This is a genomic window from Clostridium sp. AF02-29 (genome assembly GCF_934835585.1).
Lineage (GTDB): Bacteria > Bacillota > Clostridia > Lachnospirales > Lachnospiraceae > Otoolea > Otoolea fessa.
Genome location: NZ_CAKVZK010000027.1, coordinates 1 through 42,681, shown reverse-complemented (window position 1 = coordinate 42,681; position 42,681 = coordinate 1). Strand labels below are relative to the sequence as shown.

Genomic DNA, 42,681 nt, shown 5'->3' with positions numbered 1-42,681 from the left:
TCTTCCTCAAATCAAACAGGCTTTGGAAGAACCGTTACTTTATGAATAGAGGAGAGGTGGTTTTATGAGCAACAAAAAGAAAATGGAAGTTTTGTATTTTGTTGAGCAATACATAAAAAGGTATGGATATCCGCCTACTGTGCGGGATATCGGAAAAGGTTTAGGGTATCGTTCCCCATCAACTGTGCATGGTTATCTTCGGCAATTGAAGGAAGAACATCTGATTGAAAGTGACGGAAGCAAACCGAGAACGCTTCATATCAATTAAATAGTCCGACTAAAGTCCGACAATAGTCCTACTGAAAGTCCGACTTCTCTCATGTTATAGTCAGTACACTGGATGGTCAGTGTGCTGAGCGAGAAGATCTCATACAGAAATGTATGGGGTCTTTTTTTATAGTGTTTTGTGCGCTGTATCCAATTTCAAATTTGTTAAAAGCCAGCGGGATCCTCCCGTTGGCTTCTTTTTTTCTAAGGAGCAGCGTATGGAGAAGAGCTCTTGCTTGAGGATTGCCAGAAACCTATGTCGTAGTCCGCCACTTGTCCTTCGTTTTCACCACCCAACGAAAACTAAGGAGGACAGGAACATGGCAAAACCGTATAAGATACCGGATTTTAGAAAAATGTATCCGGAAGCCAGCGAGGAAGTAATCGCTGTATTGAGAACAAGTGAAAGAAAAATGCAGTATCAGGAATATGACTTAAAAAGAGCAAGAAATATCGTAGATCCTAAAACAGGAGAGAAAATGACCATTCCTAGCAGAGAGGATTCCTATGAACGCCTGCAGGAAATGGCTGTGCAATTTCCAGAAGAAAACAGAAGTGTTGAGGATCAGATTCTGAAAAAAATAGAGTGTGAACAGTTACATAAATTCCTTTTAGAACTCTCGAAAGAAGAACAGTGGTTGATTCAGGAACTCTATTTTGAGGAACGGACGGAACGGGAGGTAGCTTCGGTACTTGGATTGTCACAGAAGGCGATAAACAAACGGAGACAGAAGATTTTAGAGAAACTGAGAAAATTATTTTAATTATTTTTCTGTTTTTGGTTCTCAAACTTCTCTGCCAGCGTGGAAAGAAGTGAAGGGGACTGATTTCTCTTTCTGTTCTTTGGCAAAAACTGTGTGAAACAGTCATATCCGGCAATACAGATACCTTAGTTGTTCAGCCCAAAAGGAAAAGCACAAAGGAAAATCCGCCACGACCACCTGCAGATAGTCAGAGTGTCTGTCAATAAGATGACATCAAAGGTGCAGAGCGAAAAAAATTTGTCCTTAAAGCAGTTTTGGCAGACTGCCTGCAATGACCTGAACAGCCTATAATGATACTTCCGTCCAGTCACAGCCCCGCAAAACGGGAACACGCAATGAGGGCGGCTCGGAGAGACCCTCGGAGGGGAACAATCCCATGACAGCCTTAAGCCATGGCTGGTCAGTGTTGCCGCCCAAAGATATCGGTTGTAACAGGAATATCAGTATTTCCGATATCTGGTTCCGGGAAGTTGTGTCGAATAGGGACTTTTGAAAATGAAGAACAAGTGATTTTTAACAGAAACTATGGCGGTAGCTTTATATTTATCCAGCGGAAAAGGAAAGATAGATCAGCTGGATAAGGCTGCCGCTATCCTTGTGTTCTAAATCACAAAATGATAAGGAGGAAGATGTATATGCGTGTCAAAGAATTTATGGAATTATATTCTGACAGCAATTTTCATTTTATGACGTCGAAAGGATATTTATTTCTGAATTCTGACCAGGTAAAATCCATACTTTTGGAAGGGCAGAAAGAAGCAGCCAAGAAGGAGCTGGGAAAGGGAATCCGAACTGATGAACTTTTGGCAGGCGAGGTCATCAGCGTAAGCTGGAGAAAGGGCATTTGCCATATGACGGCAGAATTACATAGAGATAGAGACTTTTCATAAAGAGTAGGAACATTCGTAGTCCAGAGTAGATGGAAGGAGGGGAAGTGTTACGATAAAAAAAGGAGATATATATTATGCAGACCTGATGCCGGTAATAGGCTCTGAACAGGGGGGAATCCGGCCGGTTTTGATTATTCAGAATGATGTTGGTAATTGTTACAGTCCAACCGTCATTGTGGCAGCAATTACAAGTCGGCCTAATAAGCACTGGATACCTACACATATCGAATTGGGAAATCATGTAAGAGGCCTCCATAATGATTCTGTTATTTTATTGGAGCAGGTAAGGACGATTGACCGGATAAGATTAAGAGGGTATGTAGGAAGTCTGAGTGGAGCCATGATGCGTAAAGTAGATGAGGCAATTCTCGTGAGTTTTGGTGTAACAGTACAGAGAAGAACATAAAGGGTGTTTGGAAAAGGAGCAGGAGGCAGGAATGGGTCAGGGAAAACGTGCGTGGATCTATTGTGCGATTGATGCACCGGAAGATAGAAATGGTGCATTAAAAAGTCAGTTTAAACAGCTGATTGATTATGGAGAGCAGATGGGATTTGAACTGGTTGGAAGTTCCAGTGATGTGGGGATAACTCCGCTTTGGAATCGAAATGGATTTCGTCATTTTATAGAAGCGGTTCAGAAAGAACAGGTAGATGTTCTTTTGATTGTAAACCGTGGCAGGCTGTCCAGATCATCCATGCAGCTCGCAAGATTTCAGATCCTTCAGGAAAGCTATGATGTCGATGCATATTCGCCATTGGAAGGGAAAATTGAGTTTGGCAGTTGAAAAAATAGGAGAAAGATTTTATGAGAGCAGAAGAAAAGAATATGGTAGAACGGATCATGGACACAGAAACGATGGGATATGCCTATGAGTATCCATATGGTGGGGGAGCCAGAAAAGAATATATGTTGGCACTGACCCCGGAGAACTTGGCAAATTTTATCGGTGCGAGAGGATATGATGCTAAAAAAATAGTGATTACCGATGTGTTGGATCGCCTGATTGTGAATACCTGTATGGGGATGCTGGATGTTTGTCCGGACCAGAAATTATGTGGGAGAATTATTGAGTATTTGGCGCCGATCCAGCTGGGAGAGAAGGAGGCTGGAGAGATTTTGGCGGTGGAACGCAATGTGGCAGATGAATATTTTGCTATGGAAGATGAAGAGGTTACGATGGCAGAATGTCAGATGTTATAGAGATTGTTGAGGAGGTAGAACGATCATGATTGGGATATTGATTGTTGCGGCAGTTGGAATTATTGGATTTTTGTTAACTGCAGGTATTGCATTTGGAATAGCAGGGAGTTATCAAATCGATTGACGTTGTTTATTGATAATGCTTCGTTTGAAAAGGAAAGATTGTTACATTGTGTGATAGCTATGAGAAGAGTAACACGGTATACTGTGTATAGCGTTAGAGGAAAGGAGTAAAGTAATATGGCAAGGTATATTGTGGATTCCCAGATAGATAATCACGAAAAATATTATTTCATTCGTGAACAGGAGAGCCAAGACATAGTGTTACTGCCCTCCAAGTATCTAATGCATAAAAAAAGATCAAAATTGTCACCTAACACTATCAGAAGAAGTGCAGGAGCCATTTCATACTATCTGAATTATATAGATGAGACTGGCATTCAGTTAGATGATGTATGGGAGATGCCATATGATAAGCAGCAGGAACACTTTACAGACTATTTGATATGGTTACAGGCAGGATTGCATAGTGGAGATAGTTATAAAAAGAAACCATATAATGAGACCTGTAATGCATATTTAAAAGAGGTGTTCCGATTTTATAGATTTTCTGGACAGCGGGATGAATCTACAAAGCAATTGAAAGTCCTCTCTGATATGAGAATTATTGTACATAATTCAGTGGGAGTAAAAAGAACATTATATCGGAATACATTTCATGGATATCTACAGGAAAAAGGACATATAGGGAAGACCATAGAGCAGGATAAGATCGTGATTTTATTAAAGGCATGTGCCAATTGTCGCGATCAAATCCTGCTTTTATTATTAGCAGAAACGGGATTTCGCATCGGGGAACTTTTGGGAGTCCGGTATGCGACAGACATTGATTATGGGAGACACTTGCTGTATGTCAATTTTAGAGAAGATAATGAAAATGGAGCCAGGGCTAAGAATGCAGAATACAGAAAGGCAAAAATCAGCGATGCCACCTTTGAAATTCTGCAGTTTTATATAGAGGAATATAAAGACCTTATTTTCCAGCAGGAATACTTGATTATTAACATTTCGGGAGATTATGCAGGAAAACCGATGCAGGACTCAGGCGTCTATGCATTGATGGAACGGCTGCAGAAGAAGACTGGGATTAAAGTAACACCACATATGCTGCGGCATTATTTTGCAAATGCTCGCCGGAAGGCTGGATGGAAGCTGGAACTTATCAGTCAAGCGCTTGGGCATCGAAATATAGAAACAACAATGAGATATTTAAATATATCGGATCAGGAGTTGATGGATGTCAGTGATGAATTTTATAGAAAACATCAGTCCATTTATGAAATTGACAAATTACTTTAGGGAAGGAGGAGAAGTATGTGACTGCATTAAGATTATTGAATACGGAATCACAGGATAAAGCGGATTATCTTCACAACCAGTTGATAACAGATATAAATGTACCGAGTACATACTGGGAGTGTGCAGAGTCCTACCTAAAAGGTGTAGGGATATATGATGTTTTCCTTATAGAAGAACAGGATTTCCGTAATTATAAAATCTTTTTGCGTGAAACAGGGAACTTTACAAAGAAACAGGTATTTGAGCGAACTGGGTTCCTGCGAAATTTGAAGAAGACTCTCATCCAAGAAGAGTATAAAGAGTTGTTGAATGAAATTGAGCAGTGCAATACAGTGCAAGAACGCTTGAAAGGAAATGTCAGGAATTTCTTGATAAGACAGAGAATTCATCATGTAAAGGAAATTGATTATAGAATCAGAGAACTGTATGAAAGTGAGCTGCGCAGGACAAAAACTTCCTCGAAAGGCCTTGAATATTTGAAGACATTGGATCGGATCAAGCAGTTTGATATCCGAAAAGAAATGGAAACCCTTTCTGGAAGAAATAAAGAGCGGCTCAAGTATGAAGGGCAAGTGATTTTTCTTCCCTATATACCGGATCAGGACATAGCATCAGATTTTGATTATATCCAAGATAAAAGCGAACTGGTATGGGATTTTAGTCAAAAGGCGCCGGAAACTTTAAAAAAACAAATTTTTCAGATTTTGTGCTATGCCTTAAGAAATATAAAAGACAGCAAGGATCGAAGAGTGCGCTATCTTCTTCCTTTAAGGTGGATGTATGAGTTTTGCGTAGAGGAAGGAATTGAAGATATCGAGCGGCTTGAGCTGGAGCAAATAAAGAAATTGGAAACAATTGTAGCCAGGAAAGTTGCAAATGTGAAGAATAGTATGCAGATTGTGGATAACAGCCGCAAAATACTATTTATGAGTGGAAAAGAAATTCACTGGTATGCAAATGTCTGGTATATGGAAAGATTCAATTTTGCACCAGAGCGTGTAAATCCAAGCAATCCTGTGCAGCGACTCAGTTTTTACGAAGTGACGAATGAGAGAAACAGAGAATTGCTGCAAGAGTATATGAAATATCAAGTAGGTATCGGTGATTTAGCACTTGGAAATATACGAAATCAATTGTGTTATATTAAAAAATTTCTAGTTTACTTTAACACATTGGAATCCATATGTGAAATTACGGAAGAACAGATAGCAGAGTATTTCAAACTTCTGCAGGAAGAGGAAATTAAAGCAGAAACAGTAAACAGACAGATATTTGATATTCACAGATTTTTTGTGTACTTAAATGCTAAAGGACATATCAAGAGAATAATTTTTGATCCGAATTATTACATCCAGAAAGTTTTTCCATATCACCATGATCGAAGTGTTCAGGAAGATGAGTATATGGAAATATTAAAAAGGCTGAAGTTTTTTCCAGAGGTACAAAGACTTATTTTTCTAAATTTATGGGCAACAGGATTACGGATCAGTGAAGTGTGTACATTAAAAGGAGGTGCATATTATTGGGCTGGGGAAGATGCATGGATTAAGGTTTATCAAATCAAAATGAAAGCGGAAAAAATGATACCAATTTCATTGGTGCTTTATCAAATTATGAAAATTTATATAAAAAAGCATCATATTAAACCTACCGATTTCCTGTTTAAATCAAAGGATGGCGGGGCATATAGGACTGGTACATTTGTTAAGGGCTTCAAAGCAAATTGTAAGAAGTATGGAATACATATTTCGGGCGAAACATTCAAGACGCATGATTACAGGCATACATTGGCAAGTAGTTTCTATGATGAAGGAGTGTCCATTCAGACGATTCGGGATTATTTAGGGCATAACAATGAAAATATGACAAAGCAGTATATAGACTACATGCCTAAACGGATCGAACAGGCGAATAAGGAATATTTCAATCAGGCAGAAAATCTTCTTGCAACTGGAATTATTCCAAAGAAACGGGGTGAAAAAACTGGAAAATAAGATACATATCTATGAATTAGACTGCTATAAGAATGCGACTGAAGAACAAAAAAAGAGAATGAGGGTTCGGAAAGACCGTTACTTCGACCTGGAGGGACTTCCGTCAGAAGAAGTAAGAAAGCTCCTAGAAGATTTTGTCTGGGAAAGGGGAAAGAAACTTGCTCCAAGTAGTTTGGCATCTGAAATATTATATTTTAATAATATCCGGAATTTTCTTATAGAAAAGAATATTAAAATCCTGAGATATGAAGACGAGAATAAGATTATTTTGCAGCTAAAGAGTTGGATGATGGAAAAGGGATATGCCCTTACAAGTAAGAAGTATCGAAGCGTTTATGAAATTGTAGCAACAGAAACACCTGGCATAATAAAGCATATGAAGAAAATTCTGAGGTATTCTCAGAAAGATGGGGGGTGCTTAGAACAGGAGAGAGATGTGTGGGAATTGGACAAGTTTGAATTTCCTCTCCGCAGCAACCCGATAAAGAATGTAAAGACTATAAATTTTAAAGGAATTAGTCAAATAACAATCCGAAAAGAAGTTAAAACAGTAATTTTTATGCATTTGAAATATATGGCAATAGGAAGTATTATGGCTGAGGTGGTAGCGACTAAAAGATTTTGTAGATATCTGGAATTAAGGTATCCTAAGATTATATCATTACTAGATTTGACACGGGATATTATGGAAAGCTATTTGATCTATCTTCAGACAGAGGCAAAGGAAAGGAAAAATTATCGCTCTGATTTATATGGTCTACGAAGGGTAGTTGAAGATGTGGGAAATCATTATGATAGGCAGGATATCAAAAACCTATTTATAAGTACAGATTTTCCTAGCACGCCAAGATATCTATTTAAGTTTTATTCGGACGAAACCATAAAGAAGCTGAATGAAAACATTTTTCAGATGGATGAACAAATAGCGAGGGCGTTAATCCTTCATCAGCTGCTGGGAACACGAATTTCGGATACGCTTACACTAAAAACAGACTGTTTGAGTATAAGAGAAAATCGATATTTTATACGAATCGAGCAGGTAAAATCAATTACATTTGAAAAAGCAATTAGTGATGAAATAGCACAGCTTATTATAAAGTCAATTGATTATACCGAGGAACATTATGGAAAGACAAAATATATTTTTGTAAAAAAAGAGGATCCATTGAGACCATTTCAGTATAGCATGCTTCAACATCGAGTCATGCAGATGATTAGGAAAAATGATATTCGGGATGAGAATGGAGAGTTGCTGAATTTTGGAACACATACATTCCGACATTGTTATGGGAAAAAGCTGACAGAAATGCATATCGACGACTGGATGATCGCAAGGCTTTTGGGGCATAAAACATTACAAAGTGTACATCATTACCGAAAGATTGGGAACAAGATAATGGCGGATGAAACGAGGGCAGTCAGAGAGAAAATCGATATGATTTTAATGGATGTGGTAAAGGAGTGGGATGGATATGAAATATGATAAGATGATAGCCGTTAACAAAGCTGAGAGTGAGCAGAAAATAAAAAAGGCGATTCGGGCAATCGATGATATGAGTGCCAGAGGGATGCCGATATCTGTAACAGAATTGGTTCGTTGGACAGGTTTATCAAGAGGATTTTTTTATAAGAATATGCAAGTCCGTCAGAGACTTGAGGAAGCTGTCAAACTGCCACGGCGGATAGATGTACAGCAGCCATCTGAAGAAACAAATGTTGTGGGTTATAATTTTCAGGAATTGAAGAAGGATTTTAACAGCTGTCAGTCAGAGAATCAAAGGTTAAAGGTTGAAAATGAGCAGCTTCTCCAAAAGTGCAGTATACTTCAAAAAGAGGTGGACACATTGAAGAAACGGTTGGATCGAAAGGAAATTGCATTGTTAAAAAAACTATAAAGGTTGTGATTAAGGATGAAGGCAAATAAAATCATCGAAATGAGCCAGGAGAAAAGTAGGCAAAAAGTAAAACTAGCAATGGAAGAAATTCAAAGAATGCGTAATGAGGGTGAAAGGATTACAGTTTCCGGATTATGCAAAAGAACAGGATTATCTAACTCGTTTTTCTACAGAAATGAAAAAATCAAAGAAGAAGTACATAAAGCTGTTGATATTCAAAATCAAAGCTATAAAATGAACATAGACGAAGCGGAACTCCTTGAAGAGTATAAGGAAAAGTTGTTAGCTATGAGAATTGAAATTATAAAATTGAAAGCGGAAAATCAAAAGCTGGAATCAGAGTTAGATACTTTGCGAAGGCAACAGAAAGGTGTGAGTGATGTTAAATGAAGTATGATAAAATCGTAGGTCTCAAGAAACAACAAGAAAAAGAGAATTTAGAAATTATTCAGAGAGAGATTGATGCGATGCTCCGAAGAAAGGAGAGGATCTCGATTACTACATTGGCAAAATATGCAGGAGTTGATAGAAGTTATTTTTATAGAAATTTACAGGCCAAACAAATGGTAGAAGATGCACAGTTGAAGCAGGGGGAATGTTATAATCCTAAAAAGGCAATTTTTGATAGAGCAACTGAGGAAGTTAATAAACAGCTGAAAAGACAAATGATTTTATACAAGAGACGAATTAAAGAGCTAGAGCTGCAGATAGAATTACTAGAAGAGGAAAATCAGAGGTTGAAAGAAAATAGATAATTTTACATAAAGTAAGAGAGCAGACTTTTGGACAAGAGGATATCCAAGAGTCTGCTTTTTTACTAAATTAAAAAGAAAAATAATTTACACATCGGAGTGATGTGAAAGATAAAACAAGTATTTTCAAGCATTCCGGGGCAGGTACTGGATTTTATGGTGGTGCTGATCGGCCTGGTCATTGTCTTTAAAAAGCAGATTAATACGCTTCTTACAAATATCTTTAAACAGATCAACAGCAAGTCGAAGGAGGTATATTGATCCGGGCAGAACGGCACATTGAAACAGAAAAGGAAGTTTGCGGGGAAATCACAGTTTTCCTGAGTTTGATTCTGACCTGTATCTGTGCGCTGATGGGCGGGCTGTTTGAGTCCGCCCGGGCAGCCGGAAGCGGCTGGTATATGCAGATGGCGCTCAATTCCTCACTGGATTCGCTGATGAGCTGTTATCACCGGGAGATTTGGGATAAATACCGGATTTTTGTGCTGGAATGTGCGGATAAAGAGCGCCTGGCGGCGGAGATGGAGCCGCAGATGGAAACATATCTGGCGGCAGCGCCCTTTTATCCGGTCAGCGGTGGCAAGGTACAGATCGAAGCGATGGATGCGATCACCGGGCATAATGGGGATTTCTTTGCGAAGGAAGTTACCGATTATATGAAAGTGGGTGTCTGGACGCTGGAAAGTGAGGAGTCTGAACTGCCTGAGATGGAAAAACGGATGACGGAAGCAAGGGCGGTTCATGGAATTGCGGAAGGATATCAGGAAAATGGCAGAAAAGTGCTGCGTCTGGAAGAGTCGATCGAGGCGATCGGAGCCTGCCTGCAAAAACAGGAGAAACATCTGGAGGAGATGGAGGCAGCGGTCCGCCAGGCGGATGGAAGCTCGTTCTTTCAATCGGCGGAAAGCTTAGAGAAAGAATTAAAGCAGATTCCGGGGCTGGTTGCGGCGTATGAAAAACAGGCGGACCGGCTTGCGAAAGAATTGCAGGGATCGGAGCAGGGGGCGCAGGAAGCCCAGCCGGATCTGGAAGAAGGCTCCTGGGGCATGGTACAGGAGGAGATGCGGGGGTATCGTTCGTATTTGGATGCGGATGGAGCGCGCCGCCAGGAGGTAAAAAAGACAGAAGAGACGGCTCACGGAAATGAAGAGGTGGTTGCAGAAGCAGTCCGGAAAGGGAAGGAGATACAGGATTATATCGATGATTGGGAGCCTGACGATGAGGACGATGAGCTGGACGAGGAAGCGCTGTGGGCGCCGGTTCTGACGATCACAGCGGGTTTTCAGAAGGATGGACGTTTCCGGGTTCCGGCAGTCCGAGACAAGAAAAAAATGAATGTGCTGGAAGCAGTCAGCCGCCTGTCGGGGACGGATCTGCTGAGTCTTTGTGTGCCGGCGGGAACTGTGATTTCAGAAAACTGGATTTCGACCGCGGCATTTCCGTCGGCATTGTATGCAGGCGGAGAGAGCGGAAAGCGGGGGACATCTGGGGATGTCTGGACGGCGGGGCTTGAACGGGCTCTTTTAGATGCGTATGCGGCGCATTTTTTTACCCGGTTCGGGCAGGAAAAGACGGGAAGTGTCCATTATGAGCAGGAATATCTCTTACAGGGAAATGCGTCGGAGCGGGAAAATTTAAAACGCACCGTCAATGAACTTCTGGCTGTGCGCGAGGCGGTGAATCTGGCAGCTTTATATGCGGATTCTGAAAAACGGTCGGAGGCGGAAGCATTGGCGCTGGCAATCACGGGGCTGGCGGGAATCACACCGATCACGGCGGCGGCATCCTTCTTTATCATGACAGTCTGGGCGTTTGCAGAGTCGGTGGCAGATGTGAAGGTTCTGCTGGCGGGCGGAAAAATTCCTTTTTTCAAACAGCCGGGGGAGTGGCAGATTTCGCTTTCTGCTCTGACGGAAAAGGGCGCGTCCATCTTTCTGGAAACGGGGACGGATCCTTCATTGAAAAATGGGACAGATGACAGAGGGCTGGACTATCAGGACTGGCTGAAACTCTTTTTCCTGATACAGGGAAAGAGCCGTTTCTGTTACCGGATGATGGATATGATTCAGAACCGCATTTCAGAAAAAGAGCCGGGATTTCGGATGGATCAGTGCCAGTATGGGGTAAGTGTGTCCTATGCGGCACAGGGAACGTTGATACCGCTTCGTAGAACGTCCCAGAAGGAATATTAAACACAATTACAGGGGAGTGGAGGACAGTGTCCTTTTTCAGGAGATGATGCAAGTGAATGTGCCTCTCCAAGTACATAAAGAAAGCCAGTAAAAAGATGATGACAACTAACCTAACAAAACGAATAAATGAAAGTATCTGTGCGGTCGGGATACCCGTCCTTCGGCGGCATAGAGCCCAAGTAACAAAACGACCCTGGAAAAGGGCATTGTCCTCTGCTTCCCTGTGTGCGAGCCTGACGATTGAGGCGGCGCTTAGTCTGACATTGTTTATGTTTACGGTGATTCTCTTGTCAGTTCCGATGGAAATACTGGATACTCAGAGAAAGGTGCAGACGGTGCTGGAAGTGACGGGGCGGGAACTGGGATGGCAGGTGTATCGGACATCCCATACGGTGCATCCGGCAGAAATGGAGGCGGGAAAAGAGGCAGAGGCAGGAGAAAAGGGAACGGGGGGCTGGTCAGAACTTCCGTCCGGGCTTATCCTGCAGGGATATTTAAAGGAGAAGATTCAGACAGCGGGCGGGAACAAAGTGTCCAATATCCAGTGTGGCGCCAGCCGCGTATCGGAAGATGGAGAATGGATTGACCTGCGCGCCTCCTATCAGGTGCGGCTGCCGTTCTCGGTATTTGCGCTTGACCATGTGACGCTTACTTCCCGGAGCCGGAAGCGGGGATGGATTGGGGCGGAAGGCGGGTATTTCTCAGAGAAAAACGGTTCAGAACCGGAGGGAAAATGGGTCTATGTGGGGCGGGACAGTATGCGCTACCATCTCTCGCCTTCGTGCCATTATATATCGAATCAGATCACCGCGGCTGCGTATGCAGATGTAATTTCGGGGGTGCTTAGAAACAGCGGGGGATGCCGTTATAAGGCTTGCAGATACTGTGGAAAGACGGTGTCGGCGGGAGGTCTGGTGTATATTCTTCCGTCCGGCGAGGTTTACCATGGAAAGCAGGACTGTTCGTCATTGGCATATTATGTGCAGAAGGTGCGGCGATCAGAGGTGGAATATATGGGTGTGTGTTCATACTGTGGAAGTGGATAGGTGCGGATGGCGGAAAGAATCAAGGAGGGGTGAGAGGGCGGAGTGATGGAAAACAGTGCAGGGATAAGTTTCATGGGATTTACGCGGATGGATTTGGAAAGTGCAGTATGTTTCCTCTGTGCGGTTGTTTTTTCCCTTTTTCTGATGGTTTTTTCCTGGCAGGATCTTCATAGAAAACGGATACGCGTAAGCTGGCTATATGGATTTGGAACGGCAGGAATGGCGCTTACAATGATACGGTGTGTGCTGTCGGTTATAAAAGATGGATGGGATTGGAAAAAAAGTGCGTTGCAGATAACGGTATGGCTTTTGGGAATGCTGCCGGGGATTTTTTTGTTCTGGATGGAGCGGCAGACGAAAGGTGCGGTCGGACTGGGAGATGGCTGCTTTTTTCTGATCACTGGGTGCTATCTGGGGGGATGGCGGACGCTTGAACTTTTGATGGGAGCTGTATTTGTGAGCAGTCTGGCAGGAGGTGTCTGGATGCTTACGGCACTGCTTGGCGGAAAGGGGAATGGTCTATGGGAGAAAATGCGGAAAAAGAAGCTGCCATTTCTGCCGTGTGTGCTTCCGGTGTGGATTTGGATGCTGATAGCATCTCTTGGATGAAGCGGGAGGTTTCTGCCAGTTATACGGTGGAAGCCTCGTTTGTGATGGCGGTTACATTCTTTTTTATCGCGGCACTGTTAAATGGGGTGTTTGAGGTGCATGGCAGGATTACGGGGCGTTTTGTCCTGCAGGAGGCGATGGAACGGTGCCTGTATCGGGAGGAAAAAACGTTGCGGGGAGATGGAATGACTGTGGGGGAGATAAGCAGCAGAGCTGGACAGCGCCTGCGTGGATTCTTCCGGTGCGGGGATGCAGTTTTGACGATCCGGGAAGATGGGGGAGACTTGGACGGAAGGGTAAAGAGCAGTACAGAGACGGAGATATCCCTGCGCGGACAGGAGCCGGAGCGGGCGCTCCGTTTGCTGACAGTGTTGGAAAATGCAGAGTGATGGAGGATACGGGATGGAGATTCGGTATAGCCGGGAAATGAATCATAATTATATGATAATCGAAGCGCCGGAGGAAGAAACGGGCTATGCGGTACAGATGCTGTCGGCGAATGCCATCGAAGGGCTTTTGAAGTTCCGGGTCCGCCAGACGGAGGAGGCGAGAGAATATTATTATGAGATAACGTCGAGACAGCCGCTTAGACGGGTGTTGGAAAAACGGACCTTGTCGGGACAAGAACTCCGGTCGATTCTGCTTGGTGTGCTGGCGGTTCTGAAGCGGGTGGAAGAGTACCTGTTAAAAGAGGAACAGCTTTTGCTGGATCCGGAATATCTGTATCTGGAACCCGATCATTTTACTGTGGAATTATGTCTGGTTCCGGGGCATCGGGAAGAGGCGCCGCAGGCGCTCTCAAAACTGCTGGGGTATCTTCTGGAACGTGCGGATCATCAGGATCGGGAGGCTGTTGTATTAGCGTATAATCTGTACCAGATTAGTCTGCGGGAGAATTACGGAACGGCAGATCTGCTGCGCCAGCTTTCGGGGGAAGATCGGATCTTTTCGGCAGAAAAACGAAACGAGGATGAGGGGGATCCTGAGACGGCGGGAGTGTGGGCGGATCGGCAGGAGTGGCTTGAAGCGGAGCAAAATCGGAGGGATACGTTGGAATCTCGATCTGGGAAAATGGCTTCTGACACTCAAACGCCAGCCAGGAAGGATTGGAAATATAGGCAGGAAGCGTTGTATCAGGAGAAAACGATGAAAAAGAACCTGGAGTCGGTAGAGAACTCAGATGAAGTGGGGGAAAAGTCTGAAAGGGCAGGTGGAAAACAAAAGGGACAATGGCAGAACAGGTGGATAAAGGTACTTGGAAGCGCGGTGGCAGCTGGCATTGTGTATTGGTACGTGACGGGAGAAATGGATGTATGGCTGTATGCAATCAGCGGCGGCATCGGGGGAATCGTGTTTTTGAGGGAGATGTTGGCAGCCCGCAGAAAATGGCAGGTATATGGTGGCAGGAAGAAAAATCGAGGTCAGGGAGAGGATAGAGAGGAAAGCACGGAAGTGGATCTATCATATCAAGACTGGCAGCAGACAACGCCTGAAAATCGCTGGCAGGTCTATCCGGAGAGTGAAGAAGCTTATCGGCAGGAACTTCGAAGAGAAGAAGAAGCACAGATAGAGCGGGCGAGAGAAGCGGGGACTACGCTTCTGTCTGCCTCAAAGAATGGGGAAGGAACGGTGCGCTTAGAGCCGGTGGAAGCCGGAGGAACAGTGATTCAGATTTCCTATATTCCATTTACACTTGGAAAACATCCGGGGCTGTCGGACGCATGTATTGACCGTCCGACCGTCAGTCGTCTTCATGCGCGGATCGATCAGAAGGAGGGCGTATACATTCTGACAGATCTCAATTCAACCAATGGAACATCGGTCAATGGCTATCCGCTTCAGGCAAATGAAACAGTCAGTTTGGGGAATGGGGATTCCATTTATCTGGCGGATGTCGGATATAAATTTTGGGAACACCGATAAATTATCTGAAAATATGAAATAATAACCAAAAACACGAAATTGATGTGAATTATTTTGCAAGTACATCAATTTCGCGTTTCTGCAAATTTACATAGAACAAGCCCTGGGGATATGCTATAATAAAGGCACTTGACATGGAAGTTTCAAGCCAAGTGACAAAAGAAAATACCGCTTTTCCAGTGAATGGAGAAGCATAGAGAGAAGGAGAGACCGACATGACAGACAAAGAATGTATTTTTTGTAAGATCGCTGGCGGAGAGATTCCATCCTCAACGGTTTATGAAGATGAAGATTTTCGTGTGATTCTGGATTTAGGACCGGCATCGAAGGGACATGCGCTGATTCTGCCGAAGCAGCATTTCAAAGATTTATGTGAGCTGGATCCGGCGATTGCGGCAAAAGCTCTTCCATTAGCTGGAAAGATTGGTGCGGCGATGAAGAAAGCACTGGGCTGCACGGGGTTCAATGTGGTTCAGAACAATGGCATATCCGCAGGACAGACAGTTTTTCATTTCCATGTACACATTATTCCGAGATATGAAAATGGACCGGATATGGTGACATGGGCGCCAGGAAAAGCAACGCCGGAAGAGCTGGCAGAAATTAGTAGCTCCATCCGCGAAGAACTGACGCGATAGGAGTTTGGATATGCACCATGAGAATGAAAAAATGGCGCTTTTTGAAGCGCTTTACAGAGAGTACCTGGTACCACTGAAGAAATATGCGTATAGAATTGGAGTAGGGTACGATGACATTGAGGATATGGTGCATGAAGCTTTCATTGAATATTACAAGCGCTATTCGTTAGATCTGGATCATAAAGTAAAGTTGGTTTTACTGATCCGCATTTTACGGAGCAAGTGGATCGATAATCGGAGGCAGATGCGGCGCCGCGAGATGCTGCATCTGGAAGATCCGGATGCGGAAGAAGAGATTATGAACCTTCTTTTGGAAGGGGAGATAGGAATTCAGCTTCTGGATCAGGAGGTTATCGATAGGGATATCTATTGGAACGTATGGAAGATTGTCAAATCTATGAAGAAGGACTGGCGGGATGTTTTGATTCTCCGTGTTCTGGAGGGATTGACGGCGGAAGAAGCCTGTGCGGTTTTGAAAATCAAATCAACGGTATGCTGTACACGTCTTTACAGGGCAAAAGCAGAACTGCAGAAGCGCGTGTTGAGGGCAAAGCTGTTTGATATTTAAAAATCACATCGAAGCAGAGCCGTTTCGAATCTGTCCGATGTGATGATAAGCTTACATATTCAGTGTTTTAGTCTTGTACTATACAAACGTAGCAATGCTACTAACTGCGTGTGCAATCATGAATCAGCCCCATGATGGTTTTGACAGCATTGTTTAAGTGGCTTTCAGACATTTTATCAATGAACTGCTGGCGATTTTTATAGGTCTCTTCGATTGCCTGGCTGAGAGTATCTGCGGTTAAAACTTCTTCTTCCAGAACGGTGCTGAATCCCTGTTTTGCAAAGGAGTTGGCATTTAAGATCTGGTCGCCGCGGCTGGCAGCAGCCGACAGAGGGATCAAAATGTTCGGTTTGCGGAGTGCCAGAATTTCGCAGATGGAATTTGCGCCCGCGCGGGAGATGATCAGATCTGCCGCTGCAAAGAGATGGCGGAGTGGTTTATCCACATACTCATACTGAACATATCCTTCGGTGCCGATGAGAGACTCATCCAGATTGCCTTTTCCGCAGATATGTATTACCTGATAGGTTTTCAGAAGCTGCGGAAGAATGCTGCGGACAGCCTGATTGACCGTGACGGAGCCGAGACTTCCGCCGATGATCAGGATTACTGGGCGATCGGCGGAAAGATGGGCGTACTGGAGTCCCGCCAGACGATCCCCGTGCAGAAGCTCTTCACGGATCGGGGAACCGGTCAGAACCGCCTTATCTTCCGGAAGATATTTAAGTGTTTCCGGAAAGTTGCAGCATACCTTGGAAGCGACTGGAATACAGATTTTATTTGCCAGTCCTGGGGTCATATCGGATTCATGGATGATGACAGGCACTTTATAATGCTTGGCAGCCAGAACGACCGGAACAGCGACAAAACCGCCTTTGGAAAAGACGATATCCGGTTTGTATTTTTTCATAAGCTTGCGAGCCTCAAAGTATCCTTTCAGAACGCGAAGCGGATCTGAAAAATTCTTAAGGTCAAAATAACGGCGCAGTTTTCCAGATGAGATTCCATCGTAAGGGATGCTGGCTGCCTCGATCAGGCGGCGCTCAATGCCGTTATAAGAACCAATATAGTGAATCTCAAAGTCTTCATCGCGCAGTGCCGGAAGCAGGGCGAGATTCGGTGTAACATGACCCGCAGTACCACCGCCGGTCAGAATGATTTTTTTCATAGTAGTTTCCTCCACACATCAGCCGCTGGTTACGGTGTGAGGGGACAACCATAACCTGAAAACAACTGTTTTTATGCTTTATCATACCCGCAAAGGGTTACATTTAGTATAGTAAACGGAAAAAAAGAAAAGTCAACCTAAAAGTTAGAGGGAGGACAGATAGGAGGGATAAAAAGTGAGCAGAAGGCGGCGCGGAAAAAAAGCTGGAGAAGATGCAGAGCGCCTGCTGCAGGAAGCGTTTGGAGTCAGCGAAGATCAGCTGTTGAAGGATTTTATCCTTGCACAGACGGAAGTAAAAGACAGCGACATACCTCCAGAATCAGAAGATGGCTTTGAGAGGTTGATGGCCAAGTTAGAAGCGGAGGTGGGAACAAGCCCGGAAAGTGAAAAAGAATCATCCAGCGAGAACATTGTCAAACTGCACGAAGAAGTTCGCAAACCACGCCGGTTGAAAACGATTGTGAAAGTCTCTGTAGCTGCCGCCGCTATCGCAGTGATGGTTGTGGCGATGGGGATTTCGGCTGGGGCGAAGAGGGAGTATCGGTATGTGGTGCGGGAACGGGATAGTGTGCGGAGTGATATTGTTTTGAATAATGTGGATACTGTTCAGGGAGAAGATGAACTAGATAAAGCATACAAAGAAATAGTTAAAAAAACAGATATTCATCCGTTAAAGCTGGTTTATATACCTGCGGGTATGAAATTTATTAAAATAGATATAGGAGAAAAGTGGGCTGTAATATATTTTGATTATGCACAGTATAAAATAAAATTTTTTCAACGAATAGGTGATGTGGGTAATTCAGCAAATGTTGTGTCTGATAGGAAGAAGAAAGAAAGTATTTATAATGATTTCTTGAAACAAAAAATATACATAGATGAGGCTAAAACAGACAATGGAAAAGTCGAATATAGTTCGTATATTGTAAAGGGAGATATGTATTATCAACTTTCAGGAATAATGCCTAAAAAGGAATTCAAAAAAATAGTTGAAAATTTGATTTTAGAAGATTAGTTTAAGGAGGAATTATGAAAAAGAAATTATATACATTAATATGCGCAGGATTAATTATGGTAGCGAGTGCTATGTCAAGTTACGCAGCAGAAATTGAAGGTATTGATGGAATCAATATTGAAAAGGCAGATTATGACATTTCGCGCGTGGTAGATGAGGATACATCAGAAGGAATTGCTAAAGGAATAGAACCAAGAGGAAGTATTATTGACACAGCAATGACCAGCATCAGTAATTTAGGAAAAGGAGACATTGGAATTTTTATTCAAACACTAGCGCATGTAGAATGTGATAAAATAAAAAACATTGCAGTTTTACAGCGAGAAGAAGGTGGAAAATGGGTAGAAGTTTCTAGATATACGTATGATGCAAGTAAAGAAGACTTTCCTACAGAAGATTTGTCTGGAATGACAAATGATTTTACAGTGAAAAATCAGAAAACAGGTTATAAGTATAGAGTAGTAGGAATTCATTATGTTGAGTCTAATGGAAAAGGACAGTCATTTATGACAAAGACAAAGGGTGTAATGATCACCGAATACGGCGACTAATTCCCAACGGGGACAGTGTTACGAAATCTATATTTGTAACACGAAATAGTATGAAAAAAGCGATTATATAAATACCCCCACCTGCAACCATCCAGGAATTTTTGGATTCAAAATTCCAGATGTTTTCAGGTGGGGGTTTTAAAATGGTTTTTCACTATGCCAGCGGGCGTGAAAGAATCGACCAAAAGATACTTATTTCACGTTCGCCTTATACTCCTTCAACGCCTGTGCCAGCTGATCCGGGCAGGAAGTTGGGCGGAAGCCGCACTGGATGCCTTCGATGCGGGAGATTGCCTCGTCAATATCCATGCCATCGATCAGGCGGGCAACGCCCTGTGTGTTGCCGGAGCAGCCACCGACGAACTGAACATTCTTTACTTTATTATCTTCTACTTCAAAATTGATCTCACGGGAACAGACTCCCTTTGTCTTGTATGTCATGGTAAAACCTCCTCAAAATGGTATGTGTTTTAATCTGCTGTGGCGGGAATCCACCGCAGTAAAATGATTATAGTCTGCCAGTAAAGGTGTTGTCAAGATAACAAAAATCCAGTATACTTTTGAGAAGATACGGTCGCGTTAAAAAGGATAGAAGGATGAATGATAGAAAAAACAGGAGGACAAACAGATGTTAGGAATCATCGGAGCGATGGATGAAGAGGTGGCTCAGATCAAGGAGAAAATGACGGATGTCACCGTGACAAGTGTAGCCGGTATGGATTTTTATCAGGGCAAACTGGGCGGAAAGGACGCGGTTGTGGTTCGCTCTGGTATCGGCAAGGTAAATGCAGGTATGTGCAGTCAGATTCTGGCGGATCGGTTCCATATCAGTGCGATTGTGAACACAGGTATCGCCGGTTCCCTGCGCGCGGAGATTAACATTGGCGATATCGTTGTATCGACGGATGCGGTGCAGCATGATATGGATGCGAGCGGATTTGGATACCGGATCGGACAGATTCCGCGTGTAGATACCTTTGCATTTGAGGCGGATGAGAAGCTGCGCGAGCTGGCGATTGAGTGCAACCAGAAGGTAAATCCGGAGATTCAGGCATTTCCGGGACGCGTGGTAAGCGGCGATCAGTTTATCTCGGATAAGGTAAAAAAGGAGTGGTTGATCGAGCAGTTTAGCGCAAGCTGTACCGAGATGGAGGGCGCAGCGATCGCACAGGCGGCATATTTAAACGGAATCCCGTTTCTGATCATCCGTGCCATTTCGGATAAGGCAGATGACAGTGCGGGTATGGACTATGCGGCATTTGAAGCGCAGGCGATCAAGCATTCGGTAAACCTCTTATTAGAGATGGCATCTCGTTATGAGGCATAATTAAATTCATAAGCACGAAAATTTGAAAAACGGCACACCGCATTCTCGTTACTTTCGTGATGAGTTAGGTGTGCCAAATTTTTTGCAAAACACAGAACAAATGTTTGCCATATGTGGAAACATATAGTATAACTTAATGATATTGCTTGTTTAAATACCTATTAAAAATCGAATTAAGGCAGAATTTGACGAACGATTTTCCCATTTCTCATCTTCACAAAGACTCTTTCGGCGGATATAATAAAGCCACGATGCAGGCGGGATTTGACAGGGCGCAAAAAGCAGAATGTGAAAAGCAGAATGCAAAAAGCAGAATGTGAAAAGCAAATTGCAAGAGACAAACTGCGAAGCGCCTAAACCTGACCTGTGGCAAGCCACCCGGAAGTGATCCGGAAGTAGAGAAAGGGGAGCTTTTTTATGCTGGAATTTTTACAAACTGGAAAAGCGCTGTCCGTTCTTGCGGCAATCGGAATGATCGGATTTGTCAGCAAGTTGATTACACGGAGCCTCTACAAAAGATTATTAAAAGAAACTGACAACATGGCGATGACCCGGAACAAGAATCTTCAAAATCTGAAGCAGCGGTTGGAAAATACCTGCCGCCTGGGACAGAACATCGTGAACACGCAGGCATATCTGGACAAGCAGATTGACGGATTTTCATTTTTACATATTTCGCTGGATGCGTGGAACGGCGTGTCAATGGAAATGGTGCTTTTAGGGCTTCTGACCGGAGCAGTGGAGGCATTTCTGGCATACTGGTATGAGCTGGATGCGAGCTATATTGTGCTGTATGCGTCGGCAGCTGTCATGAGCGGTCTGTTTCTGGCATTTATCGAGAGCTGTTTCCAGATTGACCAGAAACAGCAGCGGCTGGAAACGGCGCTTTTGGAGTATGTGGATAATTCGGTGTTCCTTCGGGCGGCACGTGAGAAGGAGACGCGCGGACAGGAAATGTCCGGAGCTTCTGGAGTATCCGGCGGAATTGCTGGCGTGGACTCGAATGTGCGGGAAATGCCGAAATGGCGGCAGAGTACTCTGCGGGCAGATCGCGGCGTGAGCGGTCGGGATGGTGCTGAAACGGATAACCGGGATCTGGGAGAAACGGAGTTTGAAAAAGGAAAATCGCGGACAGCGATGAGAGTGAATCCGTTCCGTGAGCGGGATGCACGGGCACAGAATCTGATGCGGGCAGTTCGCACTGCACCGCGCGAACCGGAGGAACGGGACAAGCATGAGACAGATGAGCATCTTACGGATCGCCGGATGGTATCAGGAAATGAAACGGAAAACAATACGGGTCCCAGGCAGGAAGCGAAGGAGCGTCCCGGCGACAAGGAAATGGAGTATTTGAAGCAGAGCCTCGACCAGATTGCAGCAAGCCGGGATACGCGGAAAACACGAAATGGCGAGGCAAATGCGGGTGACTGGATGAAAGGTTTGAGCCGCGAGGAGGCGCAGGTTCTGGGGGATATTATGAGGGAGTATTTATCGGGGTTGTAAATGATGATTCCAACTGAAAACTGGTTGCACACGGGTGTCCAGATTGCTATAATAAAGATAAGTTAAGTTTTTGACAAAGTAATCACGCCGCCTGCGGACGGCTGAAATGCAAAGGAGAGGAAACATATGGGAAAAGATGTGATCTTTGATTATTCAAAAGCAGCTGCATTTATTCATGAGGAAGAGATCGCCGGTATCAAGGCGGGCGTGCAGGCGGCAAGAGAGACGCTGGTAGAAAAGACCGGCGCGGGCAATGATTTTCTTGGATGGATCGACCTTCCGGTGGACTATGATAAGGAAGAGTTCGGACGCATCAAAAAAGCGGCGGAGAAGATTCAGAAGGATTCCGATGTCCTGCTGGTAATCGGTATCGGCGGTTCGTATCTGGGCGCAAGAGCGGCGATCGAGTTCCTGTCCCATAGTTTTTACAATAATCTTCCGAAAGAAAAAAGAAAAACACCGGAGATTTACTTCGTTGGCAATAGCATCAGCAGCAAATACATCCATGATCTGATGGATTTGGTCGATGGAAAAGATTTCTCTATCAATATTATTTCCAAGTCCGGTACGACAACGGAACCGGCGATCGCATTCCGTGTATTTAAGGAGATGCTGATTGAGAAATATGGTAAAGAAGAGGCAAACAAGCGAATCTACGCGACGACAGACCGGGCGCGGGGCGCACTCAAGAATCTGGCAAATGAAGAGGGCTACGAGTCCTTCGTGGTTCCGGATGATGTTGGCGGTCGTTTCTCCGTCCTGACGGCAGTCGGTCTGCTTCCGATCGCGGTCAGCGGCGCGGATATAGATGCGTTGATGCAGGGCGCGGCAGACGCGAGAAAGAATGCACTGGAGACTCCGTTTGAGAAGAATTCTGCTCTGTTATATGCGGCGGTCCGCAACATTCTGCTCCGGAAGGGCAAACAGGTCGAGATTGTGGCAAACTATGAGCCGAGCCTGCACTATGTATCGGAGTGGTGGAAACAGCTCTACGGCGAGAGCGAGGGCAAGGATCAGAAAGGTATTTTCCCGGCAGCGGTTGATTTAACGACCGATCTTCATTCGATGGGTCAGTTCATCCAGGACGGCGCGAGAATCATGTTTGAGACAGTTCTGGAAGTGGCTGAATCTCCGGCGGAGGTCATTTTGAAGAAAGAAGATGTTGACACGGACGGTATGAACTATCTAGCTGGCAAGAGCGTGGATTTCGTCAACAAGAGTGCGATGAACGGCACGATTCTGGCACATACCGACGGCAGTGTGCCGAACCTGAAAGTGACGATCCCGGCGATGGATGCGTACAGCTTAGGACAGCTCTTCTATTTCTTCGAATTTGCCTGCGGCGTCAGTGGATACCTTCTGGGCGTCAATCCGTTCAACCAGCCGGGCGTAGAGAGCTATAAGAAAAATATGTTTGCATTGCTTGGCAAACCGGGCTATGAGGAAGCGAGAGAGGCGCTGCTTAAGAGACTGTAAGGGGCGGGTCTGTAAAAGAATATGCGTTCTGCGGCGTTCACTCTGGCATGTTCCTTGAAGGAAACTGCAGCCCGGATCTACACATAGAAAACGGAACATAGAATAAAAAACGCTTTTATCAGTAAAAACTGATAGAGGCGTTTTTTGTGTAATAGGAAATTCCTTAGAACTCCCCATTACACAAAAAGGCACATTCTTTTATGCCGCAGAACCTCGAAAAAATAATTTTCAAAAATTATAGATAATTTTTACATAAATCGCCTCCTGCATTTTACAGACCATCTTTAAGATAGAATCTGGACACAGCACAAGTGATTTGGCAGAAGAGAAGCGCGGCAAAGGACTCCCGATCACGATTTTGACATAGATGGCTGGTTCCAAGGTAAGACAGACTGGGAGATGGGACACCGCAGCAGGAGGAGAACGAATGAAGGTAAGTATGAGGCGTTTGATGGCGCTTGCGATGGCAGGCACGATGACATTGATGGCAGGATGCAGCCAGGCATCCAGCTCAGCGACAGGAAGCAGCGACACACAGAGCGCGTCCGGAGAGAGCGGGGCAGAGAAGACGGCATCCGGCGATAAAACGGTGATTGAATACTGGCACTGTAACGCAGAAACCCAGGGAGGTCTGGTCGTAGACGATCTGGTAAAGAAATTTAATGAGGAAAATGACCACATCGAGGTAGTAGCGAAATACAACCCGGATATGTACAAAGGTCTGATGCAGAACCTGCAGGCGGAAGCGGCGACCGGAAATACACCGGCGCTTGTTCAGATTGGCTGGGCATTTCTGGATTATTTCTCCAATAACTTTGACTATGTGGCACCGCAGGATGCGATTGATAAATTCGACAGCGAGGATGCAAATTTCTTAACCGACAATTTCCTTCCAAATGTCTTAGATCTGGCGGTCAACAGCAACGGCGAGCAGGTCGGAATCCCGTACTCCTTAAGCAGCCCGGTTCTCTACATTAATAAAGATCTCTTAAAAGAAGCGGGTCTTTCCGAAGATGGACCGGAGACCTGGCAGGAAGTACAGGAATTTGCCGAGACAGTCAAAGAGAAGACAGGAAAATATGGTTTCTATATGCAGGAACCGGCAGATTTCTGGGCGCAGCAGGCATTGGTTGAGAGCGCGGGAGCGGATATGTTGACTGCGGATGCATCCGGCAAGAAAAAAGCAAGCTTTGCAACCGAGGACGGCATTGCGGCAATGCAGATGATGCAGGATATGGTAAAAGATGGTTCTGCCCTTCATGTTTCATGGGAAGAGGGCTGCCAGAGCTTTATCGACGGAAACTGTGCGATGCTTTACACCACCATTGCGAGACGCGCTTCCGTACAGAAGGGGGCACAGTTTGACGTAGCAACCGTGAAATCCCCGCTGTGGAACGACAAGGAGCGCAAGGTTCCGGCAGGAGGCTGTTTCTTAGCCATCACCGCGCAGAGCGACGAGCAGATTCAGGCGGCATGGGAGTTTGAGAAGTATCTTTACAGCGTAGAATCAATGGCAGCATGGACCGAGGGAACCGGTTATGTACCGCCGAGAAAAGATGTGGCAGAGGCAGAAAATGGATTGAAAGATTTTCTGGCTGAGAACACAATGATGAATGCAGCGATTGAGCAGATGGACGGCGTTGTATCATGGACCGCATTCCCGGGCGATGCAGGCCTTGAGGCAGAGCAGCTTCTTCTGGATATGAGAGACCAGATTCTGGGCGGTCAGGTATCTGCGAAAGATGGTATGACGAGCACACAGGATGCGATCAACCAGCTGCTGGATGCACAGTAGGGACAGGCAGCCTGACGCTTGGAACAGCTTTCGGGTGGCAGGAAAATCATTACAAAATTTAGGACAGAAATGAGAATGGGGTTGTTGCGGAATAGCAGAACGTGTTTTGGCAGAATGGACTGTGTGCAGATAAGACGCAGGAAGCGGCCGGAGCGCGAAAGAGCTGTTTGGCGGCAGCCCCTTCATAAAATGCAGGCTCAGAGTCTTTCCAACACCTGCTGTTGTGGCTGGGCAGGCGCCGAAAGATTCCGAGCGTACATTAGAATGGAGGAAATAGTTTGAATCGGGAGGACAAAAAACAGGCAGCGCTTGGATATGTTTTTTTGCTGCCGTCGCTCGTCATGTTTGCGGTATTTATGTTTTATCCGCTTTTTTACACGCTGTATTTGAGTTTTTTTGAATGGAACATGGTAAAGCCGGTCAAGAAGTTTGTGGGACTGGGGAATTATATTTCCGTTTTGAAGGATCCGAATACATGGAAAATCTTTGGCAATACATTCTGGTACATCGTGATTCTTCTGGTGTTTAACTTTGTGATGCCGTACATTTTATCATTCATTCTTTCGTGCGTCATCAAAAAGGGACAGAGTTTTTACAAGGCGGTCTTTTTCCTGCCGAGTGTGATTTCGCTGGTCGTCGGCTCGATTCTGTATACATGGATTCTGAATCCGATTTCGGGTCCGGTCGCGATTGTGGCAGGCTGGTTTGGGCTGAAACTGCCGTTTTGGTCGAAAACGGAGGGCTGGGTCATCGCGGTACTCTGCATTATCACGACCTGGAAGACGTTTGGCTACAATTTCATCAACATTCTGGCGGGAGTCTCCGGTGTCTCAATGGAGATCATCGAGGCGGCGCGTCTGGAAAATGTGCCGATGTGGAAGATTTTTAAGGATATCGTCGTGCCGATGAGTTCTGCAACTGGAATCTATGTGTTTATTACGACGATCGTGCAGGGACTCCAGTATGTGTTCACGCCGATCAAGGTCGTCACACAGGGAGGACCGAACTATGCCAGCTCGAACCTGATTTATATGTCGTACCATGAGGCGTTTACACTCTATAAAACAGGAACTTCTTCGGCGGTATCGGTCATGACGATGGCACTCTTTATCATTCTTTTGGTGCTGGAATTCCGGTTTGTAGAAAAGGGGGTTTACTATGAAAACTAAAGACAGACAGATCGGCTGGCATCTGTTTCTGGTGGTGGTCGTTTTCCTCCTTCTGATGCCGATCGTATTTGCAATTTCCAACTCTTTTAAGACGATGCAGGAGGCGTTCAACACAGTTTTTCAGGTAATTCCGCTGCATCCGACGCTGGAAAATTACCGGCATGTATTTGACAAACTGCCGTTTGTGAAAATCACGCTGAATACGTTTCTGATTGCATCGACGGTCACGATTTTTAAGACAATCACGGGACTTCTGGCGGCGTATGCGTTCGTCTATTTCCGGTTTAAGGGAAAAGGATTTTTGTATTTTATTATGTTAAGCACGCTGTTCATCCCGTTTACGGTCACGATGATTCCAAATTATCTTCTGATCTCTAAGATCGGTCTGCGCGATCGCATCTGGGGCGTCGCACTGCCGCAGCTGGCGGATGTGCTGGGAATTTTCCTGCTGCGCCAGGCAATGCGTGGAATCCCGCTGGCACTCATTGAGGCGGCGCGGATGGAAAATATCCGGCACATGAAAATCATGCGCGACATTGTGATTCCGCTGGTGCGTCCGTCCATCATTTCCACCGGCATCATTTTCTTTATCAATTCGTGGAATGAATATGTGTGGCCGGTGCTGATCTTAAAATCCAAGGAAAATTATACGCTGTCGCTGGCATTGCAGATGTACATCAGTGCCGAGGGCGGTACGGAATTTACGATCGCGATGGCGGTGTCGGTGCTCACGATGCTGATTCCGCTGGTACTGTATATCATTTTCCAGCGCTATATCATCAATACATTTGCGGCGTCTGGATTGAAGGGATAACGGGAGATTGCGCTGGACATAAGAAAGGGATAGATTAATTCAATGAAAAATATTGTATTTGAAAATGTTAAAAAGGCGTATGGCAAAAATGTGGTCGTGGAGGACCTCTGCATGGAGGTAAAGGAGGGCGAACGCCTGATTTTATTAGGTCCGTCCGGCTGTGGAAAATCGACGACACTTCGCATGATTGCGGGACTGGAAAATGTGACTGCCGGAAACCTGTGGATGCGCGACCAGGTGGTAAATGATGTGCCGTGCGGCGAGCGCGGTGTCTCGATGGTGTTTCAAAACTATGCGCTGTTTCCGCATATGAGCGTCAAGAATAATATCATATATGGTTTAAAAGCACACAAGATGGATGAGAACGAGATCAATGCGCGCTTAAAAGAAGTCCTCAAAATGCTGGAATTGGAAGGGCTGGAGGATCGGAAGCCGAAGGAGCTTTCCGGCGGACAGCGCCAGAGAGTGGCATTGGCGAGAGCCGTGGTAAAGCGCGCCGACTATTTCCTTCTGGACGAGCCGCTGTCAAACCTGGATGCACAGCTTAGGATGCGTGCGAGAAAAGAACTGGTAAAAATCCATGAAATGTACCACCCGACGTTAGTCTACGTTACGCACGACCAGATCGAGGCGATGACGGTTGGCGATCGGATCGCGCTCATGTACCGGGGCAAGATGGAAATGCTCGATACCCCGTCACACGTGTACAATCGTCCGGCAAGCGTGTTCTGTGCGAAGTTTATCGGTTCGCCGTCCATGAATATCGTGGAGGCGGAATATCATAACGGGGCGCTTGTCATCGGGAAACAGAAGGTAGAACTTCCGGGTATCTGGCAGCGGATCGCCGCGCAGTGCCCGTCGGGACTGCTGTACGCCGGTGTCCGCCCGGAACACGTGCTGATGAGCCGCACCCCGCAGGAGCGGTCGATCGAGGGCGTGGTCCGTTACGTGGAGGATTACGGAAACCGGTACGGTGTTTATATTCAGGTCGAGGGAGACAAGAACGAGCTGATTGCCATCCGCGAGGGCGAGATTCCGCAGCCGGGTGAGAAGGTATACATCCATGTGGAGACGGAAAAGCTGCATCTGTTTGACCGCGGGACGGAGAAATCGCTCGGTTACCCGGAGATGGTGATCCGCGCACAGGAAAAGCTGGCGGTGCCGAAATTGGAAAAGGCGATCGCCCAGTAAGAATAGAGATAATAGAGCGAAAAAAGTGTTTTCAAAACAAGATTCTGAACGTATATTTTGAAGAGGAGACATGCAATCATGAAAAAAATTCTTATCAGCACTAATATGTATAAAGGCAGCGAGTTCGGTCAGATCCTTCCGTACCTCAAACGGTTTCCAGGACAGGTGGGTGTCGAGGTGTTCCCGATGTTTCATGAGGAATGCTTTGAGAAGAACCTGCGGGACGCCATGCCGCTCTTAAAGGAAGTCCCGGTCAGCTTCCATGGTCCATATTATCAGGCAGAGCATTCGGCAGCGGAGGGGACTGTAGAGTATGCGCGCACGATGGAGCTGCTTGAAAAGACGCTTTCGTATGCGAAAGAGCTTTCAAGCAAATATCTCGTTTATCATCACAACAACTGCCGCATCATACCGGGCGAGAAGGAAGACCGTGTCCGCGTTTCCTGTGAAAATTATTACACCGTGAAACAGCTGTGTGAGGAGGCGGGGACCCGGGTGGTCGTGGAGAATGCCGGAGTTCTGGAGCGCGGAAACCGTCTCTTCGATGAGCAGGAATTTATCGATCTGTGCCGCCGGGAACAGTATGCGGTGCTTATCGACATCGGGCACGCCTGGGCGAACGGCTGGTCGCTTAAGCGGGTCGTAAACGCGCTGGCGGACCAGATTGTGGCGTACCATCTCCACAACAACGACGGTGTCCACGACAGCCATCAGAGGATTCATGAGGGAACACTTGATTTTGACGGTTTCTTAAAACTGGCAAAGCAGGCGACGCCGGATGCCGAGTGGGTCATGGAGTATGCGATGGACGTTTCTGGAAATGTGCGGGGGATTGAGGAAGATCTGCAGTTTCTTTTGAAAATGGGAAGTGCTGCACGATGACACAGTGGCAGTGAATTTTGCCGAAAAGCCCCGCCTTGTCAACTCTTAAAAAAGCTGATATACTGGACATAAGATTGTGAGAAGAGATGTCCGGAGAGAACATCCGGACACGGTAAAAATGAAATTTGACAGCGGGAAAGGAACGGCAGGATGTTTCGTCTTTGGGGAAAAATGATGAAGGAAAACCGGATGCTTAGGGATATTGTGATCAGCAACGGTGATTATACAATGTCGAGAACGGCGATGGTGTTTGACGCGATCGACCAGATTTGCTATGCCTTTGATCTGGGGCATCCGGTCTGGCTGGATAAGACGATCGAGGAGTTCAAACGCCACGATAAGGCGCGTTTTACCCAGGACAACTTTATCGAGAGCATCGATTTCGATTATCTGGAGATACAGGTGCTGGAAGAATAAAGGGCAGGCAGCCGTTACAAAAAGACAAAGACCGGGAGGGGCGAGATGGCACAGGCGATAACGGATGTGAAAACATTTCTGGAAGACGCCAGACAGGCAGTGGTGGAGCTGGCGGAGTTTGAAAAACAGGAGGAGACGCTTGCTCAGGAAGAGAAAAAGCGTCTGCGCGTGCTGGAGACGGAGCGGAAAGCGGTGGCGGATGCCGTGAATTCGACCGTGAAAAAGCGCCGGGATGAGATTGAAAAAAGCTATGACGATGAGCTTGGGAAGCTGCAGGATAAGCTGAAACGCACGCGGACACGCCGCGAAAAGGCGAAAAACCAGGGCATCAAAGAGCGGATTAAGGAAGAAACGCAGGAGCTTCACGCGCACAACCGAGAGCTTGCCGTGCGGATGCGGACGCTGTTCCAGTCGGATCGTGTTCCATTTGTCTGCAAAAGTCCACTGTACTATGCGCTGTATTTCCCGAGGGGATTCAAAGAATTTCTGACGGTGTTGATTACTTTTGCGATCTGTTTCCTGTTGATCCCGTGCGGCATCTACAAGCTGCTTCCAGAACAGAAGACTTTATACCTGGCGATGATCTACGGCGTGGATGTGGTTGTTTTTGGCGGACTGTATATCCTGATTGGAAACTGGACGAAGGATCGCCATCTGGCGGCGCTGCAGGAAGGACGTTCGATCCGCAGTCTGATCGCGGCGAACAACCGCAAGATCGCGGTGATCACCTCCTCGATCCGCCGGGATCGCAGTGAAGCGCTCTACGATCTGGAAAAATACGACGATGAGATCTCCCAGATGGAGCAGGATCTGGAGGAGACGGCGAAGAAGAAAAAGGACGCATTAAACACCTTCGAAAATGTGACAAAAACCATCCTGACTGATGAGATCACCGGCAACAGCCGTGCAAAGCTCGAACAACTCAAAGAAGCCCATCAGGAGGTCGAGAGCCGCCTGCACTATACTGAGACGGTAATCAAGGAAAAGAGAATCTTTATCACAGATACCTACGAGTGCTACTTAGGCAAGGAATTTTTGAATCCAGAAAAGTTGGACGCGCTGAAACATATTCTGGATAACAGCACAGCCGTTAATTTAAGCGAGGTCATCGCAGAGTACCGCGAACGCGGCGGAAAGTAAACTGTGGAAATTATTTCATAAAAATAAATAATTAGATATAGGAACAACCAGAAAAAAGATGTGACACCGGGCGCTGTAAAGCTACCTTCTGTCACATCTTTTTTCGTCCGTGTATATATCCTTCAATTTTCGCATAATTTCCTGCCACCCCGCCTATAATAAAGGTAAAACAACCCCTGTCCAACAGGCAGGGAGAAAACAGGACGGTGTGGGAGATGAACAGACGGGGACGCAGCCGGTTCGGTGGCAGTCCGGAGATATATTACTACAATTCAGCCCGCCGGGACGCGGTGGGAGAGCTGGCAGGGCAGTTAAGTGGGCTGATTCAGGAAGAAATGACCCGAAGGCATAAAAAGAAACTGGTTTTCCTCTGCATCGGCACGGATCGTTCGACCGGAGACAGTCTGGGACCGTTGATCGGATATAAACTCAAACAGGAACGGCGGCGCGGTACGCTGGTATTTGGAACACTTGATCGCCCCGTGCACGCGATGAACCTGGAACATTACGTGCAGGTTTTAAAAAATGGCTACCCGGATGCACTGGTGGTGGCGGTCGATGCCTCGGTTGGAGATGAAAGCCACGTCGGCTATGTCACGTTAGGGCGCGGGTCTTTAAAGCCGGGGCTTGGCGTCTGCAAGGAGCTTCACGCGGTCGGAGATCTCTTTATCACCGGCATCGTGGCGGGCTGCAGCCATTACGATCCGATGATGCTGCAGAGTATCCGCCTGGCACTCGTCATGCAGCTGGCAGACTGCATCAGCGCGGGGATCGGGCTTGTCGAAAATTTTTGCCTGGATGCTGCCTCCGTTTGACAAATTTTGCATGCAATCGGCGTTATGATAGGCGGAAAGAAATTCATCATACTCCTGAAATTACGGAAAATCATGTTACTGTATTTGAGCAGGTATTTTCAGCACTGAAAATGCTGCACGGTGCAGCAATCAAATCATGGAAGCAAGTACAGACCCGGTTTCAGGAGAATCTATCATAGCGGGGTGAACATATGGGAGAATATTCTGGTTCCCGCGCAGAACTGCCGAAAAATATCCGGCAGATCGGCGAGCGGGATGAGGTGGTTCGGTTGTATGTGGAAGATTATGTAAACACGTATTTGAAACAGGTATATCCATCCGGCGGACCGGGACTCCGGGTCGGGCTGCTGCTCGGAAATTCGGATCCACAGCAGGAGGTTCCGTGCCTCTTTGTGGACGGGGCGCTGGAGATGGAGGAGGTTGTGCCGTCCGGGGAGAAGATTGTCTTTTCGGAGGCGGCATGGAAAAAGGCATACCAGCGGATGGAGGAGACATTTCCAAAAAAGACCGTGCAGGGGTGGTTTATCTGCGGCGCGCCGGGGTGTATGTTAAGTCCCCTGACCTACTGGCGGCTGCACAAGCAGTATTTCGGTGGGAAAAACCAGCTCATGTACATAAACAGCGGTGTGGACGGTGAGGCGGCATACTATGTGATGTCGGAGGACGGGTTTTACCGTTTGAAAGGATATCATATATATTACGAGAAAAACCAGATGATGCAGGACTATATGATTCTGCGGAAGGACGCCCGCCGGGTGGAGACAGGCACCGGCGATCGGGTGATCCGCGATTTCCGTAACCGGATGGAAGAACGGCAGCAGGAGGCAGCGTCGCGTTACGGGACGATCCGGGCGCTGGGGACGCTGTGCGGCGTGCTTTCGGTCGCGGTGCTTGCCGGCGGCGTGGTGCTTTTCGGCAATTACCAGAAAATGCGCGAGATGGAGAGTGTGCTGGTATCCGTCCTCCCGGATGGTGTGCGGGGCACTGCGGACGGGAAAGAGGCGGTCACGGTGGAACAGCTCCGCGGCAGTGTGACGCCGCTTGAGAGCGGCGAGGCCGGCGCGGATGTGGATGCAGACGGAACAACAGCGGAAAACGGAGGACAGGCGCATAAATGGACACTTGAGAGCGCGGCGGATGGAGATACAGAGGGCACTGCCATAGCAGGCAGACAGAATGGACAGGCTTCCGGTGGGCAGAGCGAAGAGAACGGAAAAGTGGCGGAGACGAAAGCCCCGTACATTTTGCCGGAGCCGGAGGCACAGCGCGACCTGCCGAATCCGGGCGGCAATTCGACGGCGGGACAGGACTATCCGGTCACAAACTTGAAGCCCGGCGGCACGTACACGGTCGGGGACGGGGAGACGCTCTATGGGATCTGTTTTAAGCTTTATGGCAATATCCGTCATCTGGACGATATCCTTGCGGTCAACCATCTGACCGATGAAAACCGCATTATCGCAGGGCAGACACTGGTGCTGCCGGATGTGTCCGGAGAATAGCAAAAAGATAATGCCAAACCATCTAAAATAGTGTATAATCAAGATGGCAGTCCAGCTACAGGAGATAAAAAAATGAGTGAGATGAACCCGATTGAACGGGAACAGAAGAAAAAGCAGCTGAGAGGGCGTGTGATCGACACCGCCACGCAGGACATGTTTCCCCGCCGGGGCATAAGCCACGGAGAAAATGAGGAAGAGGTGGCGGAGAAAGCCGAGCGCCATTCCAGACGGAAACGTCTCCGCAGGGTGCTGACGGCGGTGTTAATCGCGGCGCTTTTGGCGGCTGGTTTTATGTATTATAAAGATAACCATGCCTACACGGACTATACGGTGGCGTGGGAAAAAGAGATTGCGGCGAGTGAGAGCAGCACGACGGAATTTGTCCCGTTTGGGGAAAATGTACTGAAATACACGAAGGACGGAGCTTCCTATCTGGACAAGACCGGCAAGGCGGTCTGGTCGATGAGTTATGAGCTGAAATCACCGATCTGCTATGTCAACGGCGATTATGCCGTGATCGGGGACCAGCAGGGCAATGATATTTATATTGTGGATAAGACCGGAAGCCAGGGACAGGCGACGACGCTTCTGCCGATCCTGCGCGTCAGCGTATCGGCATACGGCATCGTGGCGGCGCTGGTGGAGGACAGCAATGCTTCGTATGTGACCTTTTTCAAGAAAGACGGCAGCGAGCTTGACTGGGCGATCAAGACGGTTATGTCGGGAAATGGTTACCTGATGGACGTTTCCTTATCGCCGGATGGTACGCAGGTCATGCTTTCCGACTTGTATCTGCAGGACGGGGCACTCAAAAACCGGATTGTATTTTACAATTTCTCCGAATATGGAAAGAATTATCCAGACCGTCTGGTCGGAGGTTTTGATGAGCTGGGAGACAGCATCTGTCCGCGCGTCCGGTTTCTCGACGAGGATCACGCGTGTGCATTTGCGGATGATCAGGTGGCATTTTTCTCTTTGGAAAATGTAACAAGCCCGGCGCTGGTGCGCCAGGCGGAGATCGACGGGGAAGTCCGCGGCGTGGCATGGTCGAAGGACTATGTGGCGGTCATCTCGGACAACACCGAGGGCGGAAGTGAGAGCCGTTTGAGCATGTTTAAATCCGATGGAACCGCTATGGGTACGGCAGAGTTCTCGTATTCGTGGCGTAACATAAATATACAGGGCGATTTCGTCATCCTAAATAACGAAAATTCCTGCCGGGTCTACAGTCTGTCCGGCAAGGAGCGGTTTGCCGGGGAGTTTGATTTCTCTGTGGCGCAGGTAACACGCGGCCGCGCGTTCAATTCACTGATTATCAGCGGCGGCGACCGGATGCGCGAGATCCGCCTCAAATAACACACGTTTAGTTTTTAAAATTAAGATACATAGCAGGAGGTTACTTATGAATCAGATTGACACATTATCCGTAAACGCGATCCGGATTTTATCCGCAGACGCAATCCAGAAGGCAAATTCCGGTCATCCGGGACTTCCGCTGGGATGTGCAGCAGCGGCTTATGAACTGTGGGCACATCATATGAACCATAACCCAGCTAACCCGAAGTGGGAGAACAGAGACCGTTTCATCTTATCCGGCGGTCATGGTTCCATGCTGCTGTACTCTCTGCTGCACCTGTTTGGCTACGGAAATCTTTCCAAAGAAGATCTGATGAACTTCCGCCAGTTAGATTCCAAGACTCCGGGACATCCGGAATATGGTCATACCGTTGGCGTTGAGGCGACGACCGGTCCGCTGGGCGCAGGTATGGGTATGGCAGTCGGCATGGCGATGGCTGAGGCACATCTGGAAAGCGTATTCAACAAAGAAAACTATCCGGTAGTTGACCATTACACCTATGTATTGGGCGGCGACGGATGTATGATGGAAGGCATTTCCTCTGAGGCATTCTCTCTGGCAGGTACCCTGGGACTTTCCAAGCTGATTGTTCTCTATGATTCCAACCGCATCTCCATCGAGGGAAGCACCGACATCGCATTCCGTGAGAATGTACAGGAGCGTATGCAGGCATTTGGTTTCCAGACGATCACTGTAGAAGATGGCAATGATATCGACGCGATCGGCAAGGCGATCGAGGCTGCAAAGGCAGATACCGAGCATCCGTCCTTTATCACCATCAAGACGCAGATCGGCTTCGGCTGCCCGGCAAAACAGGGCAAGGCGAGCGCACACGGCGAGCCGCTGGGCGTGGAGAATGTGGAAGCACTCAGAAAGAACTTAAATTGGCCGAGCGAAGAGCCGTTCTTCGTACCGGAAGAGGTATACAAAAACTACTCCGAGATCGCAGAGCAGAAGGCAGAGGTAGAAGCTGCATGGAACGTGATGTTTGCCGCTTACTGCGAGGAATATCCGGAGATGGAAGCGCTCTGGAACCAGTATCACAATGCAAAGGCGGGCGAGGCGCTGAAAGATGACGCCGGATTCTGGGCAAAACAGGAGAAACCGGAAGCAAGCCGTGCGATCTCCGGACGCCTGATCAACTACATCAAGGATGTTCTGCCGAACCTGTTTGGCGGTTCTGCTGACCTGGCACCGTCCAACAAGACCAACATGAAGGATGCGGGCGACTTCTCCAAGGAGGACAGAGCTGGACGTAACCTGCACTTCGGTGTCCGCGAACTTGCGATGGCAGCGATCGGAAATGGCATCATGCTGCACGGCGGTCTGCGTGCGTATGTATCGACCTTCTTTGTATTCAGTGATTACTGCAAACCGATGGCAAGACTGTCTGCACTGATGGGCGTGCCGCTGACCTATGTATTTACGCATGACAGCATCGGCGTTGGCGAGGATGGACCGACCCATGAGCCGATCGAGCAGATGGCAGCGCTGCGTGCGATGCCGAACTTCCATGTATTCCGCCCGTGCGATGCGACCGAGACAGAGGCAGCTTGGTACAGTGCTGTTACTTCCGAGCACACACCGACCGCACTGGTGCTGACCAGACAGAATCTGGAGCCGATGGCAGGCAGCAGCCGTGAGGCATTAAAGGGCGGCTACATCATCGACGACTGCGAGGGCACACCGGAGTTAATTCTGATTGCCAGCGGTTCCGAGGTAGCTCTGGCGGTTCATGCAAAAGAGACTCTGGCAGCAGAAGGTCAGAAAGTCCGCGTAGTCTCCATGCCGTGTATGGATCTGTTCGAGGAGCAGAGCGAGGAGTACAAGGAGTCCGTACTTCCGAGAGAAGTACGCCGCCGTGTAGCAGTAGAGGCGCTTGGAAGCTTCGGCTGGGACAAGTACACCGGCTTAGACGGCAAGATCATCGCGATGGAAAGTTTCGGCGCCAGCGCACCGGCAGGGCTTCTGTTCAAGAAGTTCGGCTTTACCGTTGAGCATGTGGTAGAGGTGGCTAAGAGCCTGAAATAATGCTGATTTTGGTAAAAAAATAAGATAAAAGACAGGCACCTGTCTGTCGGCAGAAAAGAATGCGGTACCGCTTAAGCAGAAATGCGCCTTTCTCCGGCAGGCAGGTGTATTTTGCTTTCCAAACCTTGCAAAACGGGGATGCATTGCGTATAATAAGAGCCAGCGCAGAAAAAAGATGAGGGCATAGAAGAAAGGCTGTCAGTGCAGCCGTAAGGGAAGGGATCCAGACATGGAAAAAAAATGTATTGGGATAGACGTCGGCGGAACGACGGTTAAGATTGGTATTTTTGAGACGGACGGAACGCTTGTTTATAAGTGGGAGGTTCCGAGCCGCAAGGAAGAGAATGGGGCGTACATTCTTCCGGATGTAGCCGCTTCGATCAGGAAGAAATTGAACGAGCGGGGAATTCCGATGGATGCCGTGATCGGCGCAGGCATGGGATTTCCGGGACCGGTGCAGCCGGACGGCTATGTGGAGGTCTGCGTCAACTTAGGATGGCGCGATCTGAACCCGCAGAAGATTTTGAGTGAGTTATTAGATGGAATGCCGGTCCGCTCCGGTAATGATGCTAATGTGGCGGCGCTCGGCGAGATGTGGCAGGGCGGCGGCAAGGGCTGCCATGATATCGTGATGGTGACGCTGGGAACCGGTGTCGGCGGCGGCGTGGTACACGATCAGAAGATCGTTGCAGGACGCCACGGACTGGGCGGCGAGATCGGTCATATCCATATCCGCGAGGGCGAGAAAGAAACCTGCAACTGCGGCGGACACGGCTGTCTGGAACAGGTAGCGTCCGCGACCGGTATCGCCAGGGAGGCGAGACGGAAGATGGCGGCAAAGCCGGATGCATCGCTGATGCGTGCCTACGGTGATGCGATCACCGCAAAAAATGTGCTGGATGCGGCAAAAGCCGGGGATGCACTGGCGTTGGAGGTTATGGACACCGTGTGCTATTATCTCGGATGGGCGCTGGCGACCATTTCGATGACCGTGGATCCGGAGATTTTCGTCATCGGAGGCGGCGTATCCAAGGCGGGGACTTTTTTAACAGATTGGATTGACCGCTATTACCGCGAATTGACCCCGATCTCTGAGAATAAGGGCGAGGTCCGCCTGGCAACATTGGGAAATGATGCAGGTATCTATGGGGCGGCAAGACTGATCTTAGATTAGGCGCCTTGTTTTGAGTGACAGAGTGCAGGGTAAATGGTCTGGACGTTTGAAGGAAATAGGGATAGAAAAACGTTCAGATATGCCGAAAAATGCTGTAGACAAGAGGAGACCCCGGAGCGGTCAAGCATCCGGGGCAATTATGAAAAATCTATGTGCAAAATCACTATAAAACAAATTTGAAAAGTGAAATCTTTTATGCTTTTAGTATAAAAATAAGATATGAATAAAATATGAACACCGTGTAAACAGATTATGAAAATTGGCGATTTTGTACAAAAAAGTTTCATGAATCAGAGGTTTCTCTATCAAAACAGAGGATAGAAAGAAAAATGGCAGAATTTGCAGCGCACGGTGCGAATCAGGAGGAAAAAATGGCAGCAGAAAAAGCAAAGAAAACGATTGTAATTGGACATAAAAACCCGGATACGGATTCGATTTGTTCTGCAATCGGCTATGCGAATTTCAAAACACTTCAGACGGGCGGCGAATATGTACCGTGCCGTGCCGGAGAACTGAACCCGGAGACAACCTTCGTACTGGATTACTTTAAGGTAGATGTGCCGAAACTGATTAAATCCGTCAAAACGCAGGTCAAGGATATTGAGATCCGCGAGACGCCAGGTGTTTCCAAGAATATTTCCCTGAGAAAAGCATGGAACCTGATGCAGGAGGACGGTCTGGTAACACTTCCGGCTGTTACCGATAAGAATATACTGGAAGGTCTGATCACAGTCGGCGATATCACCCGTTCTTATATGAATGTATACGACAGCAGCATTCTTTCCAAGGCATGCACCCAGTATGCAAATATCATCGAGACCCTGGAGGGCGCGATTTTTGTTGGCGATGAGAAAGAGTACTTTGATAAAGGAAAAGTCCTGATTGCGGCAGCTAATCCGGATATGATGGAATATTATATTGAAGAGAACGACCTGGTTATCCTCGGCAACCGCTATGAGTCGCAGCTGTGCGCGATCGAGATGGGTGCAAGCTGTATCATCGTGTGTGAGGGCGCTGGCGTTTCCATGACGATCAAAAAACTGGCACAGGAGCGCGGCTGTACCGTCATCACAACTCCGTATGATACCTACACGGCAGCCCGTCTCATTAACCAGAGTATGCCGATCAGCTATTTCATGAAGACTGAGAAGCTGATCACCTTCGATACAGATGATTTCATCGATGATATTAAGGATGTGATGGCAAGCAAGCGTTTCCGTCATTTCCCGGTACTCGATAAAGAAGGCAAATACAAAGGCCTGATTTCCCGCCGTAACTTACTGGGTGCGCGCGGCAAGAACGTGATTCTGGTCGATCACAATGAGCGCGGTCAGGCGGTAGACGGCATCGAGAATGCCAATATCCTGGAGCTGATTGACCACCATCGTCTGGGTACTGTGGAGACGGTCGGACCGGTCTTCTTCCGTAACCAGCCGCTCGGCTGTACGGCAACGATCATCTTCCAGATGTACCGCGAACAGGGGCTGGAGATCGACAAGACCATCGCAGGTCTGCTCTGCAGTGCGATCATCTCCGATACGCTTCTGTTCCGTTCTCCGACCTGCACACCGATGGATCGGGCGGCAGCGGTTTCTCTGGCTGAGATGGCAGGCATCAAGCTGGATGAGTTCGCAAACCAGATGTTTGAGGCAGGCAGCGAGTTAAAGGGCAAGAGCGATGCAGAGATTCTGTATCTGGATTTCAAGAAATTCTCAGCTGGAAAGACAAACTTCGGCGTCGGTCAGATCAACTCCCTGAATGCAGAGGAACTTGGAAAGCTGAAGAACCGTATGCTGCCGTTTATGGAGAAGGCGCGTGAGGACGAAGGTCTGGATATGATCTTCTTTATGCTGACGAATATCCTGACGGAGACGACCGAACTTCTCTGTGTTGGACAGGGGGCGGCACAGGTTGTGGCAGATGCGTTCCACGTAGGTGATGCAAATGAAGAACTGAAGCAGACGGCAACACTGCCGGGCGTTGTTTCCAGAAAGAAACAGCTGATTCCGGCACTGACAGTGACACTGGAGCAGTAAATCAGGTGACAGTGCGCGGACGGGATTGTTTCATACGGAAAATCCAGTGATAGTTCGTGCAGGGCAGGAAGGTCGGACGGAAAGGAAGGATACCATGACATTTGTATATCCGGCGGTTTTTACGCCTAAGAAAGATGGAAAAGGGTATGATGCATATTTCCCGGATTTGGAGTGCTGCGAGGCGGAAGGTCCGGATCTGGAAGATGCGGTGGAAAATGCGCGGGAGGCAGCGTACAACTGGATCAGCCTGGAGCTGGAGGAAGAGGGCGATCTGCCGGCACAGACGCATATCGATGATATGAGCCTGCCGGAAGGAAGCATGGTGAAACAGATCATGGTCCGGATCAAACTTCTCCCGGACAACGATTAAGAGGATATAGGGATGGCACAGAAGAGAGCGGCTGGAAAGCCAGAAGAGCGTCGCCGGGGAGGAGCAAGGCAGAACCCGGAAGGACAGTTGAAAAAACGGGTGGAGACCCGGAACACTCCGGGACCGCGCGCCCAGTGGAAGCCGGGCAATATGATTTATCCGGTTCCGGCGGTGCTGGTCACAGTGGCGGACGGCGAAGGAAACAGCAACATCATCACGATTGCCTGGACGGGCACGATCTGTACGAACCCGCCGATGGCGTACATTTCGGTGCGCCCGGAGCGCTATTCTTACCATATGCTGCGGGAGAGCGGTGAGTTTGTCATCAACCTGGCGACGGAGTCGATGGCGTATGCGACCGATTACTGCGGCGTCCGCTCCGGCAGGAATGTGGATAAATGGAAGGAGACAGGGCTCACACCGGTTCCGGCGCAGACGGTGAAAGCGCCGGTGATCGCCGAAAGCCCGGTCGCGATCGAGTGCCGGGTGACCGAAGTCAAGGAACTGGGGTCACATCATATGTTTCTGGCAGAGGTAACGGGTGTCAGCGTGGACGAGCAGTGGCTCAACGAGCGCGGCAGCCTGGAGCTTGCAAAGGCGGAACCGATTGTGTATTCGCATGGCGGCTATTATGGGCTTTCAGAGCTTCTTGGAACATTTGGATGGAGTGTAAAGAAAAAGAAGAGGTGCCAAAGATGAAAAATAATGTAACCCTGATTGGTATGCCGTCCGCAGGAAAGAGCACGGTCGGAGTGCTTTTAGCAAAGAGACTGGGCTATTCCTTTATAGATGTGGATTTGCTGATTCAGGAACAGGAAGGTAAGCGTCTGCGCGAGATCATCGAAGAACAGGGACTGGACGGATTTCTCGATGTGGAGAATCGCGTCAACGCGGGGGTGGAAGCCGAGCAGGCGGTCATCGCACCGGGTGGCAGCGTGATCTACGGAAAGGAAGCGATGGAACATTTAAAATCCATCGGACTGGTTGTCTATCTGAAAATTACTTATGACGAGCTGGTAAAACGCGTCGGCGATGTCAAGGACCGCGGCGTGGCGCTGAAAGACGGCATGACACTTCTGGATCTCTACCATGAGAGGATCTCGTATTTTGAGAAATACGCGGACATCACGATCGACGAGGAAGGTAAAGAGCTGGGGGCGGTGGTTGATGAGCTGCGCGAAATATTGGAAGAGCGCGGTTATGTGCTGGGAAGTGCGCCGGAGGAAGAGTAACAATTTCACATGAGAATGGGGGCAGCCGGTTCTGCCGGACGGGTTTCATAACGGGTTACAGTGAGAAAAAATCAGTTGCAAAACAGTTGAAAATCCAATACAATAGAATAGTAACCATTTTTATAGAATGTTAACAGTCGGGGTGCAAAGATGCGGAATCTTTTTTGCATCCCTTTTTTGAAAGGTGTGCGTATATGACTACAGTGAAATCTTTGTCCAGAGAGATGAAATTCTTTCTTCTGGCACTGATTCCGATCTATTTCATTTCAGTGGGGCTGATTATACAGCCGTTTGATTCCATTGTGACTGGTATCTATGAGATCATATGGGAGCCGGATTTCCTGATCACCGATTATATTGCGGTCGGCGGCATGGGAGCCGCGTTTGTCAATGCCGGGATGATGGCGCTTATCAGCATCTACTTTGTCTATAGTCTTGGGATGGAGATGGACGGGCATACGATCACGTCCTGCTGTCTGATGTTTGGATTCTCTTTGTTCGGAAAAAATCTGATGAATATCTGGGCGATTTTTCTGGGTGTATTTCTCTATGCCAAATATCATAAAATGCACTTATCCAACTATATTTATGTCGGCATCTACGGAACGAGCCTGTCTCCGATCATCACACAGCTGATGCACGTGGTGGAGCTGCCGATCTGGCAGCGCTTCTGTGTGACGATTCTGGTGGGAATCTGTATCGGATTCGTGCTTCCACCGCTCGCGACGCATTCTCACTATGCCCATAAGGGATATTCCCTTTATAATGTGGGATTTGCCTCTGGCATCATTGCGACGGTCCTGGTCTCCACGTTTAAGTCCTTTGGAATTGAGACGGAGGCGCGTCTTATCTGGTCCTCCGGCAATGATGCGATGCTTTTAGGGCTGCTATTTGTCCTGTTTGCAGGCATGTCGGTGGTGGCAGTGCTGTGGCGCGGAAAAGATACACTTTTAGGGTATGAAAAACTCCTTGGGACAACGGGAATCGGCGGTACCGATTACCTGCTGGAATTGGGCGGTGCGGTGACGCTTCTCAACATGGGACTCAATGGTCTGTTTGCGACCTTCTTTGTGCTGGCAGTCGGCGGAAACCTAAATGGACCGACGATCGGCGGAATCTTTACCATCGTTGGATTCAGTGCGACTGGAAAACATTTGCGGAATATTTTCCCGATCATGGCGGGCGTCTGCATTGCGAGTACCGTCCGGGCGTGGGATATCACGAATCCGTCGGCACTTCTGGCGCTGCTCTTTTCCACGACGCTGGCGCCGATCGCCGGAGAGTTTGGAATTTTATGCGGCGTGTTAGCCGGTTTTCTGCACGCGTCGGTGGCGCTCAATGTCGGGATCGTGTATGGGGGCATGAACCTCTATAACAATGGATTTGCGGGCGGTATCGTCGCAATGTTCCTGGTGCCGGTGATCCAGTCGATCCGCGACCGGAGGGCGCGGGCGAAGGGAGATCTGTCGCTGTAAGATTTCCTCTTTTTAATGGAATCTTAACACGAAAGAGGCATAGAGATATTGTATCATTATAAAAACACCACATTTATGATACCTACTAAATAGGTAATTGCGAAACTCAAAATTGAAATATAAGAGCAGTTATCCACAATAAA

At 47.5% G+C, this 42,681-nt stretch carries 44 protein-coding genes; 42 read left to right on the top strand and 2 right to left on the bottom strand.

Features of this window, described 5'->3' with window-relative positions; genetic code table 11:
- Positions 1-64: 64 nt before the first annotated feature.
- The 20 genes from PUQ60_RS08110 to PUQ60_RS08015 all read left to right on the top strand — a co-directional run bounded on the left by PUQ60_RS08110 (position 65) and on the right by PUQ60_RS08015 (position 16,098).
- Complete coding sequence (locus tag PUQ60_RS08110) at positions 65-268, top strand: hypothetical protein (protein WP_002593747.1); 204 nt, start codon at positions 65-67, stop codon at positions 266-268.
- A gap of 319 nt (positions 269-587) precedes the next feature.
- Positions 588-1,031 (top strand): sigma-70 family RNA polymerase sigma factor, encoded by a 444-nt coding sequence (locus PUQ60_RS08105; RefSeq protein ID WP_002593746.1) that lies wholly within the window; start codon positions 588-590, stop codon positions 1,029-1,031.
- A 635-nt stretch (positions 1,032-1,666) separates the two neighbouring features.
- On the top strand, positions 1,667-1,921 hold the full coding sequence (locus PUQ60_RS08100; protein WP_273482905.1) for a hypothetical protein: 255 nt from the start codon (positions 1,667-1,669) through the stop codon (positions 1,919-1,921).
- Between the two features lie 52 nt (positions 1,922-1,973).
- Positions 1,974-2,327: a type II toxin-antitoxin system PemK/MazF family toxin gene (locus PUQ60_RS08095; RefSeq protein ID WP_038292372.1), complete on the top strand. Its 354-nt coding sequence runs from the start codon at positions 1,974-1,976 to the stop codon at positions 2,325-2,327.
- 31 nt (positions 2,328-2,358) lie between these two features.
- Positions 2,359-2,706 (top strand): recombinase family protein, encoded by a 348-nt coding sequence (locus PUQ60_RS08090; protein WP_273417109.1) that lies wholly within the window; start codon positions 2,359-2,361, stop codon positions 2,704-2,706.
- A 20-nt stretch (positions 2,707-2,726) separates the two neighbouring features.
- Positions 2,727-3,122, top strand: coding sequence for a hypothetical protein (locus tag PUQ60_RS08085; protein ID WP_008400335.1), 396 nt, complete (start codon positions 2,727-2,729; stop codon positions 3,120-3,122).
- 240 nt (positions 3,123-3,362) lie between these two features.
- Positions 3,363-4,481, top strand: a complete 1,119-nt coding sequence (locus PUQ60_RS08080; protein ID WP_273417110.1) for a tyrosine-type recombinase/integrase — start codon at positions 3,363-3,365, stop codon at positions 4,479-4,481.
- Positions 4,482-4,498: 17 nt separating this feature from the next.
- Positions 4,499-6,475 carry a site-specific integrase gene (locus PUQ60_RS08075; RefSeq protein ID WP_273417111.1) on the top strand — a complete coding sequence of 659 codons (1,977 nt, stop codon included), beginning with the start codon at positions 4,499-4,501 and terminating at the stop codon, positions 6,473-6,475.
- Positions 6,456-7,958: a tyrosine-type recombinase/integrase gene (locus tag PUQ60_RS08070; RefSeq protein ID WP_273417112.1), complete on the top strand. Its 1,503-nt coding sequence runs from the start codon at positions 6,456-6,458 to the stop codon at positions 7,956-7,958. Before PUQ60_RS08075 ends, PUQ60_RS08070 begins: the two co-directional genes overlap by 20 nt.
- Positions 7,948-8,370: a DUF6262 family protein gene (locus PUQ60_RS08065; protein ID WP_002593737.1), complete on the top strand. Its 423-nt coding sequence runs from the start codon at positions 7,948-7,950 to the stop codon at positions 8,368-8,370. Before PUQ60_RS08070 ends, PUQ60_RS08065 begins: the two co-directional genes overlap by 11 nt.
- A gap of 15 nt (positions 8,371-8,385) precedes the next feature.
- Complete coding sequence (locus PUQ60_RS08060; RefSeq protein WP_273417113.1) at positions 8,386-8,760, top strand: DUF6262 family protein; 375 nt, start codon at positions 8,386-8,388, stop codon at positions 8,758-8,760.
- Positions 8,757-9,125, top strand: a complete 369-nt coding sequence (locus tag PUQ60_RS08055) for a DUF6262 family protein (RefSeq protein ID WP_055650664.1) — start codon at positions 8,757-8,759, stop codon at positions 9,123-9,125. Before PUQ60_RS08060 ends, PUQ60_RS08055 begins: the two co-directional genes overlap by 4 nt.
- A gap of 153 nt (positions 9,126-9,278) precedes the next feature.
- Entirely contained in the window at positions 9,279-9,383 is a 105-nt protein-coding gene (locus tag PUQ60_RS08050; RefSeq protein ID WP_118652612.1) for a Flp1 family type IVb pilin, read from the top strand.
- Positions 9,380-11,314 carry a DUF5702 domain-containing protein gene (locus PUQ60_RS08045; RefSeq protein ID WP_273379915.1) on the top strand — a complete coding sequence of 645 codons (1,935 nt, stop codon included), beginning with the start codon at positions 9,380-9,382 and terminating at the stop codon, positions 11,312-11,314. The genes PUQ60_RS08050 and PUQ60_RS08045 overlap by 4 nt, the downstream gene beginning before the upstream one ends.
- A 206-nt stretch (positions 11,315-11,520) precedes the next feature.
- A complete protein-coding gene (locus PUQ60_RS08040) occupies positions 11,521-12,360 on the top strand; it encodes a hypothetical protein (RefSeq protein WP_273379917.1) in 840 nt (279 codons plus the stop codon).
- Positions 12,361-12,579: 219 nt separating this feature from the next.
- Positions 12,580-12,969 carry a hypothetical protein gene (locus PUQ60_RS08035; RefSeq protein WP_273400853.1) on the top strand — a complete coding sequence of 130 codons (390 nt, stop codon included), beginning with the start codon at positions 12,580-12,582 and terminating at the stop codon, positions 12,967-12,969.
- Positions 12,966-13,358, top strand: a complete 393-nt coding sequence (locus PUQ60_RS08030) for a hypothetical protein (RefSeq protein ID WP_273379921.1) — start codon at positions 12,966-12,968, stop codon at positions 13,356-13,358. Before PUQ60_RS08035 ends, PUQ60_RS08030 begins: the two co-directional genes overlap by 4 nt.
- A 13-nt stretch (positions 13,359-13,371) precedes the next feature.
- On the top strand, positions 13,372-14,892 hold the full coding sequence (locus PUQ60_RS08025; RefSeq protein ID WP_273379923.1) for a DUF6382 domain-containing protein: 1,521 nt from the start codon (positions 13,372-13,374) through the stop codon (positions 14,890-14,892).
- Between the two features lie 215 nt (positions 14,893-15,107).
- Positions 15,108-15,530, top strand: a complete 423-nt coding sequence (locus tag PUQ60_RS08020; RefSeq protein WP_022360422.1) for an HIT family protein — start codon at positions 15,108-15,110, stop codon at positions 15,528-15,530.
- 10 nt (positions 15,531-15,540) lie between these two features.
- Positions 15,541-16,098, top strand: a complete 558-nt coding sequence (locus tag PUQ60_RS08015) for an RNA polymerase sigma factor (RefSeq protein ID WP_227589698.1) — start codon at positions 15,541-15,543, stop codon at positions 16,096-16,098.
- Between the two features lie 100 nt (positions 16,099-16,198).
- On the opposite strand, the gene PUQ60_RS08010 is transcribed toward PUQ60_RS08015, so the two are convergent.
- Positions 16,199-17,266: an undecaprenyldiphospho-muramoylpentapeptide beta-N-acetylglucosaminyltransferase gene (locus PUQ60_RS08010; RefSeq protein ID WP_273379929.1), complete on the bottom strand. Its 1,068-nt coding sequence runs from the start codon at positions 17,264-17,266 to the stop codon at positions 16,199-16,201.
- A 175-nt stretch (positions 17,267-17,441) separates the two neighbouring features.
- Here PUQ60_RS08010 and PUQ60_RS08005 point away from each other — a divergent pair, with 175 nt between their 5' ends.
- Both PUQ60_RS08005 and PUQ60_RS08000 read left to right on the top strand, forming a co-directional pair.
- Positions 17,442-18,281: a DUF4367 domain-containing protein gene (locus tag PUQ60_RS08005; RefSeq protein WP_273379931.1), complete on the top strand. Its 840-nt coding sequence runs from the start codon at positions 17,442-17,444 to the stop codon at positions 18,279-18,281.
- Positions 18,282-18,295: 14 nt separating this feature from the next.
- Positions 18,296-18,832, top strand: coding sequence for a DUF6147 family protein (locus PUQ60_RS08000; protein ID WP_273379933.1), 537 nt, complete (start codon positions 18,296-18,298; stop codon positions 18,830-18,832).
- Between the two features lie 192 nt (positions 18,833-19,024).
- Here the strand turns inward: PUQ60_RS08000 and PUQ60_RS07995 are convergent, their stop codons facing one another.
- A complete protein-coding gene (locus tag PUQ60_RS07995) occupies positions 19,025-19,273 on the bottom strand; it encodes a TIGR03905 family TSCPD domain-containing protein (RefSeq protein ID WP_022360027.1) in 249 nt (82 codons plus the stop codon).
- Positions 19,274-19,460: 187 nt separating this feature from the next.
- On the opposite strand from PUQ60_RS07995, the gene PUQ60_RS07990 reads away from it, so the two are divergent.
- The 20 genes from PUQ60_RS07990 to PUQ60_RS07895 all read left to right on the top strand — a co-directional run bounded on the left by PUQ60_RS07990 (position 19,461) and on the right by PUQ60_RS07895 (position 42,538).
- Complete coding sequence (locus PUQ60_RS07990; protein WP_273379935.1) at positions 19,461-20,159, top strand: 5'-methylthioadenosine/adenosylhomocysteine nucleosidase; 699 nt, start codon at positions 19,461-19,463, stop codon at positions 20,157-20,159.
- A gap of 417 nt (positions 20,160-20,576) precedes the next feature.
- Complete coding sequence (locus tag PUQ60_RS07985) at positions 20,577-21,662, top strand: hypothetical protein (RefSeq protein WP_273379936.1); 1,086 nt, start codon at positions 20,577-20,579, stop codon at positions 21,660-21,662.
- 126 nt (positions 21,663-21,788) lie between these two features.
- The gene (locus PUQ60_RS07980; RefSeq protein WP_270487867.1) at positions 21,789-23,138 is read left to right on the top strand and encodes a glucose-6-phosphate isomerase; all 1,350 of its coding nucleotides are present in this window, start codon (positions 21,789-21,791) and stop codon (positions 23,136-23,138) included.
- Positions 23,139-23,565: 427 nt separating this feature from the next.
- Positions 23,566-24,933, top strand: a complete 1,368-nt coding sequence (locus PUQ60_RS07975; protein ID WP_273379938.1) for an ABC transporter substrate-binding protein — start codon at positions 23,566-23,568, stop codon at positions 24,931-24,933.
- A 278-nt stretch (positions 24,934-25,211) separates the two neighbouring features.
- Positions 25,212-26,102 carry a sugar ABC transporter permease gene (locus PUQ60_RS07970; RefSeq protein WP_273379939.1) on the top strand — a complete coding sequence of 297 codons (891 nt, stop codon included), beginning with the start codon at positions 25,212-25,214 and terminating at the stop codon, positions 26,100-26,102.
- Entirely contained in the window at positions 26,092-26,916 is an 825-nt protein-coding gene (locus PUQ60_RS07965) for a carbohydrate ABC transporter permease (RefSeq protein WP_022360021.1), read from the top strand. Before PUQ60_RS07970 ends, PUQ60_RS07965 begins: the two co-directional genes overlap by 11 nt.
- Positions 26,917-26,958: 42 nt before the next feature.
- A complete protein-coding gene (locus PUQ60_RS07960; RefSeq protein WP_273379941.1) occupies positions 26,959-28,107 on the top strand; it encodes an ABC transporter ATP-binding protein in 1,149 nt (382 codons plus the stop codon).
- A gap of 78 nt (positions 28,108-28,185) precedes the next feature.
- Positions 28,186-28,989 (top strand): sugar phosphate isomerase/epimerase, encoded by an 804-nt coding sequence (locus PUQ60_RS07955; RefSeq protein ID WP_273379943.1) that lies wholly within the window; start codon positions 28,186-28,188, stop codon positions 28,987-28,989.
- Positions 28,990-29,139: 150 nt separating this feature from the next.
- Positions 29,140-29,406, top strand: coding sequence for a hypothetical protein (locus PUQ60_RS07950; protein WP_107001749.1), 267 nt, complete (start codon positions 29,140-29,142; stop codon positions 29,404-29,406).
- A 45-nt stretch (positions 29,407-29,451) separates the two neighbouring features.
- Positions 29,452-30,546, top strand: a complete 1,095-nt coding sequence (locus PUQ60_RS07945; RefSeq protein ID WP_273379947.1) for a hypothetical protein — start codon at positions 29,452-29,454, stop codon at positions 30,544-30,546.
- Positions 30,547-30,761: 215 nt separating this feature from the next.
- The gene (gene yyaC, locus PUQ60_RS07940; protein ID WP_118570566.1) at positions 30,762-31,361 is read left to right on the top strand and encodes a spore protease YyaC; all 600 of its coding nucleotides are present in this window, start codon (positions 30,762-30,764) and stop codon (positions 31,359-31,361) included.
- Between the two features lie 191 nt (positions 31,362-31,552).
- Positions 31,553-32,863 carry a LysM peptidoglycan-binding domain-containing protein gene (locus tag PUQ60_RS07935; RefSeq protein ID WP_273379949.1) on the top strand — a complete coding sequence of 437 codons (1,311 nt, stop codon included), beginning with the start codon at positions 31,553-31,555 and terminating at the stop codon, positions 32,861-32,863.
- A 72-nt stretch (positions 32,864-32,935) separates the two neighbouring features.
- Positions 32,936-34,219: a DUF5711 family protein gene (locus tag PUQ60_RS07930; protein ID WP_273379951.1), complete on the top strand. Its 1,284-nt coding sequence runs from the start codon at positions 32,936-32,938 to the stop codon at positions 34,217-34,219.
- A gap of 46 nt (positions 34,220-34,265) precedes the next feature.
- A complete protein-coding gene (gene tkt, locus PUQ60_RS07925) occupies positions 34,266-36,251 on the top strand; it encodes a transketolase (protein WP_022360014.1) in 1,986 nt (661 codons plus the stop codon).
- 229 nt (positions 36,252-36,480) lie between these two features.
- Positions 36,481-37,425 carry an ROK family glucokinase gene (locus tag PUQ60_RS07920; protein ID WP_273379954.1) on the top strand — a complete coding sequence of 315 codons (945 nt, stop codon included), beginning with the start codon at positions 36,481-36,483 and terminating at the stop codon, positions 37,423-37,425.
- Between the two features lie 371 nt (positions 37,426-37,796).
- Positions 37,797-39,461 carry a putative manganese-dependent inorganic diphosphatase gene (locus PUQ60_RS07915; RefSeq protein ID WP_273379959.1) on the top strand — a complete coding sequence of 555 codons (1,665 nt, stop codon included), beginning with the start codon at positions 37,797-37,799 and terminating at the stop codon, positions 39,459-39,461.
- Positions 39,462-39,555: 94 nt separating this feature from the next.
- Positions 39,556-39,831, top strand: coding sequence for a type II toxin-antitoxin system HicB family antitoxin (locus PUQ60_RS07910; protein ID WP_107001743.1), 276 nt, complete (start codon positions 39,556-39,558; stop codon positions 39,829-39,831).
- Between the two features lie 12 nt (positions 39,832-39,843).
- Positions 39,844-40,530 carry a flavin reductase family protein gene (locus tag PUQ60_RS07905; protein ID WP_337376146.1) on the top strand — a complete coding sequence of 229 codons (687 nt, stop codon included), beginning with the start codon at positions 39,844-39,846 and terminating at the stop codon, positions 40,528-40,530.
- The gene (locus tag PUQ60_RS07900) at positions 40,527-41,063 is read left to right on the top strand and encodes a shikimate kinase (protein WP_022360009.1); all 537 of its coding nucleotides are present in this window, start codon (positions 40,527-40,529) and stop codon (positions 41,061-41,063) included. Before PUQ60_RS07905 ends, PUQ60_RS07900 begins: the two co-directional genes overlap by 4 nt.
- Positions 41,064-41,257: 194 nt before the next feature.
- Positions 41,258-42,538: a DUF1576 domain-containing protein gene (locus PUQ60_RS07895; protein ID WP_022360008.1), complete on the top strand. Its 1,281-nt coding sequence runs from the start codon at positions 41,258-41,260 to the stop codon at positions 42,536-42,538.
- Positions 42,539-42,681: the final 143 nt, after the last annotated feature.

Coding starts and splice junctions, on each gene's coding strand:
- PUQ60_RS07975 (WP_273379938.1), top strand. CDS start 23,566: ATGAAGGTAAGTATGAGGCGTTTGATGGCGCTTGCGATGGCAGGCACG.
- PUQ60_RS08025 (WP_273379923.1), top strand. CDS start 13,372: ATGGAGATTCGGTATAGCCGGGAAATGAATCATAATTATATGATAATC.
- PUQ60_RS08010 (WP_273379929.1), bottom strand. CDS start 17,266: ATGAAAAAAATCATTCTGACCGGCGGTGGTACTGCGGGTCATGTTACA.
- PUQ60_RS08015 (WP_227589698.1), top strand. CDS start 15,541: ATGCACCATGAGAATGAAAAAATGGCGCTTTTTGAAGCGCTTTACAGA.
- PUQ60_RS07900 (WP_022360009.1), top strand. CDS start 40,527: ATGAAAAATAATGTAACCCTGATTGGTATGCCGTCCGCAGGAAAGAGC.
- PUQ60_RS07895 (WP_022360008.1), top strand. CDS start 41,258: ATGACTACAGTGAAATCTTTGTCCAGAGAGATGAAATTCTTTCTTCTG.
- PUQ60_RS08105 (WP_002593746.1), top strand. CDS start 588: ATGGCAAAACCGTATAAGATACCGGATTTTAGAAAAATGTATCCGGAA.
- tkt (WP_022360014.1), top strand. CDS start 34,266: ATGAATCAGATTGACACATTATCCGTAAACGCGATCCGGATTTTATCC.
- PUQ60_RS07995 (WP_022360027.1), bottom strand. CDS start 19,273: ATGACATACAAGACAAAGGGAGTCTGTTCCCGTGAGATCAATTTTGAA.
- PUQ60_RS07910 (WP_107001743.1), top strand. CDS start 39,556: ATGACATTTGTATATCCGGCGGTTTTTACGCCTAAGAAAGATGGAAAA.
- PUQ60_RS07930 (WP_273379951.1), top strand. CDS start 32,936: ATGAGTGAGATGAACCCGATTGAACGGGAACAGAAGAAAAAGCAGCTG.
- PUQ60_RS08090 (WP_273417109.1), top strand. CDS start 2,359: ATGGGTCAGGGAAAACGTGCGTGGATCTATTGTGCGATTGATGCACCG.
- PUQ60_RS07905 (WP_337376146.1), top strand. CDS start 39,844: ATGGCACAGAAGAGAGCGGCTGGAAAGCCAGAAGAGCGTCGCCGGGGA.
- PUQ60_RS08000 (WP_273379933.1), top strand. CDS start 18,296: ATGAAAAAGAAATTATATACATTAATATGCGCAGGATTAATTATGGTA.
- PUQ60_RS08100 (WP_273482905.1), top strand. CDS start 1,667: ATGCGTGTCAAAGAATTTATGGAATTATATTCTGACAGCAATTTTCAT.
- PUQ60_RS08065 (WP_002593737.1), top strand. CDS start 7,948: ATGAAATATGATAAGATGATAGCCGTTAACAAAGCTGAGAGTGAGCAG.
- PUQ60_RS07980 (WP_270487867.1), top strand. CDS start 21,789: ATGGGAAAAGATGTGATCTTTGATTATTCAAAAGCAGCTGCATTTATT.
- PUQ60_RS07945 (WP_273379947.1), top strand. CDS start 29,452: ATGGCACAGGCGATAACGGATGTGAAAACATTTCTGGAAGACGCCAGA.
- PUQ60_RS07935 (WP_273379949.1), top strand. CDS start 31,553: ATGGGAGAATATTCTGGTTCCCGCGCAGAACTGCCGAAAAATATCCGG.
- PUQ60_RS07990 (WP_273379935.1), top strand. CDS start 19,461: ATGTTAGGAATCATCGGAGCGATGGATGAAGAGGTGGCTCAGATCAAG.
- PUQ60_RS07915 (WP_273379959.1), top strand. CDS start 37,797: ATGGCAGCAGAAAAAGCAAAGAAAACGATTGTAATTGGACATAAAAAC.
- yyaC (WP_118570566.1), top strand. CDS start 30,762: ATGAACAGACGGGGACGCAGCCGGTTCGGTGGCAGTCCGGAGATATAT.
- PUQ60_RS07920 (WP_273379954.1), top strand. CDS start 36,481: ATGGAAAAAAAATGTATTGGGATAGACGTCGGCGGAACGACGGTTAAG.
- PUQ60_RS08035 (WP_273400853.1), top strand. CDS start 12,580: ATGGCGCTTACAATGATACGGTGTGTGCTGTCGGTTATAAAAGATGGA.
- PUQ60_RS08060 (WP_273417113.1), top strand. CDS start 8,386: ATGAAGGCAAATAAAATCATCGAAATGAGCCAGGAGAAAAGTAGGCAA.
- PUQ60_RS08080 (WP_273417110.1), top strand. CDS start 3,363: ATGGCAAGGTATATTGTGGATTCCCAGATAGATAATCACGAAAAATAT.
- PUQ60_RS07950 (WP_107001749.1), top strand. CDS start 29,140: ATGTTTCGTCTTTGGGGAAAAATGATGAAGGAAAACCGGATGCTTAGG.
- PUQ60_RS08030 (WP_273379921.1), top strand. CDS start 12,966: ATGAAGCGGGAGGTTTCTGCCAGTTATACGGTGGAAGCCTCGTTTGTG.
- PUQ60_RS07960 (WP_273379941.1), top strand. CDS start 26,959: ATGAAAAATATTGTATTTGAAAATGTTAAAAAGGCGTATGGCAAAAAT.
- PUQ60_RS08110 (WP_002593747.1), top strand. CDS start 65: ATGAGCAACAAAAAGAAAATGGAAGTTTTGTATTTTGTTGAGCAATAC.
- PUQ60_RS08020 (WP_022360422.1), top strand. CDS start 15,108: ATGACAGACAAAGAATGTATTTTTTGTAAGATCGCTGGCGGAGAGATT.
- PUQ60_RS07965 (WP_022360021.1), top strand. CDS start 26,092: ATGAAAACTAAAGACAGACAGATCGGCTGGCATCTGTTTCTGGTGGTG.
- PUQ60_RS08085 (WP_008400335.1), top strand. CDS start 2,727: ATGAGAGCAGAAGAAAAGAATATGGTAGAACGGATCATGGACACAGAA.
- PUQ60_RS07955 (WP_273379943.1), top strand. CDS start 28,186: ATGAAAAAAATTCTTATCAGCACTAATATGTATAAAGGCAGCGAGTTC.
- PUQ60_RS08055 (WP_055650664.1), top strand. CDS start 8,757: ATGAAGTATGATAAAATCGTAGGTCTCAAGAAACAACAAGAAAAAGAG.
- PUQ60_RS08050 (WP_118652612.1), top strand. CDS start 9,279: ATGGTGGTGCTGATCGGCCTGGTCATTGTCTTTAAAAAGCAGATTAAT.
- PUQ60_RS07985 (WP_273379936.1), top strand. CDS start 20,577: ATGCTGGAATTTTTACAAACTGGAAAAGCGCTGTCCGTTCTTGCGGCA.